Origin of the sequence: Streptomyces tirandamycinicus, from assembly GCF_003097515.1 — a bacterium.
Taxonomy (GTDB): Bacteria; Actinomycetota; Actinomycetes; order Streptomycetales; family Streptomycetaceae; genus Streptomyces; species Streptomyces tirandamycinicus.
The window spans coordinates 5,174,118-5,231,788 of the sequence record NZ_CP029188.1 but is presented as its reverse complement, the minus strand read 5'-3'; the positions used below and the strand labels follow the sequence as shown (position 1 = coordinate 5,231,788).

General features: G+C 71.3%; 33 protein-coding genes, 1 tRNA gene, 1 rRNA gene and 1 pseudogene (1 of these 36 only partly in view). 10 read left to right on the top strand and 26 right to left on the bottom strand.

From position 1 onward, the window contains the following. The 4 genes from DDW44_RS23095 to DDW44_RS23080 all read left to right on the top strand — a co-directional run. On the top strand, nt 1–9,566 hold the 3' portion of the coding sequence (locus DDW44_RS23095) for a non-ribosomal peptide synthetase (protein ID WP_208648053.1). 1,639 nt of this gene lie to the left of the window's left edge; the window shows 9,566 of its 11,205 coding nt (coding positions 1,640–11,205); its start codon lies off the left edge, out of view; its stop codon occupies nt 9,564–9,566. A gap of 64 nt (nt 9,567–9,630) precedes the next feature. Beyond that, nucleotides 9,631–10,620: an isopenicillin N synthase family dioxygenase gene (locus tag DDW44_RS23090; RefSeq protein ID WP_240800689.1), complete on the top strand. Its 990-nt coding sequence runs from the start codon at nt 9,631–9,633 to the stop codon at nt 10,618–10,620. A 1,214-nt stretch (nt 10,621–11,834) separates the two neighbouring features. Then, a complete protein-coding gene (locus tag DDW44_RS23085; RefSeq protein ID WP_208647999.1) occupies nt 11,835–13,004 on the top strand; it encodes a D-alanyl-D-alanine carboxypeptidase family protein in 1,170 nt (389 codons plus the stop codon). A gap of 265 nt (nt 13,005–13,269) precedes the next feature. Continuing rightward, the gene (locus tag DDW44_RS23080; protein ID WP_108907583.1) at nt 13,270–14,874 is read left to right on the top strand and encodes an FAD-dependent monooxygenase; all 1,605 of its coding nucleotides are present in this window, start codon (nt 13,270–13,272) and stop codon (nt 14,872–14,874) included. Nucleotides 14,875–15,043: 169 nt separating this feature from the next. Here the strand turns inward: DDW44_RS23080 and recX are convergent. From recX to DDW44_RS23060, 4 genes and pseudogenes are all read right to left on the bottom strand, one after another. After that, nucleotides 15,044–15,733, bottom strand: a pseudogene (gene recX / locus DDW44_RS23075) (recombination regulator RecX); the annotation flags it as partial. Next, nucleotides 15,646–16,779: a recombinase RecA gene (recA, locus tag DDW44_RS23070; protein WP_018888351.1), complete on the bottom strand. Its 1,134-nt coding sequence runs from the start codon at nt 16,777–16,779 to the stop codon at nt 15,646–15,648. The pseudogene recX and the gene recA, both read right to left, overlap by 88 nt. A gap of 364 nt (nt 16,780–17,143) precedes the next feature. Continuing rightward, nucleotides 17,144–18,286, bottom strand: coding sequence for an AI-2E family transporter (locus DDW44_RS23065; RefSeq protein ID WP_341867093.1), 1,143 nt, complete (start codon nt 18,284–18,286; stop codon nt 17,144–17,146). Nucleotides 18,287–18,766: 480 nt separating this feature from the next. Beyond that, a complete protein-coding gene (locus tag DDW44_RS23060) occupies nt 18,767–18,961 on the bottom strand; it encodes a DUF3046 domain-containing protein (RefSeq protein WP_017950001.1) in 195 nt (64 codons plus the stop codon). Between the two features lie 79 nt (nt 18,962–19,040). On the opposite strand from DDW44_RS23060, the gene DDW44_RS23055 reads away from it, so the two are divergent. Further along, nucleotides 19,041–19,946, top strand: coding sequence for a hypothetical protein (locus DDW44_RS23055; protein ID WP_108907581.1), 906 nt, complete (start codon nt 19,041–19,043; stop codon nt 19,944–19,946). Between the two features lie 184 nt (nt 19,947–20,130). On the opposite strand, the gene DDW44_RS23050 is transcribed toward DDW44_RS23055, so the two are convergent. From DDW44_RS23050 to DDW44_RS23040, 3 genes are all read right to left on the bottom strand, one after another. After that, nucleotides 20,131–20,439 carry an AzlD domain-containing protein gene (locus tag DDW44_RS23050; RefSeq protein WP_017949999.1) on the bottom strand — a complete coding sequence of 103 codons (309 nt, stop codon included), beginning with the start codon at nt 20,437–20,439 and terminating at the stop codon, nt 20,131–20,133. After that, nucleotides 20,436–21,125, bottom strand: a complete 690-nt coding sequence (locus tag DDW44_RS23045; protein ID WP_017949998.1) for an AzlC family ABC transporter permease — start codon at nt 21,123–21,125, stop codon at nt 20,436–20,438. The genes DDW44_RS23050 and DDW44_RS23045 overlap by 4 nt, the downstream gene beginning before the upstream one ends. Before the next feature lie 415 nt (nt 21,126–21,540). Then, nucleotides 21,541–22,374, bottom strand: coding sequence for an AraC family transcriptional regulator (locus DDW44_RS23040; protein WP_108907580.1), 834 nt, complete (start codon nt 22,372–22,374; stop codon nt 21,541–21,543). A 56-nt stretch (nt 22,375–22,430) separates the two neighbouring features. On the opposite strand from DDW44_RS23040, the gene DDW44_RS23035 reads away from it, so the two are divergent. Together DDW44_RS23035 and DDW44_RS23030 are read left to right on the top strand one after the other, a co-directional pair. Further along, nucleotides 22,431–27,053 (top strand): ATP-dependent helicase, encoded by a 4,623-nt coding sequence (locus DDW44_RS23035; protein ID WP_108907579.1) that lies wholly within the window; start codon nt 22,431–22,433, stop codon nt 27,051–27,053. Between the two features lie 430 nt (nt 27,054–27,483). After that, the gene (locus DDW44_RS23030; RefSeq protein ID WP_108907578.1) at nt 27,484–28,311 is read left to right on the top strand and encodes an Fpg/Nei family DNA glycosylase; all 828 of its coding nucleotides are present in this window, start codon (nt 27,484–27,486) and stop codon (nt 28,309–28,311) included. Nucleotides 28,312–28,619: 308 nt separating this feature from the next. On the opposite strand, the gene DDW44_RS23025 is transcribed toward DDW44_RS23030, so the two are convergent. From DDW44_RS23025 to DDW44_RS22980, 10 genes are all read right to left on the bottom strand, one after another. Further along, nucleotides 28,620–28,946, bottom strand: a complete 327-nt coding sequence (locus DDW44_RS23025; RefSeq protein WP_167455454.1) for a hypothetical protein — start codon at nt 28,944–28,946, stop codon at nt 28,620–28,622. 203 nt (nt 28,947–29,149) lie between these two features. Further along, complete coding sequence (locus DDW44_RS23020) at nt 29,150–29,620, bottom strand: Dps family protein (protein ID WP_026165598.1); 471 nt, start codon at nt 29,618–29,620, stop codon at nt 29,150–29,152. Between the two features lie 118 nt (nt 29,621–29,738). After that, nucleotides 29,739–30,119, bottom strand: coding sequence for a helix-turn-helix domain-containing protein (locus tag DDW44_RS23015; protein WP_017949992.1), 381 nt, complete (start codon nt 30,117–30,119; stop codon nt 29,739–29,741). A 109-nt stretch (nt 30,120–30,228) separates the two neighbouring features. Further along, nucleotides 30,229–30,738 (bottom strand): CinA family protein, encoded by a 510-nt coding sequence (locus DDW44_RS23010; RefSeq protein WP_108907577.1) that lies wholly within the window; start codon nt 30,736–30,738, stop codon nt 30,229–30,231. Continuing rightward, entirely contained in the window at nt 30,735–31,412 is a 678-nt protein-coding gene (pgsA, locus tag DDW44_RS23005) for a CDP-diacylglycerol--glycerol-3-phosphate 3-phosphatidyltransferase (RefSeq protein WP_017949990.1), read from the bottom strand. The genes DDW44_RS23010 and pgsA overlap by 4 nt, the downstream gene beginning before the upstream one ends. Further along, nucleotides 31,409–32,890 carry a 30S ribosomal protein S12 methylthiotransferase RimO gene (gene rimO / locus DDW44_RS23000; RefSeq protein WP_108907576.1) on the bottom strand — a complete coding sequence of 494 codons (1,482 nt, stop codon included), beginning with the start codon at nt 32,888–32,890 and terminating at the stop codon, nt 31,409–31,411. Before rimO ends, pgsA begins: the two co-directional genes overlap by 4 nt. Nucleotides 32,891–33,035: 145 nt before the next feature. After that, the gene (locus DDW44_RS22995; protein WP_108907575.1) at nt 33,036–33,857 is read right to left on the bottom strand and encodes a helix-turn-helix domain-containing protein; all 822 of its coding nucleotides are present in this window, start codon (nt 33,855–33,857) and stop codon (nt 33,036–33,038) included. Nucleotides 33,858–34,052: 195 nt separating this feature from the next. Then, nucleotides 34,053–36,827, bottom strand: a complete 2,775-nt coding sequence (locus DDW44_RS22990; RefSeq protein WP_244224087.1) for a DNA translocase FtsK — start codon at nt 36,825–36,827, stop codon at nt 34,053–34,055. A 493-nt stretch (nt 36,828–37,320) separates the two neighbouring features. Further along, a complete protein-coding gene (locus tag DDW44_RS22985; protein ID WP_017949986.1) occupies nt 37,321–38,001 on the bottom strand; it encodes a response regulator in 681 nt (226 codons plus the stop codon). Between the two features lie 306 nt (nt 38,002–38,307). Then, the gene (locus DDW44_RS22980; RefSeq protein ID WP_208647998.1) at nt 38,308–43,803 is read right to left on the bottom strand and encodes a HAMP domain-containing protein; all 5,496 of its coding nucleotides are present in this window, start codon (nt 43,801–43,803) and stop codon (nt 38,308–38,310) included. Between the two features lie 272 nt (nt 43,804–44,075). On the opposite strand from DDW44_RS22980, the gene DDW44_RS22975 reads away from it, so the two are divergent. Beyond that, nucleotides 44,076–46,730, top strand: a complete 2,655-nt coding sequence (locus DDW44_RS22975; protein WP_018888340.1) for a SpoIIE family protein phosphatase — start codon at nt 44,076–44,078, stop codon at nt 46,728–46,730. A gap of 92 nt (nt 46,731–46,822) precedes the next feature. Here DDW44_RS22975 and DDW44_RS22970 read toward each other — a convergent pair. The 5 genes from DDW44_RS22970 to thyX all read right to left on the bottom strand — a co-directional run bounded on the left by DDW44_RS22970 (nt 46,823) and on the right by thyX (nt 51,343). Beyond that, a tRNA-Thr gene (locus tag DDW44_RS22970) sits at nt 46,823–46,895 on the bottom strand. 227 nt (nt 46,896–47,122) lie between these two features. After that, nucleotides 47,123–47,239: ribosomal RNA gene (gene rrf / locus DDW44_RS22965) — 5S ribosomal RNA — on the bottom strand. A gap of 467 nt (nt 47,240–47,706) precedes the next feature. Beyond that, nucleotides 47,707–49,392 (bottom strand): ribonuclease J, encoded by a 1,686-nt coding sequence (locus DDW44_RS22960; protein ID WP_108907572.1) that lies wholly within the window; start codon nt 49,390–49,392, stop codon nt 47,707–47,709. Between the two features lie 125 nt (nt 49,393–49,517). Continuing rightward, the gene (gene dapA / locus DDW44_RS22955) at nt 49,518–50,417 is read right to left on the bottom strand and encodes a 4-hydroxy-tetrahydrodipicolinate synthase (RefSeq protein WP_018891782.1); all 900 of its coding nucleotides are present in this window, start codon (nt 50,415–50,417) and stop codon (nt 49,518–49,520) included. A gap of 188 nt (nt 50,418–50,605) precedes the next feature. Then, nucleotides 50,606–51,343 (bottom strand): FAD-dependent thymidylate synthase, encoded by a 738-nt coding sequence (gene thyX / locus DDW44_RS22950; RefSeq protein WP_017947749.1) that lies wholly within the window; start codon nt 51,341–51,343, stop codon nt 50,606–50,608. 192 nt (nt 51,344–51,535) lie between these two features. Between thyX and DDW44_RS22945 the strand changes: the two genes are divergently transcribed. Beyond that, nucleotides 51,536–51,775 carry a hypothetical protein gene (locus tag DDW44_RS22945; protein WP_108907571.1) on the top strand — a complete coding sequence of 80 codons (240 nt, stop codon included), beginning with the start codon at nt 51,536–51,538 and terminating at the stop codon, nt 51,773–51,775. A 163-nt stretch (nt 51,776–51,938) separates the two neighbouring features. Beyond that, the gene (locus DDW44_RS22940) at nt 51,939–52,496 is read left to right on the top strand and encodes a hypothetical protein (protein ID WP_017947747.1); all 558 of its coding nucleotides are present in this window, start codon (nt 51,939–51,941) and stop codon (nt 52,494–52,496) included. 69 nt (nt 52,497–52,565) lie between these two features. Here DDW44_RS22940 and DDW44_RS22935 read toward each other — a convergent pair whose 3' ends face one another. The 4 genes from DDW44_RS22935 to DDW44_RS22920 all read right to left on the bottom strand — a co-directional run bounded on the left by DDW44_RS22935 (nt 52,566) and on the right by DDW44_RS22920 (nt 57,496). Then, nucleotides 52,566–53,018, bottom strand: a complete 453-nt coding sequence (locus DDW44_RS22935) for a tetratricopeptide repeat protein (protein ID WP_017947746.1) — start codon at nt 53,016–53,018, stop codon at nt 52,566–52,568. A gap of 9 nt (nt 53,019–53,027) precedes the next feature. Then, nucleotides 53,028–53,780, bottom strand: coding sequence for a 4-hydroxy-tetrahydrodipicolinate reductase (gene dapB / locus DDW44_RS22930; RefSeq protein WP_026281944.1), 753 nt, complete (start codon nt 53,778–53,780; stop codon nt 53,028–53,030). Between the two features lie 114 nt (nt 53,781–53,894). Then, nucleotides 53,895–55,274, bottom strand: a complete 1,380-nt coding sequence (locus DDW44_RS22925; protein ID WP_018891786.1) for a M16 family metallopeptidase — start codon at nt 55,272–55,274, stop codon at nt 53,895–53,897. Next, entirely contained in the window at nt 55,271–57,496 is a 2,226-nt protein-coding gene (locus DDW44_RS22920; protein WP_108907570.1) for a polyribonucleotide nucleotidyltransferase, read from the bottom strand. Before DDW44_RS22920 ends, DDW44_RS22925 begins: the two co-directional genes overlap by 4 nt. Between the last annotated feature and the right edge of the window lie 175 nt (nt 57,497–57,671).

Below are 57,671 nucleotides of genomic sequence, written 5' to 3'. Positions count from 1 at the left end.
CGGGTGTGACGGAGCGCAGGGACCGCAGCATCGGCCGGCCGGTCCGGAACGTCACGTGGTACGTGCTGAGCCAGGATCTGAAGCAGCTGCCCGTCGGCGCCATCGGCGAGCTGTACATCGGCGGTTGCGGTGTCGCCCCGGGCTATCTGAACCGGGACGACCTGACCGCCGAGCGGTTCATGCCCAACCCGTTCCAGACGGACCGGGACAGGGCACGCGGGCTGAACTCCCGCATATACCGGACCGGTGACCTCGCGCGCGTCCTGCCCTCCGGGGAGGTGGAGTTCCTCGGGCGCAGCGACTTCCAGCTGAAGCTGAACGGCGTCCGCGTCGAACCCGGCGAGATCGAGGCACAGGCGACCGAGTACCCCGGGGTGCGCAAGTGCGTCGTCGTCGCCCGTGAGGGCGCCGGCGGTGCCACCGACCGCCACCTGGTCGGGTACTACGTGACGGAGCCCTCGGCGGAGGTGACCGAGGACGACCTGCTGGAGTTCCTGGAGCAGCGCCTCATCCGGATCATGGTCCCCGCGCGCATGGTCCGCCTCGACGGCATCCCGGTCAACGTCAACGGCAAGGCGGACTGGCGTGCGCTGCCCGAGGTGGACCCGGCCCGCCCGGCCGGGAAGCCCGTACCCGCCGGCAGCGGGGGCAGCCGTCCGCGGGCTGCGGCCGGCGGTGTCGTCGACGAGCTCCGCGAGATCTGGAGCACGGTGCTCGGAGTGCCGGCGGCACGGATCGGCGACGACGACGACTTCTTCCGGCTCGGTGGCCAGAGCATCTCCTGCATCCTGCTCATCGCGCGCCTGCGGCAGCGGTTGGGTGCCCTCATCGGCGTCGAGGACGTGTTCGCCCTCAGGACCCTGGGAGAGCTGGCGCACCACCTGGACCGGCAGCGGCTCGAGGGTCCGCAGCCGGCGGCGCGGCCGGCCCCCGGGCACCTCCCGGCCGAAGGCGACACCACCCGGCTCCTCGCGAACGGCCTGCAGCAGGGGCTGCTCTACCACGCCCTGAAGCGCGGGCACGGCGACGACGCCTACGTCATGCAGTCAGTGCACCGCTACCACCGTCCCATCCGCGCCGAGCTGATGAGGGAGGCCTGGCAGCACGCCCGGCGCAAGTACCCCGCGCTGAGGCTGCGTTTCGAGTGGGCCGAGCAGCCCCTGCAGATCATCGACAACGACGACAAGCCCTTCGACTGGCGCTTCGTCGACCTGAGCGGCACCGCGGACCCCGCCGAGCAGGACGCCCGTATCAAGGAGCTTCAGGAACGGGACCGGACCGAGCCGTACGATCCGGCCGCGGGACGGCTGTTCCGGGTCTACCTGGTCAAGCAGCGCGAGGACCTGTTCTCGCTGATCTTCAGCTGTCATCACATCATCCTGGACGGGTGGAGCCTGCCGGTCCTGCACGACGACGTGCACCGCTCCTACCTCCGCCTGCTCCGGGGTGCCGAGGTGGAACCGGCCGTGGACGGCGCGTACACGGCGTCGCAGCGCGACTGGGAGGCGCGCCGCAACGACCACGTCGACCACTGGACCCGCGAGGTCGAGCGCATCGACGAACGCGGTGACTTCGGTGGGCTGGTCAGGGAGGACATCCGGTACCAGGTCGCGCTGAGCGACTACGACCACGTACGGGAGCACCGCACCAGGAAGCTGTGCCTCGGTGCCGAGCGGACCGCCGCGCTCAAGGACGTCTGCGCCGCCCACGGCGTCACGCTGCACTCGGTGCTGCAGTTCGTGTGGCACAAGGCCCTCTACGCCATCGGCGGGGGCAACACCACGGTGGTGGGGACGATCGTGTCCGGACGCAACCCCCACATCGAGGGCATCGAGAACTCGGTCGGCCTGTTCATCAACACGCTGCCGCTGATCGTCAACCACGACGAGCAGGCCGGGATGAGCGTCGGCTCGGCCCTCAGCGGGATCCAGGCCGCGGTGAACACGATGAACAGCAAGAGCGCCGTGGAACTGGGCCGGCTGGAGACCGCCGGGATGAAGCGCCGGCTCTTCGACACGCTGCTCGTGCTGGAGAACTACCCGCGGCTCCTGGACGAGGCCGAGGAGCGGGAGCACCGGGAGCTGCTCCGCTTCGAGAAGGCGTACGACGCCGACAAGGTCGACTACCCCCTGGCCGTCGTGGCGCGCGAGGAGGGCGACGAGCTCACGGTCACGCTGTGGTACGCGGGCGAACTCTTCGAGGACGCCACCGTCGACGCGCTGCTCGACACCACCCGGACACTGTTCGACCAGGTGGCTCAGGACGCCACGCGCCGCGTCGACGCCCTCGGGCTCGTCCCGCCGGCGGTGCTCGAACGCTTCGACGCCTGGAACCGCACCCGGACCGCCTTCCCGGCCGCCCGGACGCTGCACGCGGTCTTCGAGGACCAGGCCGCGACCTGGCCCGACGAGATCGCGGTGGTGTACCGCGAGAGGCGGCTGACCTACCGGGAACTCAACGAACGCGCCAACCAACTCGCGCACTACCTGCGATCCGTCACCACCCTGCGCCCCAACGACCTCGTCGGCCTCGTACTCGACAAGAACGAACTCATGATCACCGCCATCCTGGCGGTATGGAAGACCGGCGCCGCCTACGTACCCATCGACCCGGGCTACCCCGACGACCGCATCACCTTCATGCTCCAGGACACCCAGGCCCGCCTGGTACTCACCAACACCACCCACCACGAACGACTCAGCGGCCTGACCACCCCCGACAACACACCCGTACTGGACATCGACCACCTCCCCCAGGGCTACCGGTCCACCGACAACCCCACCACCCAGACCGGCAGCACCGACCTCGCCTACGCCATCTACACCTCCGGCACCACCGGCAAACCCAAAGCCGTACTCGTCGAGCACCGGGGAGTCGTCAACCTCCAGGTCTCCCTGGCGAAGCTGTTCGGGCTGGACAAGCGCCGGGGCGACGAGGCCCTCCTGTCGTTCTCCAACTACGTCTTCGACCACTTCGTGGAGCAGATGACCGACGCCCTGCTCAACGGGCAGAAGCTGGTAGTGCTCGACGACACCATGCGCACCGACGCCGAGCGCCTGTACCGGTACATCGACGACGAGAAGGTCACCTACCTCTCCGGAACGCCCTCGGTCCTGTCGCTGTACGACTACTCGACGACGAAGTCCCTGACCCGGATCGACGCCATCGGCGAGGACTTCACCGAGCCGGTGTTCAACAAGATCCGCGGAATGTTCCAGGGCACCATCATCAACGGGTACGGCCCCACCGAGATATCGATCACGAGCCACAAGCGGCTGTACGCGCCCGGCGAGCGGCGCGCCACCAAGAGCATCGGTCATCCGGTCGCCAACACCACGTGCTACGTGCTCAACAAGTCGATGCAGCGGGTGCCGGTCGGGGGCATGGGCGAGCTGTACATCGGCGGCGTCGGCGTCACCCGCGGATACCTCAACCGTGACGAGCTGACGGCGGACCGCTTCCTGGACAACCCCTTCCAGACGCCGCAGGAGAGGGCGGCGGGGGAGAACGCGCGCATCTACCGGACGGGCGACCTGGTCCGGTGGCTCCCCAACGGCGAGCTGGAGTGCCTGGGCCGCACCGACCTCCAGGTCAAGATCCGCGGACAGCGGGTCGAACTCGGCGAGGTCGAGGCCGCCCTGTCGTCCTACCCCGGGGTGACCCGGTCCCTGGTGATCGCCCGCGAGCACCGTGCCGCGGGGCTCGCGGCAGCCCAGAAGTACCTCGTCGGCTTCTACGTGAGCGACAGCGAGCCCGACGAGCAGGACGTGAAGCAGTGGATGCGCGAGAAGCTGCCCGAGGCCGTCGTCCCCTCCCGCGTCATCAGGATCACGGACATCCCGGTGACGCCCAGTGGGAAGCTGGACGTGCAGCGGCTTCCGGAGACCGACTTCGGCGCGGACGACAGCACCGAGTACGCCGCTCCCTCGAACGACGTCGAGGTCAGGCTCTGCGGTATCTGGTCCACGGTCCTCGGCATCGCCCCGGACCGGGTGGGCGTGCACGACGACTTCTTCGCCCTCGGCGGCGACAGCCTCCGTGCGATGGTGCTCGCCCAGGCCATCACCACCGCCTTCGGCCGCGGCCTGGGCGTCGCCACCGTGCTGCGGCACACCACCCTCGGCGCACAGGCGGACCACATCCGGGACATGGCCGCGCAGCCGGACGACGACCGCGCCGAGCCGGCCGCGGGAGGCGCGGCCGCGGGCGCCGGGAACCCCCCGGTGTCGCTCGCGCAGGAGCGGCTGCTGTTCATCGACGAGTTCGAGGGCGGCACCTCCGCCTACAACATCCCGTTCGCGCTCCGGGTCGGCGCGTCCGGCGACGCGCCGACCCGGGATGCCGTCACCGCGGCCCTGCGGACGCTGGTGCGCCGCCATCCCGCGCTGCGCACCCTGCTCAGGACCGACGAGGACGGCGTCCGGCGGCAGCACACGCTGTCACCGGACGACGCGACGGCCGTGTTCGACGTCGCCGTGCACACCGTCGACGGCACCGCCGAGCTGGACGAACGGCTCGTCGAGCGCTCCGGGCACGTCTTCCGGCTGCACGAGGAACTGCCCCTCCGGGCGGACCTGTTCGACCTCGGCACGGCCCGCGGCGGCCTGTACCTGAGCATCGTCCTCCACCACAGCTGCTTCGACGGCTGGTCGTGGGACGTCTTCCGCCGGGAGCTGGCCGCGCTGCTGGGTGGAGTGCCCGAGACGGAGCTCGGGGCGGTCCACGGCTCGTACGCGGACTTCGCCGTCTGGCAGCGGCAGTACCTCACCGGCGGGCGGCTGTCCGAGCTGACCGGGTTCTGGACCGGCGCACTGGCCGGTTTCGAGACGGTCAGGCTGCCGCTGGACCACCCGCGGCCCGCCCGGTTCGACTACCGCGGCCGGGAGTTCGACTTCGCCGTCGACGAGCCGACCACCCGGGCGCTGCGGGACCTGGCCCGGTCCGCGGGAGTGAGCCTGTACAGCGTGCTGCTCGGCGCCTGGTGCGTCATGCTCCAGACGTACACCGGCCAGCACGACCTCGTGGTCGGAACGCCTTCGGCGAACCGCGGACGTCCGGAGTTCGACCGTACGATCGGGTTCTTCGCCAACCTGCTCGCGCTGCGGGTCCGGGTCGAGTCGGACGCGACGCTGATGGACTACGTCCGCGCGGTCGGCCGGGACGTCGTCGCGGCGCAGGTGCACGGCGAGCTGCCGTTCGAGCAGCTCGTCAAGGAGCTCGAGCTGGAGAAGGACCCGAGCCGCCACCCCGTCCTCCAGATCAACTTCACCCTGCAGAACGTCACGGACCGCACCCGCCAGTCCTCCGCGGCGGACGGGCAGCCGGAGCTGACCGAGTACAGGCCGGACGGCGGGGGCTGGACGCCCACCAAGTTCGACCTGTCGGCCACCCTGTCCGAGACACCGGGCGGGCTCGCGGGCAACCTGACCTTCGCCGCGTCCCTCTTCGACGACACCAGCGCCCGCGGATTCGTCTCGGTGTTCCAGCACGTCCTGTCGGAGTTCGCCCGGCTCTCGCCGCTCGCGGGCCGGACCCGGCTGGCGGAGGTCAGCCGGGTCGACGAGACGGGCCGGGCGGCGCTGCTTGCCGCCGGCGCGGGCGACGAGGACGCGTCGGCCCGCCCCGCCGGTCCCGCCCGGACGCTGCACGCGGTCTTCGAGGAGCAGGCCGCGACCTGGCCCGACGAGATCGCGGTGGTGTACCGCGAGAAGCGGCTGACCTACCGGGAACTCAACGAACGCGCCAACCAGCTCGCGCACTACCTGCGATCCGTCACCACCCTGCGCCCCAACGACCTCGTCGGCCTCGTACTCGACAAGAACGAACTCATGATCACCGCCATCCTGGCGGTATGGAAGACCGGCGCCGCCTACGTACCCATCGACCCGGGCTACCCCGACGACCGCATCACCTTCATGCTCCAGGACACCCAGGCCCGCCTGGTACTCACCAACACCACCCACCACGAACGACTCAGCGGCCTGACCACCCCCGACAACACACCCGTACTGGACATCGACCACCTCCCCCAGGGCTACCGGTCCACCGACAACCCCACCACCCAGACCGGCAGCACCGACCTCGCCTACGCCATCTACACCTCCGGCACCACCGGCAAACCCAAAGCCGTACTCGTCGAGCACCGGGCGGTGGACAGCTTCCGGAAGGAGGTCGGCGGGCGCTACTTCGGCGGCCCCGACACCTCACGCGAGGGTGTGCTGTTCCTGGCGAACTACGTGTTCGACTTCTCCGTCGAGCAGCTGGCGCTGTCGGTCCTGGCGGGTCACCGGCTCATCGTCCCGCCGCCCTCACCGGCCCACGACGACGACTTCTACGCGTACGCGAACCGTACGGGGCTGACCTACATGAGCGGCACACCCACGCAGATCCAGCAGTTCGACCTCTCGAAACTGACCGATCTGCGGTGCCTCCTGGTCGCCGGCGAGGCCTTCCACGAGCGCCACTTCGACAAGATCCGGCGCGAGTACTCCGGTCCGATCGTCAACGCCTACGGGACCACGGAGACGGCCGTCTACAACACCGGCCGCCGCTTCGAGCCCGGTGAGCCCTACCGGAACGGCTTCGGCGAACCGCTGGGGAACACCCGGCTGTACGTGCTCGGCGACGCGATGCAGCTGCTCCCGCCGGGAGCGGTCGGCGAGCTGTACATGGCCGGGGAGTGCGTCGCGGACGGGTACCTGAACCGGCCGGAGCTCACCCGTGAGCGCTTCCTGGACAACCCGTTCCGGTCCGAGGCCGAGCGCCGGGCCGGCCGGTACGCGGTGCTCTACCGGACCGGTGACGTGGTCCGACGCACCGTGCAGGGCGAGATCGAGTACGTCGGGCGGAACGACGAGCAGGTCAAGATCAACGGCCTCCGGGTCGAGCTCGGCGAGGTGGAGGCGGTCCTGGCCGCCTGTCCCGGGGTGCGCGAGTGCGCCGTCGTGGCCGCGGCCGACGAGCGCAGGCCGGACGTCACGCGCCTGGTCGGCTACTACGTGGCGGACGGTGACCCGGCCGGCGGCGAGGACGCCGGCGCGGGCACCGACGAGTTCGCCGACGAGGGCGCCGACGAGGACAGGATCTTCGCCGCCCTCCGGGCGAAGCTCATGCCGGGGATGGTGCCGTCCCTGCTGGTGCGACTCGACCGGCCGCTGCCGATGACCGTCAACGGAAAGCTCGACACCAAGGCGCTGCCGCGGGTCGGCCTCCCGGCGAACCGTGCGGCCTACGCGGCCCCGCGCAACCGCACCGAGGCACGGCTGTGCCAGCTGTGGAGCGGGCCGCTGCCGGGCGGCGGCACGGTCGGTATCGACGACGACTTCTTCCGCTCGGGCGGCGACAGCATCAGCGCGCTGCACCTGGCCGGCCAGGTGCAGCGGGAGGTCGGGCGCAAGATCGGCGTCAAGGACGTCTTCGACTTCCCGACGGTGCGGCGGTTCGCCGACCACGTCCTGGCCGGGCCCGAACGGTCGCGCACGGCGACCGGCGAGGACGGCGAGGAGCCCGAGCAGGGCCGGCTGACCGGGGACTGCCCGCTGCTGCCCATCCAGGAGTGGTTCTTCGCGAAGCCCCTGGCCGACCGCGGCTGGTGGAACCACAACTTCGCCATCACGACACCACCGCTCGACGTGGCGAGGCTGCGCACCGCCCTGGGCCGGCTCGTCGCCCACCACGACGCGTTCGGCCTGCGCTATCGCGGCTTCGGCGGGGATGGCGACGGGGACGGCACGCGGATCACCCAGACCTACGGCGACGACCGCCCTGACCTCGTGCTGCACGAGCTCGATGTGCGGGGCCTGCGGGACGAGGAGGTCAGCAGGCAGCTCGCGGAATGGCAGAGCGGATTCGACCTCGAACACGGCCCGACCGCCTGTGCCGCGTATCTGCACGGGGCCCCCGACGGTTCCGCGCGCGTCTGGTTCGCGCTGCACCATCTGATCGTCGACAGCGTCAGCTGGCACATCCTGGCGCAGGACCTCGAGATCCTCTACCACGGTGGTGAGCTGGAGGAGAAGACGAGCAGCTACCGGCAGTGGGCCCGGGCCCTGGGGCGCTACACCCCCGGTGAGGACGAGCGCAGGCTCTGGGCGGAGATCACCGAGGGGATGGCCTCGGCGGCCCCGGACGGGCTGTCGGCGCAGCCCGGTGCGACGTCGCATCGCGAGGAGTTCGCGCTCGGCGCGTCGGACACCCGGAGCCTGCTCACCGAGAGCCAGTGGGCGTACGACACCGACATGAACGACCTGCTGCTGACGGCGACCGGCCTGGCGCTGCGGTCGGTCACGGGGCGGGCGAGGAACTACCTCACGGTCGAGGGGCACGGCCGCGAGCGGTTCGACGGAGCACCCGATGTCCGGGACACCGTCGGATGGTTCACGACGATGTACCCTCTCGCCGTCGAGGCGGACCAGTCCGACCTCGGGCGCAGCATCCTCGCGACCAAGGAGTCCATCCGGCGGGTGCCGCACCACGGTGTCGGCTACGGTGCGCTCTTCGGGCGGTACGGCAGCGAGCGGGCACCCCTTCCGTCGGTGAGCTTCAACTACCTGGGGCGGCTCCCGGACGAGGACCGGTGGACACCGGACGGGTCGGCGGGCTGGCGGCTGGACTCCGCGATGTCGGGCAGCAACGTCTCCGACCGCAACGGGGGAGCCGACCAGTTCGTCCTCGACGTGACGATGAGATGCGCCGGCGGTCGCCTCCTCACCGTGGTCGACAGCCGGCTCGACCGGGCCACCACCCGGCGGTTCACGGACGAACTGAGGACGTGGCTGGAGCGGCTGGTGGCCCACACCTCGTCCGGGGCGGCGGGAAGGACGGGGCACACGCCGGCGGTCCCGCACGCCGCGGCCGAGGAGGTCTTCGAGCCGTACATCCTCGTGGACGAGGAGAACACGGAGCACACCCTGTTCGTCTTCCCGCCCGGCGAGGGCGGGGCGGAGAGCTACCTGAGCAACATCGCGCAGCAGCTTCCCGGTCACCGGCTCGTGCTGTTCAACAACGTGCATCTGCACTCAGCCATGGAGTCGTTCGAGGCTCTGGCCGAGTACTACCTCGGGCACATCAGGAACCTGCGGCCGTCCGGTCCTTACAGCTTCCTCGGCTGGAGTTTCGGAGGGGTGCTCGCTCTGGAGGTCTCCCTGCAGCTGGCGCGCGCGGGCCAGAAGATCGATGATCTGTTCCTCATCGACCCGTACTTCGACGTGCGGCAGGCGTCGGCGGCGATCGGGCTCCCCGGCACCGAGGACATCCTCGACCCGATCAACTACCACTACGCCCCGGACCGGGCCGATCTGGAGCAACTCGGCGCGAGCGTCGGCAACCTGGTGATGTTCAAGGCCGGCGAGCTGAACGAGATCGTGCGCGACGACCAGCAGCGCAGGCTGTTCGAGTTCTACCGGACATCGCCGTACAACGGCCTGGACCGCCTCCTGCCCGCCGAATCGATCGAGCTGCATCTGCTCCGCGGCGCAACCCACCACTCGTGGGTACGCAACGGGCGCCTGGTCAGGGGCATATGCGAGCGCATCTCGGCCTCATCGTCGAACGACCGCGTGATGTGACGCCCATTCGGACAGGCGTCCGATCCAGCCGCCAGCACCATGTGCAGACTCAATGGAGGGTTCCATGCCAGTTCTGATGCCGTCAGCCGACGTGCCGACGATCGACATCTCGCCGCTGTTCGGTGACGACCCGAACGAGAAGGCCCGCGTCGCCGAGGCGATCAACAAGGCCTGCCGGGGGTCCGGCTTCTTCTACGCCTCGAACCACGGCATCGACGTCAAGCTGCTGCAGGACGTCGTCAACGAGTTCCACCGGAACATGACCGAGCAGGAGAAGTACGACCTCGCGATCAACGCCTACAACAGGAACAACCCGCATGTACGCAACGGGTACTACATGGCGGTCAAGGGGAGGAAGGCGGTCGAGTCCTTCTGCTACCTCAACCCGTCGTTCGACGACGACCACCCGATGATCAAGTCCGGAACACCGATGCACGAAGTGAACATCTGGCCGGACGAGGACAGGCATCCGCGATTCCGGCCGTTCTGCGAGCAGTACTACCGGGACATGCTCCGGCTCTCCACGGTCCTCATGCGAGGGTTCGCGCTGGCCCTGGGGAAGCCCGAGGACTTCTTCGACGCCTCACTCGCGGAGGCCGACACGCTGTCCTCCGTGTCGCTGATCCGCTACCCGTACCTCGAGGACTACCCGCCGGTCAAGACGGGTCCGGATGGGACGAAGCTGAGCTTCGAGGACCACCTGGATGTGTCGATGATCACCGTGCTGTACCAGACCCAGGTGCAGAACCTGCAGGTCGAAACGGTGGACGGGTGGCAGGACCTGCCGACGTCCGAGGAGAACTTCCTGGTGAACTGCGGCACCCACATGGCCCACATCACCCACGACTACTTCCCGGCTCCGAACCACCGCGTGAAGTTCGTCAACGCGGAGCGGCTGTCCCTGCCGTTCTTCCTCAACGGAGGGCACAACAGCGTCATCGAGCCCTTTGTGCCCGAGGGCGCGGCCGGCCAGGCGAAGAACGAGCCGGTCTCGTACGGCGACTACCTCCAGCACGGCCTCAGTGCGCTGATCGTCAAGAACGGTCAGACCTGAGGGCGGTGGCCGGGACAACCGGACGTGAGACGGTCCTGACGGCGGTCTGCCCGTGGCGGGTACCGGACCTGACCGGCGGGACCTCGGCTCAGCGGTCGGCGGGCGCGATCGGCGACGCCGAAGCGGCGGGCCGTACCCGTCCCCTGGAGCGGGTCAGTTCCGGTTCCGCGCGCCGGGCGGCAGCCGGCCCACGGAAGCCGCATGGGAGGAGCGGGCCCCGGCGAGGGCGGGGCCCGCTCCTCCCGTGCCCCTGTCCGGCTTCCAAGGGGCCGGGGGTGGCGGAGGTCCCTGATCGCGACCCACTGCGGCGGCCCCCGGACACCGAGTCCGCCGGGACCGGTCTGACGCGGTGTCCGCCCGGCACCCGACAGGGTGTGACCAGGGCAACGACGATGCCCGCGAAGTGACTCGCGGATCGCGGTACGGCGCCCGGCGGCGAGCACCCGCGGCCCCGACCGTGCGCGCCTCGGTCACCACCCCGAGGCGCGGACGCCCACGCCCCGTTCGACGGTGAAGGCCCCGTCCCGGCCGGGAACCGAGTTGCGACCCGAACCCCTTGGCGCATGAGCATGGAGGAAAGATCAATGGCGGGCTGCTCCCCCGGCGCACCCCATCGGCACGGCTCACCGGTGGAGGGCACCGAACCGCCGGTGGGGAGGGCGCCATCACCGGCAGACGCCGAAGGAGAGCGGCCGGCGCCCGAAGCGGCCGGCCACGCACCCGTACCCCCATCCGCACCCGCACCCGCACCCGGCACCGCGGCGGCAACGGAATCGGAATCGTCCGGGAACGAGCCATCGGCCCCGGTCGCCCTCGAGGCGCCGCGCCGTGCCGGGGCGAGCGCTCTCCCCGGCACGGTCGCGGTCACAGCTGACGCGGCCGACGCGGACGCGGTCACGGCCGACGCGGACGCGGACGCCGGTGCGGCAGCGGCGGAGCCGACCGGCCGAACCGCGACCGCGGACGGGCACGCCGGCAACCCGCCGGATTCACGGAAGGGCCCCCACCCCCACGCCGACGGCACGGCCAGGGCGTCCGCAGTGGCGCAAGCCCACAGCGCCGGGCAGCAGGACACGCCGCACCCGACGGAGCCGCCCGCGCAGCCGCCCGGCACTTCCGCGCCTCCCGGTCCCCCGGCCCTCACCCGTGGGGGAAGGGGCAGGGTCTGGATCCCGCTCGCAGCGCTTCTCGGGATCGGCCTCCCGGCCGTACAGGTGCTCCGCCCGCTCCCCGAGCCGACCCTAACAGTCGATCAGGTCCCCTCTTCCGTCACCGTCGACGGCGCCGCGTTCTCCGTTCCGTGGCCCGGGAAGGGACAGGGCGCCGTCAAGGTCGTCGGCTCGGGCACCACGGCGACGTTCGGCGAGGAGAGGCCCGTCCCGACAGCGAGTGTCGCCAAGATCATGACGGCCTACGTGATTCTCCGCGAACACCCGCTCGGCAAGGGCGAGGAGGGTCCTTGGATCGAGGTGGACGCCCAGACCGTGGAAGACGGCCGGGCCAGGGACGAGTCGCGCATCGTGGGTCTCAGGGTGGGCCAGACCTTCAGCGAGCGCGACATGCTGAAGATGCTGATGATCCCGTCGGGCAACAACATCGCCCGGTTGCTGGCACGTTGGGACACCGGCTCCCGGGACGAGGCGGCGTTCGTCGGGAAGATGAACGCCGCGGCCAGGGCACTGGGCATGGAGAACACCACCTACACCGACCCCAGCGGCCTGGACGAGAGGACCGTCAGCACCGCCGTCGACCAGCTCAAACTGGCGGAGGAGGTGATGAAGTCCGACGCGTTTCGCACCATCGTCGCCATGCCCAGCGCCGACATCCCCGGTCTTGGACGCATCCACAACAACAACGACCGCCTGCTCCTGGCCGGGCTGAACGTCACGGGCGTCAAGACCGGCTCCAACACCCCGGCCGGGGGCACCCTGACATGGGCGGCCCACAAGACCGTGGCCGGCGAGGCCCGGTTGATCCTCGGCACGATGATGGACCAGCGTGCCGCCGGCCCGGACCCCAACGGCGCCGACAGCCTCATCCTGGTGCAGGACAACAGCAGGAAGGTCATCGAAGCGGTACGCGAGGCCCTCACATCAGCCACCGTGGTGCACAAGGGCCAGGTCGTGGGCCGCGTCGACGACCGGCTCGGCGGCCGAACCGCGCTCGTGGCCGCCGAGGATCTCACTGCGGTCGGCTTCGCCGGGCAGAAGCTGAGCGTCGGCTTCAGCGACGGCGGCCGGTCCGTCCCCCGGACTGCGAAGGCCGGCACCGTCGTCGGCGAGTTGACGGTGGGCACCGGAGACGGGGCCCGACGGGTCCCGGTGGCCCTCAGAACCGACCTCACCGCGCCGACCGCCGGCGAGAGACTGCTCCGGCTCGGCTGACCTCCGTGGCGCGCGGCACGAGCCGGAGGACGGTCACGGACCGGGGCACGGTCACGGGCCGGGGCATTGGTCACGGACCGGAGGACCGTCACGGACCGGGGCAACGGTGTTCCGTGGGTCGGCGGGGCCGCCTCGCCGTTGGGCACCGCGTCGCTTGACGGGGGGCAGCGGCAGTGGGTTGCATACGTTCTGTGATCGCGCACCGGGCGCCAACCTGCCCAATCCCCCTGTTCCCTCCGTCCCGGCAGGCCCCAGGAGCAGTGCCGTGGACCCGGTGATCGTGGTCGGCGCGGGTCCGGTCGGGCTCGTGCTCTCCCTCGCCCTCGCCGCCCAGGGCGTTCCCTCCGTGGTGCTCGACGAGGGCGAGGGCAAGGACGATCCGCGCCCCGCGCGGACGGTCGTGCTGCGCGCCGACACCGCGGCGCTCGCCGAGCGGCTGGGCTGCGCCACGATCCGTGACGAGGGGGCACGCTGGGTCGGCTGGCGCTCGCTGCGGCGCAAGCAGGAGCTGCGCCGGGTGGAGTTCCACGGAGAGGATCTGCCCGCGCCCGTGCACATTCCGCAGCATGCGCTGATGCGCGGACTGCGGGACGCCGTGGACACCACCGATCTGGTGCAGGTCGCCGCGTGCACCCGGCTTGACGCCCTGGAGCAGGACGGGCGCGGCATCACCGCACACACCCGCGGCGTCGATACGACCTGGTGGCGGGGGAGTTTCCTGGTCGGCTGCGACGGGGCCCGGTCGACGGTCAGGAAGCTCCTCGGGATCCGCTTCCCCGGCCGGACCGCCGTGGAACGCCACGCCGTCGCGGCCCTGCGCACCGAACTCCCCTGGCCCGGCGAGGGTGTGCTGCACCGGCTGCCGCCGTGGCGCACGGTCGGTGACGAGGTGACTGCGCGGCCGCTGCCCGACGGCGTGTGGCGGCTGGACTGGCTGCTGCCCGCCCGCGGCGAACTGGTGACCCCCGACGCCCTGGTGTCGCGGGTCCGGGACACCCTGGCCGGCTGGTGCGACGGACCGCCTCAGTACGACCTCCTCGACACCGGTGTCCACACCCTCCACCACCGGCTGGCCCGGCGGTGGCGGGTGGACCGCGCCTTCCTCGCCGGGGACGCGGCCCATCTCCTCGGCGCGGTCGGCACCCAGGGAGTGGACGAGGGGGTGCGCGACGCCGACAACCTCGCGTGGAAACTGGCGCACGCCTGGCACCACGGCGCCTCCGACACCCTGCTCGACAGCTACCAGGCGGAACGGCGCACGGCGGTGGCGTCGCGGCTGCGGGCCGCGGACCAGTCGCTGCCGATACTGCGCGGCACCGGGGGCCTGCGGACGTATCTGCCGGGCGCCGCCCGGGGCCACGGCACCCTGCTGACGGACGGGCACCTGGGGCTCGGCCCGCTGGGTGCACCCCCCGCCTATCCGCACTCCCCCCTCACGCCCCGGCACACCGGGGCGCTCACCGCCGTCGCCACCCCGGTGGGTGCTCCGGTGGCGGACGTCGCCGTGACGACTCCGGAGGGAACGACCAGCCGGCTGCGGCACCGGCTGGGCAGGGCCAGGCTGCTCGTGGTGCTGGTCGCCCCCGGCACGGGGGTGTGGGACCGGCGCCACTGGGTGACGGCGGGCGTCATGCCCCGGCTCGCCTCGACGGTGTCGGAACTGCCCGCCCGGGCGGAACTGCTCGTCGCCGAGTCCTACCCGGGGGCATCGGCGCACACGGTCCTGCTGGTGAGGCCGGACGGGCATCTCGTGGCGGCCTTCGGGGGCGTGCATCCGGCCGAGCTGCACGCGGCGGCCGACACGGTACGCGGAGGTGCTCCGGTGGACTCGGGGACCCCTTCCGAGCACGCCACCGCCCGACCGGACTGACTCTCCGTCTGTACTGCCGCACTGCCCCACTGCCGTAGTGCCGCACTGCCGTAGTGCCGCACTGCGGACGTCGGTTGTGCGGCGCGGGCGCACCGCGCCCACGGCCGGCACGGCCCCGGGCCGGACACGATGCCCGCGTCCGAACCGGAGGGGTGGTCCGGGACGGCCCTCAGGACAAGCCGTCCCCCAAACCGTCCAGGTCCTCGGTGTCCTCGCCCTCCTCCTCCAGGGCCCGGCGGACCACCCGCAGGGCCATGCCCTCCGGGTATCCCTTGCGGGCGAGCATGCCCGCGAGGCGGCGCAGCCGGCGGTCCCGGTCGAGGCCCCGGGTGGAGCGGAGTTTCCCGGCGACCAGCTCGCGTGCCGTCTCCTCCTCCCGGTCGGAGTCGAGCCGGCCGACCGCCTCGTCGATCAGCGCCGGGTCGACGCCCTTCGTGCGCAGCTCACGCGCCAGGGCGCGGCGGGCCAGTCCGCGACCGTGGTGCCGTGACTCCACCCAGGCGCCCGCGAACGCCGCGTCGTCGACAAGGCCGACGTCCTCGAAGCGCGAAAGCACCTCTTCGGCGACCTCGTCCGGGATATCGCGCTTGCGGAGCGCCTCGGCGAGTTGTTTCCGGGTCCGCGGGGTGCCGGTGAGCAGGCGCAGGCAGATCGCCCGCGCCTTCTCCGCCGGGTCTTGGGACGGCAGCTCCTCATCGGCCCTCGACGATGCGGAGCTGCCGCCCGTCCTCTGCGCGGTACGCCGCGTGCTCGGGTCGGGCACGGTGCCGGTCAGCCCTTGGCCGCCGCAGCGGTCTTGGTGGCCTTCGCCGCCTTGGCTGCGGGCGCGGGCACCGACTTGGCGGGGGCTTCGGCGGGCGCGGCGCTCGCCGTGTCCGCACCGGGCTCGGCCGCCGGGGCCTCCGTGCTGCTCACTCCGACGCCCAGCTTCTCCTTGATCTTCTTCTCGATCTCGTTGGCGAGGTCCGGATTGTCCTTCAGGAAGTTCCGCGCGTTCTCCTTGCCCTGACCGAGCTGGTCGCCCTCGTAGGTGTACCAGGCGCCGGCCTTGCGCACGAAGCCGTGCTCCACGCCCATGTCGATCAGACCGCCCTCACGGCTGATGCCCTGGCCGTAGAGGATGTCGAACTCGGCCTGCTTGAAGGGCGGCGCGACCTTGTTCTTGACGACCTTGCAGCGGGTGCGGTTGCCGACGGCGTCGGTACCGTCCTTGAGGGTCTCGATGCGGCGGATGTCGATGCGCACCGAGGCGTAGAACTTCAGCGCGCGGCCACCGGTGGTGGTCTCGGGCGAGCCGAACATCACGCCGATCTTCTCGCGGAGCTGGTTGATGAAGATGGCCGTGGTCTTGGACTGGTTGAGCGCGCTGGTGATCTTCCGCAGGGCCTGGCTCATGAGCCGGGCCTGGAGACCCACGTGGGAGTCGCCCATCTCGCCCTCGATCTCCGCTCGCGGCACGAGCGCGGCGACGGAGTCGATGACGATCAGGTCGAGGGCGCCGGAGCGGACCAGCATGTCGACGATCTCGAGCGCCTGCTCACCGTTGTCCGGCTGGGACAGGATGAGGTTGTCGATGTCGACGCCGAGCTTCTTGGCGTACTCGGGGTCGAGGGCGTGTTCCGCGTCGACGAAGGCGACCTGGCCGCCGGCCTTCTGCGCGTTGGCGACGGCGTGCAGGGTCAGGGTCGTCTTGCCGGAGGACTCCGGGCCGTAGATCTCCACGACACGGCCTCGCGGCAGGCCGCCGACACCCAGCGCGACGTCGAGCGCGGTCGAGCCGGTCGGGATGACCTCGATGGGCTCCTTCGACCGCTCGCCCATGCGCATCACGGCGCCCTTGCCGAACTGTCGTTCAATCTGCGCGAGCGCGGCGTCGAGCGCCTTCTCGCGGTCGGTTCCTGCCATGGGTTCCACCCGGTTTGCTTGAGTCGATCGCTTCACGTCCAAGACGCTAACCCCTGCCACTGACAATGCGCCCCGACGTCCTCCAACCTGTGGACAACCCGGCGAGAACCCGGGATCCCAAGGCCGGACCCCCATAAGAATGGATGTTCGATTTTGGTGTCAAGCGCGTCTCCGCACCGCCCGTCGTGGGCCGCACCGGCGCCCGCGGGGCTGCCGGGACGACCACCGTGACGACCGGTGGGACGACCGGCCGACGACCGGCAGGACGGCCGGCAGGACAGTCGGCGGTACGGCCGGCGCGACGACCGGTATGCCGGCTGCCGGCAGCGGGCCGCCGGAGGACGGCCGCCATCCCGGAGAGTTCTCAGCCGCCGCTCTCCCCGTCGGCCGCCGACCCGTCCTTCTTGCTGCGCAGGGCCCGCTGCACCCGTGCCAGCACCACCTCGCCGTGCCTGCGGTGCCCGTGGACCCGCGGGTCCTCCGTCACGGTGTAGCGCTTCACGTACGCGCCGAGGAAGGCCTGCAGCGTGGCGACCGCCGGAATCGCGATCAGCGCGCCGACGGCACCCAGCAGCGCGGTGCCGGCGATGACCGAGCCGAACGCCACCGCCGGATGGATGTCCACCGTCCGGGCGGTGAGCTTCGGCTGCAGCACGTAGTTCTCGAACTGCTGGTAGATCAGCACGAAGCCCAGCACCCACAGCGCGTACCAGGGGTTGATCGTGAAGGCGATGAGCATCGGCAGGGCGCCCGCGAGATAGGTGCCGATGGTCGGGATGAACTGCGACACCAACCCCACCCACATGGCCAGCGCCGGGGCGTAGGGCACATCCAGCATCGCCAGCAGCACATAGTGGGCGAACCCCGAGATCAGCGCCATCAGCCCGCGCGAGTACAGATACCCGCCCGTCTTGTCGACGGCGATCTCCCAGGCCCTCAGCACCTCGGCCTGCTTCGACGGCGGCAGCACCGAGCACAGCGCCCGCCGCAGCCTCGGCCCGTCCGCCGCGAAGTAGAAGGAGAAGAGGAAGATCGTCAGCAGCTTGAACAGGCCGCCGAGCACCGTCGCGGAGACGTCGAGCACGCCGGTCGCGCTGTTCTGCACGTACTTCTGCAGCCAGTCGGAACGCAGCAGGCTGTCCTGGATCGCGACCCTGGACAGTTCGCTGTGGAAGGTCTTGTTGATCCAGTTGATCACCTGGTCCAGGTACTGGGGGAACTCCTCGACCATCTCGACGATCTGACCGGCCAGCAGCGAGCCGAGTGCCACGACGAAGCCCACGCTCGCCGCCAGCACCGCGATGAAGACGAGGAACGTGGCGATGCCGCGACGCATGCCGCGGGCCGCCATGCGGCCCACGGCCGGCTCGATCGCCAGCGCCAGGAAGAACGCGATCAGCACGTTGATCAGCAGGCCGATCAGTTGGTGGAAGGCCCAGCTGCCGAGCTGGAAGCAGCCGTAGAGCGCCAGCGCCAGCACCATGGCGCGGGGCAGCCAGCGGGGCATCCGCCCCGTCGCGGCCGCCGCGGCAGGGGCCCCTCCGGCCCCGTCGGCCCCACCCGCCCCGTCGGGGGCGGCTGCGGGCGCAGGCACGGTCGCCCGGGCCGGGGCGCCGTCCGAACCGCTCCCGGGGTCGTCGCCGGGCCGCCCGGCCTCCGTGTAGAGGGAGGTCGGGCGGTTCTCGTCCTGGGTGGTCCCGTCGTTCGCTGCCACGGAGCAAGTCTCGCCTACCCCGGCGACACCCGGCACGGGTCTGTGGACGAAGCCCGTCACCACGCGCCGGACCGGCCGGGCACGTACCTCACCGGCACCGGGCCTGCCCGCCGGGACGCGGGGCGCGGGCACTGGACGCGGGACAGGATCGCGGGACGGAGAGGACGGAGGACGGAGGACGGGGAGGACGGAAGGGGGGGGAACGGAGGACGGGGAGAACGGGGAGCGACCGGGAGGCGCGGGCGCTGGACGCGGGACGGTGGAGCCTCCGGGTCAGCGCCTGTCCGCGGGGATGCCGACCGCGGCGCACACCCCTCGCCAGACGTCCTTCGTCTCCCAGCCCGCGGCCAGCGCCTCGTACACCGTCCGGCCCCCGAGTTCCGTCATCACATGGTCGCGTGCGAAGGAGTCGGCGTAGGCAGCACCGAAGTGCTCTTCCATCCGCTCCCAGAAAATCGTCAACCGCATGACACCAGTATCCGCCCCCTGAGAGTGCACACCCGTCCGTCGGCCTTGTGCGAAGCCCGTTCGCCCCTACCGTCGGAACATGGCGGGAACACCTCTGGCACGCGCCGAGCACTTCGTCTGGCTCACGGCCCGCGTGCTCGAACAGCGACGGTTCGCGTACCACTTCCTGGGGGCCGCGGCGGAGCCGGTCGAGGCCGCGCTGACGGCGTACCTCAACGAGGACGGTGGCTACGGCCACGCCCTGGAACCCGATCTCCGCGGCCCCGCGAGCCAGCCGCTGCACACGGCGCACGCCCTGCGCGTGCTCGACTCGATCGGGCGCTGCGGCGGACTGCGGGCGGAGCGGATCTGCCGCTACCTGACCAACGCGGCCACCCGGGACGGCGCCCTGCCCGCGATCCATCCCTCGCAGCGCGGCTATCCCACGGCGCCGTTCTTTCCCATCGTGTCGGATCCGCCCAGTGAGCTGCTGGCCACGGGGCCCGTGGTGGGTCTGCTGCACCGCAACCAGGTGTGGCACGCCTGGCTGTTCCGCGCGACCGACTTCTGCTGGGCGGCGGTGGAGGGGCTGCGGAAGTCGCACCCGTACGAGATCCAGGCGGCGGTCGCGTTCCTGGACGGGGTCCCGGACAGGTCGCGTGCCGAGGAGGCCGCGGCCCGGCTCGGACGGCTGGTCCGCGAGCAGCGGCTGGTGGTGCTCGACCCGGACCGTTCCGACGACTACCCGGTCGCCGGGGGCTACGCGCCGGGCGAGTACCACTACCCGCACGACTACGCACGCGTACCCGGCTCGCTGGCGCGGCGCTGGTTCACCGACGAGGAGATGGACCGGTCGCTGGACCACCTCGCCCGTGAGCAGCAGGAGGACGGTGGCTGGCCGGTCCGGTGGCGCCGGTGGGCGCCCGGTACCGCCCTGGAGTGGCGCCCGCTGGTGACGCTCGAGGCGCTGCGCACGCTGCGGGCACACGGGCGGGTGCTGCACTGAGCCGGCCCGCGCCCTGGCTGCCGGCCCCGCGCACCCTGCTGCCGGCGCCGCCTTGCGTGCCGGCAGACGTCCTGCGTGCCGGCAGACGTCCTGCATGCCGGCAGGCGTCTTCCCGCCGCACGCGCCTCGGGTACCGGTCGCCGCCGGCCCCCGGTACCCGGGGTCGCGGGACGGCCTCGTCGGATCAGCCGCCGAGAGCCCTCACCCCCGCGGTGACCACCACGGCGGCGGCGACCACGACGAGGAACGGCGCCCGCAGGACCAGCGCCACCGCGGCGGCGGCCAGCCCGGCGGCACGGGCGTCCAGCACCAGTGCGTCGCCCGCGCCGAACGTCTGCTGGGCGGTGAGCGCGGCCAGCAGGGCGACCGGGAGCAGGGCGGCGAGCCGCTGGACGAGCGGGCGCTCCAGCACACCGGCCGGCACCAGCAGACCGGTCAGTTTGACCAGGTAGCAGGCGGCGGCGGTCACTCCGATGGCGATCCAGACGTTCAACGCCCCGCTCCCTTCCGCTTGCCGGCCGTCCGTCCCTGCCACCAGAGCACGGCGGGCGCCGCGAGTGCCGCGACCAGCACCGGTACTCCGGCGGGCAGCACCGGCAGCAGCCCCAGCCCGAGGACGGCCGCGATCCCCGCGACCACCCGATCGGTCGTCGTGCGCAGCATGGGTGCCAGCAGTGCGAGGAAGACGGCCGGCCCGGCCGCGTCCAGTCCCCAGGCGTTCGTGTCGCCGATGGCCTCGGCACCGAGCGCCCCGAGCAGCGTGGTGAGGTTCCACAGCACGTAGAGGGTGAGCCCGGTGACGGTGAAGCCGATGCGGGCGGCCCTGCGGGTGGGCTGGGCCAGGGCCACCGCGGTGGTCTCGTCGATGACCCAGTGGGCGGCGAGGGGCCGGACGACCCGGCGCACGGCGAGGAGCTGGGAGAGCCGCAGGCCGTAGAAGGCGTTGCGGGTGCCGAGGAAGAAGGCGCCGGCGGCGGCGGTGAACGGGTTGCCGCCCGCGGCCAGCGCGCCGACCAGGGCGAACTGCGACGCACCGGTGAAGACGAGCAGGCTGAGGGCGCAGATCTGCAGGACGTCGAGCCCGGCGCCCGCGGCGGTCACACCGAACGCGAAGCCGGAGAGGCCGACGGCGACGCCCACCCCGAGGGCGTCCCGTACCACGGCGGAGTCGGCCTTCACCGGTACGCCGGCGGTCGTCCGCGCCCCGGGCTCCCCGGGCGCACCGGCTGCGGCGCGCCGTTCGGCGTCGATGGGTATTGCTGCTGATGCTGTCTGTTCTGGCACGTCGTGGACGGTACGGGACCGGACGCTTTGCGGTCTTGTACGTTCTTGCGCGCGCTGCCTCACCCGTCGCCGCGCACGCCGCGGCCCTTCTGGTCAGAGGCCCCTTCTCGTCCGCGGCCCTTCTCGTCCGCGGCCCCTTCTCGTACGCCGTCCGCCGTCCGTCCGGCAGCCGTGCCCGCCCGCGCCGTGGCCGCCCGCGCCGTGGCCGCAGCCGCAGCCCCAGCCGCCGCTGCCCGTACGCGCGCCCCGGGCCGTACCCGCGCGTGGCCGCAGCCGCCCGGCCGCCGCTCGCCCCGCCGTGCGGTGGACCTCACCCCGGTCCGCCGACGCCCCGTCCCCGCCGGTAGGCACCCGGGGGCACCCCCACGATCCGTGTGAAGTGCCGGTTCAGGTGCGGCTGATCGGTGAACCCGACCGCGGCGGCCGCCTGCGCCGGGGCCTCGCCCACGTCCAGCAGCCGCCGGGCCCGGCGGACCCGGGCGTCGGTGAGCCAGGTGTGCGGTGGCATCCCGTAGCGGTCACGGAAGGCCCGCAGCAGGGCGAACGGGCTGGTCCCCAGCTCCACGGCGAGGGCGTGGAGGGTGGGCGGATCGGCCATCCGCTCCTCCAGCACCGCCCGGGCGCGCTCCGCGTCGCGCGCGCCCGCCGTGAGCGGGTCGCGCGCCGGGAGGCTGCTCCCGTGATTGCGCAGCAGCCGCGCCACCATGATCCGCAGCACGCTGTCGGCGGCGAGCGCGTTGCCCTCCTCGGCCGCCCGGTGGACCTCGCGGATCATCAGGGCCGCCTGCCGGTCGGCCACCTCGGCCTCCGCGAAGCCGGGGGTCCCCCTGATGGCCGTGGTCTCCGCCGCTATCTCGGCCACCACCCGTGACGACGGGTAGAGGGTCGAGTACACCCAGCCCTCCGCGACTCCGGCCCGCGCGCTGTGCGGAACCTCCGGATTGATCATCACGACCGTGCCGGGCCCGGCGTGCACGACACCACCCGGGAGCCCGACGTCCTCGACACCGTGCGTGATGGTCCCGAAGACATAGCCCTCGTGGCTGTGGCGGGGGAACGTGTGCCGCACGTACCGGGCCCGGAGCAGGTCGATGCCCGGGAGCCGCTCGTGCTGCCAGTACCGCGCCCACTCGCCCTCGGTCATGTCGTCATTCTCGCAGGTCCGGGCGCTTGTCAGTGGGGCGGTGCACGATGGGTGTCATGGCCGGCAGTGCACTCGACACCTTCGCCCCCGCGACCCGCGGCTGGTTCACGGGGGCCTTCAGCGCGCCCACCGCGGCCCAGGAGGGCGCCTGGCGGGCCATCGGCCGCGGCTCCGACGTGCTGGTCGTCGCCCCGACCGGATCCGGGAAGACGCTCGCCGCGTTCCTGGCCGCCCTCGACGGCCTGACGTCCGCCCCGCCGCCGGCGGACGTCAGAAAGCGCTGCCGGGTGCTGTACGTGTCGCCGCTGAAGGCCCTCGCGGTCGACGTGGAGCGCAATCTCCGCAGCCCGCTGACCGGTATCCGGCAGGAGGCCGTGCGGCTCGGGCTGCCCGAGCCCGAGGTGCGTGTCGGCATCCGGTCCGGGGACACCCCCGCGGCCGAGCGGCGGGCGCTGGCCACCCGTCCCCCGGACATCCTGATCACCACTCCCGAGTCGCTGTTCCTGATGCTCACCTCCGCCACCCGTGAGTCGCTGAGCGGCGTCGAGACGGTGATCGTGGACGAGGTGCACGCGGTCGCGGGCACCAAGCGCGGCGCGCACCTGGCGCTGTCCCTGGAGCGGCTGGACGAGCTGCTGCCCCGGCCGGCCCGCAGGATCGGCCTCTCGGCGACCGTGCGGCCGGTGGACGAGGTGGCGCGCTATCTGTCGCCGGGGCGCCGGGCGGAGATCGTCCAGCCGCCGTCCGGGAAGGAGTTCGACCTCTCCGTCGTCGTCCCGGTCGAGGACATGGGCGAGCTCGGCGGCTCGCCGGCGTCCGAGCCGGACGGACCCGGTGAGAAGCCGTCGATCTGGCCGCAGGTGGAGGAGCGCATCGCCGATCTGGTGCAGGCCCACCGCTCGACGATCGTCTTCGCGAACTCCCGCCGGCTCGCGGAGCGGCTCTGCAACCGGCTCAACGAGATCGCCTACGAACGGGCCGTGGGGGAGCCCCTTCCCGACGGCGCCCCGCCGGCCGAGGTCATGGCGCAGTCCGGTGCGGCGCAGGGCGCGCCCCCGCTGCTCGCCCGCGCGCACCACGGCTCGGTCTCCAAGGAGCAGCGCGCCCTCGTCGAGGAGGACCTGAAGGCGGGCAGACTGCCCGCCGTCGTCGCGACGTCCAGCCTGGAGCTGGGCATCGACATGGGCGCGGTGGACCTGGTCGTCCAGGTCGAGTCCCCGCCGTCGGTCGCCTCCGGCCTGCAGCGCGTCGGCCGCGCCGGGCACCAGGTGGGCGCGGTCTCCACGGGTGTCGTCTTCCCCAAGTACCGGGGTGATCTGGTCCAGGCGGCCGTCGTCACCGAGCGGATGCGCACGGGTTCGATCGAGTCGCTCCGCATCCCCGCCAATCCGCTGGACGTGCTGGCCCAGCAGCTCGTCGCCATGGTCGCCCTGGACACCTGGCAGTTCGACGACCTGCTGGCCGTCGTGCGGCGCGCCGCGCCCTTCGCCTCGCTCCCCGAGTCGGCGTTCACGGCCGTGCTGGACATGCTGGCGGGCCGGTATCCGTCCGACGCCTTCGCCGAACTGCGCCCGCGCGTGGTGTGGGACCGGGTCGCCGGGACGGTCACGGGGCGCCCCGGCGCCCAGCGGCTCGCGGTCACCTCGGGCGGCACGATCCCGGACCGCGGGTTGTTCGGCGTCTTCCTGGCCGGTGCGGACCCCAAGAAGGGCGGTGGCCGGGTCGGCGAGCTCGACGAGGAGATGGTGTACGAGTCCCGGGTCGGCGACGTCTTCACCCTGGGCACCACCTCCTGGCGGATCGAGGACATCACCCGCGACCGGGTGCTCGTCTCCCCCGCGCCCGGGGTCCCGGGCCGGCTGCCGTTCTGGAAGGGCGACCAGCTGGGCCGCCCGCTCGAGCTGGGCAGGGCGGTGGGCGCCTTCCTCCGCGAGATCGGGTCGCTGCCCGAGGAGGACGCCCGGCTGCGGCTGATGACGGCCGGCCTCGACGGCTGGGCGGCGGGCAACGTCCTGTCGTACCTCGACGAGCAGCGCCGGGCCTGCGGGCATGTGCCCGACGACCGCACCATCGTCATCGAGCGGTTCCGTGACGAACTGGGCGACTGGCGGGTCGTGGTGCACTCGCCGTTCGGCGCCCAGGTCCATGCGCCCTGGGCGCTCGCGCTGGGTGCGCGCCTCTCCGAGCGGTACGGCATGGACGCCCAGGTCATGCACGCGGACGACGGAATCGTGCTGCGGCTCCCCGACGCCGACCTGATGGGCCTCGATCTGCTGGACCAGGACCCGGTGCACCTGGACACCTCGTACGACGGTGACCAGGCCCCCGTCGGCGCCGGCGACACCCTCTTCGACAAGGGCGAGATCGGTCAGATCGTCACCGACCAGGTGGGCGGATCCGCGCTGTTCGCGTCCCGGTTCCGCGAGTGCGCGGCACGCGCCCTGCTGCTGCCGCGCCGCAACCCCGGCAAGCGCACCCCGCTGTGGCAGCAGCGCCAGCGGGCGGCCCAGCTGCTGCAGGTCGCCGGCGAGTTCGGCTCGTTCCCGATCGTCCTCGAGGCCGTACGGGAATGCCTCCAGGACGTCTTCGACGTCCCCGGGCTCGAGGAGCTGATGGGCGACATCGAGTCCCGCACCGTGCGGCTGGTCGAGGTGACCACCCCCGAGCCCTCCCCCTTCGCACGCTCCCTCCTCTTCGGCTATGTGGCCCAGTTCCTCTACGAAGGGGACTCGCCGCTGGCCGAGCGCCGGGCCGCCGCGCTCTCCCTGGACTCCCGGCTGCTGGCCGAGCTGCTGGGCCAGGCGGAACTGCGGGAGCTGCTCGACGCGGACGTCCTGAGCGAGCTGGAGCGGGAACTCCAGTGGCTCACGGACGACCGCAGGATCAAGGACGTGGAGGGCGTCGCGGACCTGCTGCGGGTCCTCGGACCGCTCACGGCCGAGGAGCTGGCCGAGCGCGGAGCCGACCCCCGCTGGCCCGAGGAGCTCGCCGGCACCCGCCGCGCCATCCGGGTCCGGATCGCCGGTGCGGAGCACTGGGCGGCGGCCGAGGACGCGGGACGCCTCAGGGACGCGCTGGGCACGGCGCTCCCGGTGGGCGTCCCGGAGGCGTTCACGGAGCCGGTGAAGGACCCGCTCGGCGATCTGCTGGCCCGTTTCGCCCGTACGCACGGTCCGTTCACCTCGTCGCAGGCGGCCGCGCGGTTCGGGCTGGGCGCGGCCGTCACGGACGGGGCACTGCAGCGGCTCGCCGCGGCCGGGCGGGTCGTCCAGGGCGAGTTCCATCCGTCGGGCATCGGGCAGGAGTGGTGCGACGCCGCCGTGCTGCGGCGGCTGCGGCGCCGCTCCCTGGCCGCGCTCCGCGAGGAGCTGGAGCCGGTGCCGCCCGCCGCGCTGGCGACCTTCCTGCCGCAGTGGCAGCATCTGGGCGGCAGCAGCCTGCGCGGGATCGACGGGCTGGCCCGTGCCGTCGAGCAGCTCCAGGGCGCTCCCGTGCCCGCATCGGCGCTGGAGAAGCTGATCCTCCCGTCCCGGGTGGCCGGATACGCGCCGGGCATGCTGGACGAGCTCACCACGACGGGCGAGGTGGTGTGGGCCGGAGCCGGCGCGCTGCCCGGCAAGGACGGCTGGGTCTCGCTCTATCACGCGGACGCCGCCCCGCTGCTGCTGCCGCAACCCCACCCGCTGGAGTTGACGGCCCTCCACGAGTCGGTGCTCTCGGCCCTGTCGGGAGGCTACGGCCTGTTTTTCCGCCAGATCGCGGACCAGGTGCGGGCCACGACCCACCCCGAGGCCGGCGACCCCCAGCTCGCCGACGCCCTGTGGGATCTGGCCTGGTCCGGCCGGCTCACCAACGACACCCTGGCGCCGCTGCGCTCCCTCCTGGGATCCGGCCGCACGGCGGGCTCCACCGCGCACCGCGCCCGGCGCACCGTTCCGCGCGGACGGTACGGCTCGCTGACGGCGGCCGCGCGGACCGCCTCCCGCAACGGTCCCCCGACCGTCTCCGGACGCTGGTCCCTGCTGCCCGCGCAGGAGCCCGACCCCACGCACCGCGCCCACGCCCTGGCCCGCACGCTGCTGGACCGGCATGGCGTCGTCACCAGGGGCGCGGTCGCCGCCGAGGGCGTCGAGGGCGGCTTCTCGGCGACGTACCGCGTCCTCTCCGCCTTCGAGGACAGCGGGCAGGCCCGGCGCGGCTATGTCGTCGAGGGTCTCGGAGCCGCCCAGTTCGCGATGGACGGCGCGGTGGACCGGCTGCGGGCCGCGGCCGGCGCCCGCGAGCGCGCCGACGGGCACACCGCACCGCGGGCGGTGGTCCTGGCCGCCGCCGACCCGGCGAACGCGTACGGGGCGGCGCTGTCCTGGCCCGAGCCGCCGGACGGCGCGAGCCACAAACCGGGCCGCAAGGCGGGCTCACTGGTCGTGCTCGTCGACGGGGAGCTCACGCTCTACCTGGAACGGGGCGGCAAGACCCTGCTGTCCTGGCCCACCGAGCCCGACGACCCCGCGCTCCGTGCCGCGGCCGAGGCCCTCGCCGAGGCGGGCGGGGCGGGCATGCTCGGCACGATCACGGTCGAGCGGATCAACGGTTCGGCGGCGCTGACTTCTCCGCTCTCCCGCCCGCTGGAGGAGGCCGGCTTCCATGCCACACCCCGCGGTCTGCGCATCCGGGCCTGACTCCGTGCACACCCGGCCGATGCCCCTGGCCCCGTCGGGTTCGTGCCGAGGCTGGTTCGGGTCCGGCGGGTTCGGGCCCCGGCGGGTTCGTGCCGAGGCCGGGCATCCGGGCACCCGTCCCTTCGGGCGGAAGGCAGCCGGCCGCCCGGGCGCGGACTACGGCCTCCTCGCGGGGTTTCCGATTCGCTCATGAGGCTTCCGGTTCCGGCGGCGCCCACGGGCCGGGCCGCGCCCCCTGCGGCACTCCGCCGGAAGAAGGCTCGACAAGGACGCCCGGACCGCGCCACGCCACGGCTCGCGCGGTCCCCGGGGCGAGGGCAGTGCCCGGCGGCCGGGCCTGGACGCAGGTGGCTGGACTTGGTTGCGGGCGGCTGGGCGTTCGGTGTTCCCGGTCCGGCCGCCCCGGGCCCGGGACGCGCATGATGGAGGCATGCCCGAAGGCGACACCGTCTGGCTGACCGCCCAGAAGCTCCGCACCGCGCTGGCGGGGCGGACGCTCACTCTCTCCGATCTCAGGGTTCCCCGCTTCGCCACCGCCGATCTCACCGGCCGCGAGGTGCTGGACGTCACCGCTCGCGGCAAGCACCTGCTCACCCGCATCGAGGGCGGGCTCACCCTCCACTCCCACCTCCGGATGGACGGCTCCTGGCGGGTCTTCGCGGTCGGCGAGCGCTGGCACGGCGGCCCGAACCACCAGATCCGGGCCGTGCTCGGCAACGCCGAACGTATCGCCGTGGGCTACCGCCTGCCCGTGCTGGAACTGCTGCGCACACAGGACGAGGACGAGGCCGTGGGGCATCTCGGGCCGGATCTGCTGGGGCCGGACTGGGACCCGGACACCGCCGTACGCAACCTGCTCGCCGACCCCCGCCGTCCCATCGGCGAGGCCTTGCTGGACCAGCGCAACCTCGCGGGCATCGGCAATGTCTACAAATCGGAGCTGGCCTTCCTCGCCCGGGTCACCCCCTGGCTCCCGATCGGCGACCTGCCCCCGGGTGTTCCCGAGCGCCTCGTCGCCACGGCCCGTCGCCTGCTGGAGATCAACAAGAACACCTTCGACCGGCGCACGACGCCCGGTGGAAGCATCGGCGGGGGCGACCAGCGCCGAAGCCCCCTGCGTCCGGGCGAGCAGCGCCTCTTCGTGTACGGGCGCCGGGGCCACCCGTGTCTGCGCTGCGGCACCGCGATCCGCAGGGCGGGGCGGGACGACCGGGTCTCCTACTGGTGCCCGGGCTGCCAGTCAGGCCCCACGGTCTGACGCTCCATCACGGTGACGCCCGCTCCCCCACCCCCGTCGCCGGCGCCGCTCCCCCACGGACACGGGCACGACCGGGCCACCGAGCCCCGTCCGGCCGATCTCCCGTCAGAATCTGACAGTTGACGCCTTGTCAGCTGCATCCGTACGGTCTGGGCCCGCCTGTCACCGCGTACGGCCGCAGCGGGCCGCAGCGCAGTCGACGAGGACGGCGAGCGAGCGCACGGGCGGCGCGCCGCACACCCGGCCCTTGGCGGTGAGCGACCGCACCGCACGGGGTGGTGCGGTCGGAGGCGGCCATGGCCAGGATCTCACCGCTCGGCGGGGCCGGCCCGCCCGCGGGCGTCGCCCACGCGGTACCGCACGTCCGGCACGTCGTCGTTCACGACGGGCCGGATCCCCCGGGCCGAACGGGGGCGTCGCGAGGCCCTGGTCGCCGTGGTCGTCCCCCAGGCCCCACCGGCGTCCCCGGCCCGCGACGCAACGTGCACCGGCAGCAGGCTGAGCCCCCACCCGCCTGCCGCCACTGCCCCCTCGACGAGCCCCGCATGCTCCGGCACCAGCGCCAGCCGCAGCACGGCCCACCACCACATAGCGCCCAGTGCGAGCGCCGGCAGCAGGACCCATCGCCTCACCATGGCCGCCTCCTCCGGTCGACGCTAGACCGGACCGATCACACGGCGGGAGGGCGCACCGGTTGCACACCCGGCGCGCCCGCAGCATATGCGCCAAGCGCCCCAGGGGTCCGTGCCCCGGACCGTGCGCCCGCGCACCGGCCCCGGCGTGCCGTGCCGCCCTGCCGCCGCAGCGGCCCCGGAGGAGGCTCCGGATATGGCCACGGCTAGACGCTCTCGGCCTGGAACATCCACGCGTGCTTCTCGAGGTCGGCCGTGAGCGCGATGAGGATGTCCTGGCTCACCGGATCCGGCTCGTCCGTGACCCCGATGCGCTCACGCATCCGCTCGATCACCGCGGACAGCGACTTCACCATGGTGCTGACCACGTCCGAGTCCTGGATCCAGCCGTCCGGGACCTTCCCGATGGCGCTCGCGGAGGCGACGGTCGAGGCACGGCCGTCGGGCGCGACGCCGATGGCGGAGGCCCGCTCGGCGACGACGTCGGAGTGCTTCCGCGCCGTGGTCACGACCTCGTCCAGCTGCAGGTGAACCGAGCGGAAGCGGGGCCCGACCACGTTCCAGTGGACCTGCTTGGCCACGAGCGCCAGATCGATCAGATCGACCAGTGCGCCCTGAAGGGCCTCACCGGTGACCTTGCGCGCGTCCTCGGGCAGCGTGCTCTTCACCGCAGACATAGTGACCTCCGTTCGACGGCACCGTTCTCCACCATGACACAAATGGCATAAAACGGTTATTCGGGGATGAGAGAAGCCCCGGTCGGGTACCCACCCGACCGGGGCTCACACCTGGAGATCAGGCGGCGACGACGTCCACCGCTTCCGCCGGTGCCTTGATCGTCACCCGTTCCGTCGGCACGCCCGCGACCGATGTCACGGACACGGAATTGAGCGGACGCACCGGCGCGGACACCGGCTCGCTCGCCGCCGCCGACTCGGCCAGCTCGGCGAGCGACAGCTCGTCGCTCACTTCCCGCATGAGCTCGGACATCCGTACGTCAAGCGCGTCGCAGATCGCGGAGAGCAGCTCGGAGGAGGCCTCCTTCTGCCCCCGCTCCACCTCGGAGAGATAGCCGAGAGAGACTCGGGCGGACGAGGAGACTTCGCGCAGAGTACGGCCCTGGCGCTGGCGCTGCCGACGCAGCACGTCACCCAGCAGGCGACGGAGCAGAATCATCGGTGGCTCCCTCCTCGGACCGCGTAGCCGCATCCTTCACGCCCCACCGTACCGCCTCGCGCTGCGGCCGTGCGGGGAGCGATGTCGTGTTCACTCAGGGCTGCAAACATCAATTCCCCCCGTTCTGTTCCGTATCCTGTGCCCGCCCATTGCCCGAGAGTTCGCCGGCGAGCAGTTCCAGCACCCCCCGGACACTCTCTCTACGGATTACCGAACGGTCGCCGTTCAACCTCAGCCGGGCCACTTTCCGGCTGCCGCCGGGCCCCGCGACCGCGACGAAGACCGTGCCCACCGGCTGTCCGTCCTGGGGATCGGGCCCGGCGACGCCGGTGGTCGCGATGCCCCAGCCGGCCTCCATCAGGGCCCGCACACCCGCCGCCATCTGGGCGGCGACCTCCGGGTGCACCGCGCCGTGCGCGGCCAGGAGGGCCCCGTCGACGCTCAGAAGGTCCCGCTTCAGGGCGGTCGCGTACGCCGTCACGGAGCCGCGGAAGCTCCTGGAGGCCCCCGGAACGGAGGTCAGCTCCGCGGCCACGAGACCGCCCGTCAGGGACTCCGCCACGGCCAGGCTCTCGCCGCGCTCCGCCAGCAGCGAGAGAACCCCGGCCGCGCCGCTCACCGCGGGGACTCCGCGCGGTCCCGCGCGGCGGACCGTTCGGCCGCGAGCCCCCTGCGCCGCAGGACCACCGCCTGGCGCACATAGTCCAGGCCGGTGGCCACGGTCAGGACGACCGCCACGGCCATCACCCACCAGCGCAGCGTGGCCAGCGGCCCGGTCAGCACCAGCACGTACATGCCGACCGCCGTGCCCTGCGCGAGGGTCTTCAGCTTGCCGCCGCGGCTGGCGGGGATCACTCCGTGGCGGATCACCCAGAAGCGCATCAGGGTGATTCCCAGCTCGCGGAAGAGGATCACCCCGGTCACCCACCAGGGCAGGTCCCCGAGCCCCGACAGGCAGATCAGCCCCGCGGCCATGATCGCCTTGTCGGCGATCGGGTCCGCGATCTTCCCGAAGTCCGTGACCAGGTTGTACGTACGCGCCAGATGCCCGTCGAAGATGTCCGTGATCATGGCGACGGCGAAGGCCGCCCAGGCCCAGGCCCGCCAGACCGGGTCGTGCCCGCCGTCCATGAGCAGCAGCACCACGAAGCCGGGCACGAGCAGCAGCCGCACCATGGTGAGGATGTTGGCGATGTTCCACAGGCTGGCCTGGTTGACGGCCGCAGCGCCCAGCTTCCCACCGGGCGCCGGCCTTCCGGTCCCGCCCGCAGCGGATGCCGGCGCTCCGGTCATCTGCCCGCCTCCTCACGACAGTCCGAAACCACGTCGGCCATGAGATCGACGCCCTCCGTACCGACGACCTTCGCTTCGACCATACGTCCGGGTGCCAGGCCGACGGCACTCGTGAAGACCACCTGTCCGTCGGTCTCGGGAGCCTGGTGCGCGGCACGGCCCACGGCACCGTCCTCGCCGTCGACGGACTCGACGAGGACGTGCAGGGTCTCCCCGAGGCGCTCCTCGGCCCGCTGGGCGGTCAGCTCCTCGGCGAGCCGGGAGAGGTGCGCCAGGCGCGCGTCGACCACGTGCTGGTCGAGCTTGCGCTCGTAGCCGGCGGCCTCGGTGCCCTCCTCGTCGGAGTAGCCGAACACCCCGATGGCGTCCAGCCGCGCCTCGGTGAGGAACCGCTCGAGCTCGGCGAAGTCCGCCTCCTCCTCGCCGGGGAACCCGACGATGAAGTTGGAGCGCACACCGGCCTGCGGAGCCTTGCCGCGGATGGTCTCCAGCAGCTCCAGGAACCGCTCGGTGTCGCCGAAGCGCCGCATGGCGCGCAGCACGCCGGGGGCGCTGTGCTGGAACGAGAGGTCGAAGTAGGGCGCGACCTTCTCGGTGGAGGTGAGGGCGTCGATCAGCCCGGGGCGCATCTCGGCGGGCTGCAGATAGCTGACCCGCACCCGCTCGATGCCGTCGACTGAGGCGAGCTCGGGCAGCAGCGTCTCCAGCAGCCGGATGTCGCCGAGGTCCTTGCCGTACGAGGTGTTGTTCTCGGAGACCAGCATGATCTCCTTCACGCCCTGCTCGGCGAGCCAGCGGGTCTCTCCCAGGACGTCGCTCGGCCGCCGGGAGACGAAGGAGCCGCGGAAGGACGGGATGGCGCAGAAGGAGCAGCGCCGGTCGCAGCCGGAGGCCAGCTTCACCGAGGCCACCGGGCTGGTGTGCAGCCGTCGGCGGAGGGGCGCGCGCGGCCCGGAGGCGGGCGCCAGGCCCTCGGGGAGGTCCGCGGGCACGTCCTGCGGGGCGGGGGCCTGGGCGTGCCCGGGGAGGGCCACGTCCACGCCCTGCCGGTCCGCCGGGCTGATCGGCAGCAGCTTGCGGCGGTCGCGGGGCGTGTGGGAGGCGTGGACGCCCCCGCTCAGGATGGTCCGGAGGCGGTCCGAGATGTCGGCGTAGTCGTCGAAGCCCAGCACGCCGTCGGCCTCGGGCAGGGCCTCGGCGAGCTCCTTGCCGTACCGCTCGGCCATGCAGCCGACCGCGACGACGGCCTGGGTCTTCCCGTGGTCCTTGAGATCGTTGGCCTCGAGCAGGGCGTCGACGGAGTCCTTCTTGGCGGCCTCGACGAAACCGCAGGTGTTCACGACCGCGACGTCCGCGTCGGCGGCTTCCTCGACGAGCTCCCAGCCGTCCGCTGCCAGGCGGCCTGCGAGCTCCTCCGAGTCCACCTCGTTACGGGCGCAGCCAAGAGTGACAAGGGCGACGGTACGGCGTTCGGGCATGGGCTCAAGACTACTTCGTCCCGGCCCACGCCCGATCCGCGAGGGTTGCCGCCCCCGCTACGGGCGGCGGATGACCGGCTTCCGCCGGGTTCCGGCAGGTCCCGGCCGGTTCACAGCAGGTCCCGGCCGGTACCGCCCGTCCGGGTCAGCCGGCCTCGGGGTCGCCCTTGGCGTAGGAGAGCCGTTCCACCTGACCGCTCTCGAACTCGTCCTCGACCTTCTTGCCGTTCACGAAGAGCTCGATCGCGCCGGCGTTCCCGAGGATGAGATCCAGCCGCTCGTCGTCCTGGAACGTCTTGGACTCGCCCGCGAGGAGCAGTCCGTCGAAGAGCAGCTTGCCGTTGGCGGACTTGGCGGAGATCCAGCTCTTGTCGTCGACCGCGGTCAGCTTGACCGTCACCTTGTCCTGCGGGACGGCGGCGATGGCGCTCTCGGAGGCCTCGGGCTTGGGCGCCACCGGCTTGACCGGGGGCGGCTCGGGGCTGGCCTTCTCGGGCGCGGAGCCCTCGGCGACCTGCTTGGTGCCGTCGGCACCGTCGGGGCCGCTGAAGAGGGTGAAGCCGACGAAGCCGATGACGGCGACGATCGCCGCGACCATCGCGGCGGTCCAGTTGGGGCGCCTGCGCTCGGGGCGGATGCGCTCCGCCTCGAAGAGCGGGGCCGCCGGCGTCGGCGACGGACGTCCGCCGTGCTCGGCGTCGTACCGCGCGACGAGGGGGTCCGGATCCAGCCCCACGGCGCGCGCGAGTGTCCTGACGTGCCCGCGCGCGTAGACGTCGCCGCCACAGCGCGAGAAGTCGTCCTGTTCGATCGCCTGCACGATGGGGACGCGCACACGGGTGGAGGTACTGACCTCGTCGACGGTCAGACCTGCGTCGGTGCGCGCCTGGCGTAGCGAGCGGCCGATCGAAGGCCCGTCGTCTTCGAGAGAAGGACGGTCGTCTTCGGGGGAGTTGCCGATGGACACGGGGGCGCCTTTCGAGCGTGTAGCCACCTGCTGGAGGTTCAGTCTATGGGTGGTACGAAAGGGTGGGGCAACCGGGCGGATGCAGTTTGTACGCCATCGGAATGGCCGTACGTCACGTCGGATGGAGCACGGGGAACGTCCCGCCCTCCATCCAACTTGACGTGCGACCAAGGCAAACGGTTGCCTCGCCCTTCCTTACGAATCAGACTCCCCACGGATCACCGCGAGCACTCCATCCAGCTCATCGGGTTTCACCAGGACGTCGCGCGCCTTGGAGCCCTCACTGGGGCCCACGATGTTCCTGGACTCCATGAGGTCCATGAGGCGGCCCGCCTTGGCGAAACCGACCCGGAGCTTGCGCTGCAGCATGGACGTCGAGCCGAACTGTGTGGAGACCACCAGCTCGGCGGCCTGGCAGAGCAGGTCGAGGTCGTCGCCGATGTCCTCGTCGATCTCCTTCTTCTGCTTCGTCCCGACCACCACGTCGTCCCGGAACACGGGGGCCATCTGCTCCTTGCAGTGGCGTACGACGGCCGCGACCTCCTCCTCGGTCACGAAGGCGCCCTGCATACGGGTGGGCTTCCCGGCTCCCATCGGCAGGAACAGGCCGTCGCCCTTGCCGATCAGCTTCTCCGCGCCCGGCTGGTCCAGGATGACCCGGCTGTCGGCCAGGGAGGACGTGGCGAAGGCCAGCCGCGAGGGGACGTTCGCCTTGATCAGACCGGTGACCACGTCGACCGAGGGCCGCTGTGTGGCCAGGACCAGATGGATACCGGCGGCACGGGCCAACTGGGTGATCCGCACGATGGCGTCCTCGACGTCCCGCGGGGCGACCATCATCAGGTCCGCCAGTTCGTCGACGATCACCAGCAGGTACGGGTAGGGCTGGAGCTCCCGCTCGCTGCCCTCGGGCGCCTTCACACGGCCGCCGCGCACGGCCCGGTTGAAGTCGTCGATGTGCCGGAATCCGTACGCGGCGAGGTCGTCGTAGCGCAGGTCCATCTCGCGCACCACCCACTGCAGGGCCTCCGCGGCCCGCTTGGGGTTGGTGATGATCGGCGTGATCAGGTGCGGGATGCCCTCGTAGGCGGTGAGCTCGACCCGCTTGGGGTCGACGAGGACCATCCGGACGTCCTCGGGGGTGGCCCGCATCATCACGGAGGTGATCAGGCAGTTCACGCAGGAGGACTTGCCGGAGCCGGTGGCACCGGCGACCAGGATGTGCGGCATGCTCGCCAGGTTGGCCATGACATAGCCGCCCTCGACGTCCTTGCCGAGCGCGACCAGCATGGGGTGGTCGTCCTCGGCCGCGTCCGCCAGCCGCAGCACGTCGCCGAGGTTGACCATCTCCCGGTCGGTGTTCGGGATCTCGATGCCGACGGCGGACTTGCCGGGGATCGGCGAGATGATCCGCACATCGGGGCTCGCCACGGCGTAGGCGATGTTCTTGGTCAGCGCGGTGATGCGCTCGACCTTCACGGCGGGGCCGAGCTCGACCTCGTACCGGGTGACCGTCGGTCCGCGGGTGAAACCGGTGACGGCGGCGTCGACCTTGAACTCCGAGAAGACGTTCGTCAGCGCGGCGACGATCACGTCGTTGGCCGCGCTGCGGCTCTTGCCCGGTCCGCCGCGCTCCAGCAGATCGAGGGACGGCAGCCCGTAGGTGATGTCCCCGGAGAGCTGGAGCTGCTCGGCCCGCGGCGGCAGGGACTGCGGCTTGTCGGGCGCGGGCTTGGTCAGATCGGGCACCGGGCCCGACGGGGCCCTCGCCTCCTCCGCCGCGGGCGGCGCGGCCGCGGGCTGCCCGGTCCGCGCACCGGGCAGCGGTCCGGCGGCCTGCTCCCGGTCGGCGGTGAGGTCGCGGGTCAGCCCGGCGACGACGGGTGACGGCGGCATCCCGTTGAGGACGGCCCCGTCGAGCGCGGCAGCCGCGGCGGCGGCGACGTCGACGGCGTCCATCGGCCGGCCCGCGTCGGGCTGCGCGGAGGGCCCGCGGCGCCGGCGCCGGGACAGCGCCGCCTCCTCCGCCCGGTCGGCGTCGTACGCCTCCGGGCCCCGGGGCGCGGAGGTGCGGCGGCGCGGAGGACGCGCCTCGCGCCAGTCCGCGTCGTGCTCCCCCGGCTCCCCCGCCTCGTCCTCACCGCGCTGGTACGGGCCCTCCAGCAGCCCGAGGCCGACCCCGAGCCTGCGCAGCCGCTGCGGGATGGCGTTGACCGGCGTGGCGGTGACGACGAGCAGGCCGAAGACGGTGAGCAGCACCAGCAGCGGTACGGCGAGGACCTCGGTCATCATGAAGATCAGCGGCTTGGAGGCGGCCCAGCCGATCAGTCCGCCCGCCGCCTGCATCGCCTCCGCGCCGTCGCCGCGCCCCGGTGAGCCGCAGGCGATGTGGACCTGGCCGAGCACGCCGACGACCAGGGCCGTGAGCCCGATGACGATGCGGCCGTTGGCCTCGGGCCGCTCGGGGTAGAGGATCAGCCGTACGGCGATCGCGACGAGCAGGATCGGCACGAGCAGATCGAGCCGGCCGAAGGCGCCGGTGACGAGCATCCGCACGAGGTCGCCGACCGGGCCGCGCAGATGGGACCAGGTGCCCGCGGCGACGACCAGCGAGAGGGCGAGCAGCAGGAGCGCCAGCCCGTCCTTGCGGTGCACCGGGTCGAGCCCCTTGGCGCCGCGTCCTATGCCGCGCAGCACGGCACCGAGGGCGTGCGCGATGCCGAGCCACATGGCGCGGATCAGCCACAGCACCCCGCCGGTGGGGCTCGGCGCGGGCCTGGGTGCGGCCTTCTTCGCCGCCGCCCTGCGGGCGGGCGCCTTCTTCGCCGGGGCGCGCTTCGGCGCCGGCTTCGCCGCCGCACCCTTCTTGGCGGGCGCCGCCTTCTTCGCGGCGCCGGTCGTACGGCCGGCGCGCGGCTGCGCGGTGCCCGCCGCGCCGTGGGAACCCTTGCCGGACGTACGTGAGGCCATGGTGGTGAGGTTACCGGTGTGGGGGGCGGGGGACACGTGTGCCCACCGGTTCACCCGTTCGTGTCGCCGCTGCCGTGTCGGCAAGCTGACACTCGCTCAGCGGCCAGGCGCAGGCGCCGTTTCCGGCGGGCTTCGCCCGGCCGCGGCGCCGGCCGGGTGACCGCGACGCTCTGCCGGGGAGGGTCACGGCGTCGCACGCCCTGGCGCTCCGCGGGCCCGGGGATCGAGTCTGGAGCCTCCACGGGCCTCCGGCAAGGCATGGAACCTCCCCGGGCCCGGAGCCCGGGGGGAAGGCCGCACCGCCGAGGATCGTCCTCCCACCGGTGCTCCCGGGCGATGGGGCACGGCGCCAGCGTGCGGTGCGGGGTGTCGCGGGCCGGTGACCCGCCCGGTCACTGCGCCTCAACAAGTCTCCGTGACCAGCGCTCTGCCAACAGGCCCTCAGGGCTGTCCCGTGGTCCCCGGCGGGCGCGCGGCGATGACGGGACAGCCCTCAGCTCTGCGACGGAAGCGTGGGCGAACCGGCGCCCGCTCCGGGCTCCAGGGCGTCCAGCGCCCTGCGCAGCCCGGTGAGTTTGCGCTCGAGGTGCGCCGCCGTGGCGACGGCCGCCGCGTCCGCCGACTCGTCGTCGAGTTGCTTGGACAGTGCCTCGGCCTGCTCCTCGACCGCCGCGAGCCGCGCGGACAGTTCGGCGAGGAGCCCCGCGGGCTCCTTGGTCTCGCCCGCGCCGTGCCCGCCGCCCTCCAGCTGGAGCCGGAGCAGGGCCGCCTGCTCGCGCAGTTGGCAGTTCTTCATGTAGAGCTCGACGAAGACGGAGACCTTCGCCCGGAGCACCCACGGGTCGAACGGTTTGGAGATGTAGTCCACCGCGCCCGCGGCGTACCCGCGGAAGGTGTGGTGCGGGCCGTGGTTGATCGCGGTCAGGAAGATGATCGGGATGTCCCTGGTCCGTTCCCGGCGCTTGATGTGCGCCGCGGTCTCGAATCCGTCCATTCCCGGCATCTGGACGTCCAGCAGAATGACCGCGAAGTCGTCCGTCAGCAGCGCTTTGAGCGCTTCCTCCCCTGACGATGCCCGAACCAGCGTCTGATCGAGCGCGGAGAGGATGGCCTCCAGCGCCAGCAGATTCTCCGGCCGGTCATCGACCAGGAGGATCTTGGCCTTCTGCACCATGCCTCGCCCTCCTCGCCCCGGCTTGGGGTCTCCCCAGCTCGATGAGCCGGAGGAGACACCGGGCACCGCCCCGAGGGACGACTCCCTTGCGCCGCCCGTCCTTGTGCCGGTCATGGTAGCCGCACCCCGCCCGTCGCCACACCCTGTCACCGCGATGTCACTGTGCACGTAGCAGAAACGCGGTGGGAGACGAGAAGGTTCCCCGGATCCCACCTCCCCACACGCCTTCGGGCACAGTCAGTCAGCGATCCATGAGAATCCGTACGGTCCGCAATCAGACTGTGATGCGCGGGCGGGCAACCCCCGTCACTTTCCGCGCATCCACTGCTCCATCACAGCGAGAAGATGATCGGGGTCGACCGGCTTGGTGACGTAGTCGGAAGCGCCCGACTCGATCGCCTTCTCCCGGTCCCCCTTCATCGCCTTCGCCGTGAGCGCGATGATCGGCAGACCGGCGAACTGCGGCATCCTGCGGATCGCCGTCGTCGTGGCGTAGCCGTCCATCTCGGGCATCATGATGTCCATCAGTACGACCGTCACATCGTCGTGCTGCTCCAGCACTTCGATCCCCTCCCGCCCGTTCTCCGCGTACAGCACGGACAGGCCGTGCTGCTCCAGCACGCTGGTGAGCGCGAAGACGTTGCGGATGTCGTCGTCGACGATCAGCACCTTCTCGCTGTGGAACTCGTAGCTGCGGCGCGGCTCCGCCCCCTGCTCCTGCGGGGACTGCCCCGTCCAGGACTCCTGCACGGATCCCGAAGCCGCCGTGGGCTGCCCGGGCAGCGCGTGCCGCAGGTCCGCGGCCCCCAGCGCCTTGCGGCGGCGGCGGAACAGCGTACCGGTGGCGCCGTTCGGCTCCCCCGCCGAGGGCTCCTGCGCCCCCTGCGGATGCTCGGCCGACGACGCGTCGCCCAGTGCCGGAGCCTGCGTCCCGGAACCGGGTACGAGCTGCGGGTAGCCCTGCGGCGGCAGTTCGCTCGGGTGCAGCGGCAGGTACAGCGTGAACGTCGAGCCGCGGCCCGGCTCGCTCGCCGCGTGGATCTCGCCGCCGAGCAGCCGGGCGATCTCCCGGCTGATCGACAACCCCAGGCCGGTACCGCCGTACTTGCGGCTGGTCGTGCCGTCGGCCTGCTTGAACGCCTCGAAGATCACCCGCATCTTGCTGGCCGCGATCCCGATGCCGGTGTCGGTGACCGAGAAGGCGATCAGGTCGCCGTCGGCGTCGCGCAGCGAACCGGCCTCCAGCAACTGCTCGCGGATCGACTGCGGCACATCCGCGCTCGCCGGCCGGATCACCAGCTCCACCGCGCCGGTGTCGGTGAACTTCACGGCGTTCGACAGAAGGTTGCGCAGCACCTGCAGCAACCGCTGCTCGTCCGTGTGGAGCGTCGCGGGCAGCTCCGGCGAGACCCGCACCGAGAAGTCGAGCCCCTTCTCCACCGTGAGCGGCCGGAACGTCGCCTCCACGTAGTCGACGAGCTGCACCAGGGCGATACGGGTCGGGCTGACGTCCATCTTGCCCGCCTCGACCTTCGACAGATCGAGGATGTCGTTGATGAGCTGCAGCAGATCCGACCCGGCCCCGTGGATCGTCTCGGCGAACTCCACCTGCTTCGGCGTCAGGTTGGTGTCCGCGTTGTCCGCCAGCAGCTTGGCGAGGATCAGCAGCGAGTTCAGCGGGGTCCTCAGCTCGTGCGACATGTTCGCCAGGAACTCGGACTTGTAGCGCATGGAGACCGCGAGCTGCTCGGCCCGCTCCTCCAGCACCTGCCGTGCCTCCTCGATCTCGGTGTTCTTCACCTCGATGTCCCGGTTCTGCTGGGCCAGCAGCTCGGCCTTCTCCTCCAGTTCGGCGTTGGAGGACTGCAGCGCCTTCTGCCGGTTCTCCAGTTCCTCCGAACGCTCCCGCAGCTGCTCGGTCAGCTCCTGGGACTGCTTGAGCAGCACCTCGGTCTTGGTGTTCACGCTGATGGTGTTGACGCTGGTCGCGATCATCTCGGCGATCTGGTTCAGGAAGTCGCGCTGGATCTGGGTGAACGGCTGGAACGAGGCCAGCTCGATCACCCCGAGCACCTTGCCCTCGAACAGCACCGGCAGCACGATCACATGCGCCGGCGACGCCTCGCCGAGCCCCGACGAGATCTTCAGGTACCCCGGCGGGACATTGACCTGGATCGTCCGCTTCTCCTCGGCCGCCGTGCCGATCAGGGTCTCCCCCGGCCGGAACGAGGTGGGCATCAGCCCGGCGGAGTAGCCGTAACTGGCCCGCATCACCAGCTCGTACGAGCTCTCACCGCCCGAGCCCAGCTCGTCCCCGCCACCGGTCGGCATGGCCAGGAAGAACGCGCCGTGCTGCGCCGAGACCACCGGTGTCAGCTCGCTCATGATCAGCGAGGCGACGTCGTCGAGGTCCCGCCGGCCCTGCATCAGACCGGAGATGCGGGCCAGGTTGCCCTTCAGCCAGTCCTGCTCCTCGTTGGCCAGGGTGGTGTCGCGCAGATTGGCGATCATCGTGTTGATGTTGTCCTGCAGGACCTGGATCTCGCCCGCCGCGTCCACGTCGATCTTCAGGTTGAGGTCGCCGCGGGTCACCGCGGTGGCGACGGCGGCGATCGCGCGCACCTGCCGGGTCAGGTTCCCGGCCATCTCGTTCACGGACTCCGTCAGGTCCCGCCAGGTGCCGTCCACGTCACGCACCCGCGCCTGGCCGCCGAGCATGCCGTCCGTGCCCACCTCCCGGGCCACCCGGGTGACCTCCTCGGCGAACGACGACAGCTGGTCCACCATCGTGTTGATGGTGTCCTTGAGGTCCTGGATCTCGCCGCGCGCGTCGATGTCGATCTTCTTGGTGAGATCGCCCTTGACGATGGCGGTGGTGACCGTCGCGATCTGCCGCACCTGCCCGGTCAGGTTGGACGCCATCGAGTTCACCGACTCGGTGAGGTCCTTCCAGGTACCCGCGACGCCCGGCACCCGGGCCTGGCCGCCGAGGATGCCCTCGGTGCCCACCTCCCGCGCCACCCGCGTGACCTCCGCCGCGAACGACGACAGGGTCTTCACCATGGTGTTGACGGTGTCGGCGAGTTCCGCGACCTCGCCGCGGGCCTCGACCGTCACCTTCTTCGTCAGATCGCCGTTGGCGACCGCCGAGGACACCCTGGAGATGTTCCGCACCTGGCTGGTCAGGTTGTTGGCCATCAGGTTGACGTTGTCGCTGAGGTCCTTCCAGATTCCCGTGACGCCGCGGACCCGGGCCTGGCCGCCGAGGATGCCCTCGGTGCCCACCTCCCGCGCCACCCGCGTGACCTCGTCGGCGAAGTTGGAGAGCTGGTCCACCATCGTGTTGACGGTCGTGACCAGCTCCAGGATCTCGCCCTTGGCGTCGACCGTGATCTTCTTCGACAGGTCGCCCTTGGCGACCGCCGTCGTCACCTCGGCGATGTTGCGCACCTGGCTGGTCAGGTTGTTCGCCATGAAGTTGACGGACTGGGTGAGGTCCTTCCAGGTGCCGGAGACTCCCTGCACCTCGGCCTGGCCGCCCAGGATGCCCTCGGTGCCCACCTCACGGGCCACCCGGGTGACCTGCTCGGCGAAGTTCGAGAGCTGGTCCACCATCGTGTTGAGGGTGTTCTTCAGCTCCAGGATCTCGCCGCGCGCGTCCACATCGATCTTCTGCGACAGATCACCGCGCGCCACCGCCGTGGCGACCTGGGCGATGTTGCGGACCTGGGCCGTGAGGTTCCCGGCCATGCCGTTCACCGAGTCCGTCAGGTCCCGCCACACACCGGCCACGCCCGGCACCTGCGCCTGACCGCCGAGGCGCCCGTCCGTGCCCACCTCACGGGCCACCCGGGTCACCTGCTCGGCGAACGCCGACAGCTGGTCCACCATCGTGTTGATGGTGTTCTTCAGCTCCAGGATCTCGCCGCGCGCGTCCACATCGATCTTCTGCGACAGATCACCGCGCGCCACCGCCGTGGTCACCTGGGCGATCTGACGCACCTGCGACGTCAGATTGCCGGCCATGAAGTTGACGGAGTCGGTGAGCTCCTTCCAGGTCCCGGACACTCCGTCGACCCGCGCCTGGCCGCCGAGCCGGCCCTCCGTCCCCACGTCCCGGGCCATGCGCGTCACCTGGTCGGCGAACGAGGACAGCTGCGCCACCATCGTGTTGACGGTGTTCTTCAGCTCGAGCATCTCGCCCGCGACGTCGACCGTGACCTTCTGCGACAGATCGCCGTTCGCCACCGCCGTCGTCACCTGCGCGATGTCCCGCACCTGGCCGGTGAGATTGCGGAACGCCGTGTTCACCGAGTCGGTCAGGTCCTTCCACGTACCCGCAGCGCCCGGCACCGCTGCCTGACCGCCCAGCCGGCCCTCGACGCCGACCTCCCGGGCCACCCGGGTCACCTCGGAGCCGAACGACTGCAGCTGGTCCACCATGGTGTTGACGGTGTTCTTCAGCTCGAGCATCTCGCCCGCGACGTCGACCGTGACCTTCTGCGACAGATCGCCGTTCGCCACCGCCGTCGTCACCTGCGCGATGTCCCGCACCTGCGTGGTGAGGTTGCGGAAGACGGTGTTGACCGAGTCGGTGAGGTCCTTCCAGGTGCCCGCAGCGCCGGGCACCTGCGCCTGGCCGCCGAGCAGGCCCTCGGCACCGACCTCGCTCGCCACCCTGGTCACTTCGTCCGCGAACGTGCGGAGGGTCTCGGTCATCTGGTTGATGGTCTCGGCCAGCTGGGCGACCTCGCCCCGCGCGCTCACCGTGACCTTCTGCGACAGATCGCCGTTCGCGACCGCCGTCGTGACCTCGGCGATGCCCCGCACCTGAGAGGTCAGATTGCCCGCCATCGTGTTGACGGAGTCGGTGAGGTCCTTCCACACGCCGGCGACGCCCGGCACCACCGCCTGGCCGCCCAGCTCGCCCTCCGTACCCACCTCGCGGGCGACCCGGGTCACCTCGGAGGAGAACGAGGACAGCTGGTCCACCATCGTGTTGACGGTGTTCTTCAGCTGGAGCATCTCACCGGCGACGTGCACGGTGACCTTGCGCGACAGATCGCCCTTGGCGACCGCCGTCGTCACCAGGGCGATGTCCCGCACCTGAGCCGTCAGCCGGTACGCCATGGTGTTCACGGAATCCGTGAGGTCTTTCCAGGAACCGGACATACCGCGCACCTGGGCCTGGCCGCCGAGCTTGCCCTCGGTGCCGACCTCCAGTGCGACCCGGGTCACTTCGTCGGTGAACGCGGACAGCTGGTCCACCAGGTTGTTCACCGTGCGCGCGACCTTCAGGAACTCGCCACGCAGCGGCCGCACCGCCCCGTCCGAGCCGTCCGCCGCGTGCGACCGGAGCTCCATGCGGTGCTCCAGATCACCCTCCGCCACCGCCGACAGCACCCGGCCGACCTCCGACACCGGCCGCGCGAGGTCGTCCACCAGTTCGTTGGACGCCTCGATCGCGGCGGCCCAGGAGCCCTCGCAGGCGCCGGGGTCCAGCCGCTCCGTGAGTTTCCCCTCACGGCCCACGACACGCCGGACACGCGCGAGCTCTCCGGTCAGATGCAGATTGCGGTCCGCGACCTCGTTGAAGACGGCGGCGATCTCGGCCATCACCCCGTCGCCAGAGACAGTCAGCCGCTTGCGGAAGTTCCCGTCCCGCATGGCCGACAGGGCGGCGAGAAGCCGGTTCAGGGCCGCGGTGTCCACGGGGGTCGTTCCCCCACGTGACTGATTCCTCCGGGACTGTCCGCCTTGTGCGCGCGTGCCCGCGCCACGCGACGTTGCACCAGACTCCACCGTGTCCCTCCCGCAGGGGTTGACCGTATTGCTCGGGCTGTCTCAGGAAGCTTGCCCAGTGTTTCACCGCGGCCGAACCAGGCCATAACAGTTCGGCAGCTTCGCATAGCGTCCCCACCCCTGTAAGGCGGAAACGGCGGTGACCGGCATCCGCTCGGACAGCGAAGGTAAGTAACCTGGCATCCGGCTGTCCAACCGCCCCGGTCGCCCGGCGGGGGGCGGCATGGCGCAAGGACTACCAGACCGGGCACCGGGAGGGGCGGACATCGACCATGGCCGAGCCGGGCGTCGAGACGCGTACGAGGAGTTCCGAGATCACCGCACGGGCGGCTGCCAGCTTCGATCCGGTCGGGCGGTCGGTGGCCACGGCGCGCGCGTTCGTCCGCGACACCCTCCAGGGCTGGGGGCACTCCGACGTCGTCGACGACGCCGTCGTCCTCACCAGTGAACTCGTCACCAACGCGGTGATCCACGCCGGTACCGCCGCGGACGTGCTCTGCCTGCGCACCGCGGAAGGCGTACGGGTCGAGGTCGCCGACCGCTATCCGGAACGCGAGATCCCCATGCAGGGCGGCAGCAGGGCCGTCGCCCATCCCGACCGGGAGAACGGACGCGGACTGCTGCTCTGCGCCGCCCTCGCCTCCCGATGGGGCGTCGAGTACACGCCGACCCGCAAGCACGTCTGGTTCCAACTCGACCTTCCGCAGCGCACCGTGGGAACCCGCTCGGCGGGTCCGGTCCTCCCGGTCGACCTCCTCCCGGTCGCCGACGAGCGCGTCCGCGTCGCCGTCGTCCAGATCGACCGCAACGGTGCCGTGGGCTCCTGGAACGACGACGCCGAGCACCTCTTCGGGTACCCGGCGGACCAGGTGATCGGCAAACCGCTCGGCGACCTCGCCGCCTGGCCGCACACGCCCGGCATCGGCACCGGCCTCGCCGAGGCGCTGCAGCTCTCCCGCTGGGAGGGCAGCTACGGCATCCGCGGCACGGACGGCCGGGTGGTCCCCGTCTACGCCTCCCACCTCCGCGTGCGCGACACCCAGGGCGAGGCGTCCACCGTCTGCCTGCTGGTGCGCGACTACGAGCGGGCCGTGCTCCAGACGCCGACGCGTGCCCCCGCGGCCGACGGCGCCGGCCACGACCACCGCAGCGCCGATCCCTTCGAGGTCTTCATCGGCTCCCCGGCGCCGGACGACCTCGACGGCCTCCTCCAGCGCACGGTCGAACGCGCCCGCGACATGCTCGACGGAGACGCGGCGTTCCTTCTCCTGGCCACCGACGACGAGACGGAACTCGAGGTACGGGCCACCACCGGGCTCCCCTCGGCCCGCCAGCGCTTCGCCCGTGTCCCGGTCGAGGCGGGGACGGGCCGGTACGGCTCGGCCCGCATGCCCGCCGTCCACGAGGACCTCACCTCGGTCCCCGGAGCCGTCCCGCTCCTCGGCGGCACCGGCATGCGTTCCGTCGTCACCGTCCCGCTGAAGGTCGAGGGCAGGCTCACCGGCTCCCTCGGCGTCGCCGCCGAGGCCTCCGGCCGCTACTCCAACGAGGAGGCGCTGCGCCTGCAGTTCGCCGCCGACCGCATCGCGCTCGCCGTCGAGTCCGCACGTCTGGGCGAACTGGAGCGTCTGCGCCGGGGCTCCCTCAGCTTCCTCGTCGAGGCCTCGGACCTGCTGGCGGGCACGCTGGACCGCGACCAGACGCTGGCTCTCATGGCGCAGATGACGGTGCCGACGCTCGCCACCTGGTGCGCCGTCTACACGATCTCCGACCAGTCCTCCGAGCCGTACCTCTCGTACGTCCTGCACGAGGACGAGGACCGCATCGACGGCCTCAAGGCACTGCTCTCCAAAATCGACCCGCCGGACCCCGTTCCGACGCCCGGCGCCCGCGTGTGGACCGCCCCGGCCCACGCGGCGCACCAGGCCGCTCTGCGCACGTCCATGCGTGAACTCGGCCTCGGCGCCACCCATCTGTCGTCCGGGATCGGCACGACCCTGGCCACGGCCTCCGCGGTCGGCGGCGAGACCGTGGTCCTTCCCCTCGTCGCCCGGAACCGCGTCATCGGCATGCTGACGCTGGGCAAGCCGTCCGACGACCATTTCCGCCAGGAGATCCTGGAACTGGCCGAGGACCTGTCCCGCCGGGCCGCCCTCGCCCTGGACAACGCCAGGCTCTACTCCGAGCGCACGGCCATCAGCCAGTCGCTGCAGCGCAGCCTGCTGCCGCCGGGCCTGCCGCAGGTACCGGGCGTGGAGGTGGAGGTCATCTACCGCGCGGCCGGCGAGGGCAACGAGGTCGGCGGGGACTTCTACGACCTCTTCCCGATCCGCGACGGGGCGTACGGATTCGCCATCGGCGACGTCTGCGGCACGGGCCCGGAGGCGGCCGCGGTCACCGGCCTCGCCCGCCACGCCCTGCGCCTGCTCGCCCGGGAGGGCTTCGGCGGTCCGGCGGTGCTGGAGCGCCTCAACGCGGCCATCCTCGACGAGGGGTCCCGTAGCCGCTTCCTCACCCTGCTGTACGGCGAGCTCTGGCCCCAGGAGGACGGCTCGGCGCTCCTGAAGGTGGTCTGCGCCGGACACCCGCTACCGCTGCGGCTGCGGCAGGACGGCTCCGTGGAGCCCGCGGCGGAGCCCCAGCCGCTGCTGGGGGTGATGGAGGATCTGGAACTGTACGAGCAGACCGTCACGCTCGATCCGGGCGACGTGCTCCTCTGTGTCACCGACGGCGTGACGGAACGCCGTGAGGGCACCCGCATGCTGGGGGACGACGGTCTGACCGATGTGCTGACGACGTGCACGGGCCTGACGGCCGGGGCGGTCGCGGCACGGGTGCTGCGCGCGGTCGAGCGTTTCGCGGCCGAGCCGGCCTCGGACGACATGGCGATCCTCGCGATGCGCGTCCCGGAGCCGCACGGCACCTGACGGGACGTGAAGGGAACCGCCTTCAACGGACGAGACCACGCACACACGAAACTGGCCCCCCGCCTCCGGGCGGGGGGCCAGTTTCCGTTCGGAGCCCCCAAACGGAATCGAACCGTTGACCTTCTCCTTACCATGGAGACGCTCTACCGACTGAGCTATAGGGGCCTGTTGCCTCATCGCGGGCTTCCGCTCGGCAACGGAATGAAGCATACCCCGAGCTGACGTGTGCTCCTAATCAGGCCGGGGACGTCTCTCTGAGTCCGCGTCAGCGATGAGCTGCTCCTCACATGGCCGGCCGGAAGGGGCTCCCCGTGCCGTACAGAGAAGCGGTTCGGCAACGCAAAAAGGCCTCAACCCCCGAGTTTCCACTCGGGGGTTGAGGCCCAATGATTGTTCGGCGGCGTCCTACTCTCCCACAGGGTCCCCCCTGCAGTACCATCGGCGCTGAAAGGCTTAGCTTCCGGGTTCGGAATGTAACCGGGCGTTTCCCTAACGCTATGACCACCGAAACTCTATACAGCGTCCTCGCTGTGTTATTCAAAGGAACCACGACCAACCGAACCGAAAATGATCCGGATGGACGGGGTTATCAACATATCTGGCGTTGACTTTTGGCACGCTGTTGAGTTCTCAAGGAACGGACGCTTCCTTCGTACTCACCCACAGAACACTCTCTGAGGCTTTCCTCCGGGCGCTTCCCTTCGGTGTTTCCAACCCTACCAGATCCGTTTTCCGTTCCGTTCCCGGTTCGGAATCCATTTCCAGTGGCCGTTGGAGGGCCTTTCGCCTTTCGGCTGCCTTTCGGCGGTTCCGACTTTATCAGAGATTCCGAGTCGGATTTCCGCGCCGTTCTGGAAGCCTTTCGAGCGCACACCGGCGCATCGGGTTTCCCTCGGGCGGAGACGCCAACGTACTGGAGCGGGGCGGCCCGATGCAAATCGAGGGCCGCCCCGCTCCCAGCGCGGCCGACGAACCGTCAGACCTCCACGACCACCGGCAGGATCATCGGTCGGCGACGGTAGGTGTCGGAGATCCACTTGCCGATCGTGCGGCGGATGAGCTGCTGGAGCTGGTGGGGCTCGGCGACTCCGTCGGCGGCGGACTTCTGGACGGCTTCCTCGATCCTGGGGATCACCGCGTCGAAGGCCCCGTCGTCGATTCCGGATCCACGCGAGTGGATGTGCGGCCCGCCCACGATCTTCCCGGTCGTGGAGTCGACCACGACGAAGACCGAGATGATGCCTTCCTCTCCGAGGATGCGGCGGTCCTTCAGCGAGGCCTCGGTGACATCGCCGACGGAGAGACCGTCCACGTAGACGTACCCGGCCTGGACCTTGCCGCTGATCCTGGCCCTGCCGTCGACCAGGTCGACGACCACCCCGTCCTCGGCGATCACGATGTGGTCCTTGGGGATACCCGTCAGCGCTCCGAGCTCGGCGTTGGCGCGGAGGTGGCGCCACTCGCCGTGGACCGGCATCAGGTTCCTCGGCTTGCAGATGTTGTAGAAGTACAGCAGCTCGCCGGCCGAGGCGTGGCCCGAGACGTGGACCTTGGCGTTGCCCTTGTGGACGACGTTCGCGCCCCAGCGGCTGAGCCCGTTGATCACGCGGTAGACCGCGTTCTCGTTGCCCGGGATCAGCGACGACGCGAGGATCACCGTGTCGCCCTGCACGATCCGGATCTGGTGGTCCCGGTTGGCCATCCGGGACAGCGCCGCCATCGGCTCGCCCTGGGATCCGGTGCAGATCAGCACGACCTTGTCGTCGGGCAGGTCGTCGAGCGTCTTGACGTCCACGACGAGCCCGGACGGCACCCTGAGGTACCCGAGGTCGCGGGCGATGCCCATGTTGCGGACCATGGACCGGCCGACGAAGGCGACCTTGCGGCCGTACTCGTGGGCCGCGTCCAGGATCTGCTGCACCCGGTGGATGTGGCTGGCGAAGCTGGCGACGATGATGCGCTTCCGGGCGTTCGCGAAGACCCCGCGCAGTACGTTGGAGATGTCCCGCTCGGCCGGTACGAAGCCGGGTACCTCGGCGTTCGTGGAGTCGGACAGCAGGAGGTCGATGCCCTCCTCGCTCAGACGTGCGAATGCGTGCAGGTCCGTCAGGCGCCCGTCCATCGGGAGCTGGTCCATCTTGAAGTCGCCCGTGTGCACGACCAGCCCCGCGGGGGTGCGGATGGCGACCGCGAGGGCGTCCGGGATGGAGTGGTTGACCGCGACGAACTCGCAGTCGAAGGGACCGACGTCCTCGCGCCGCCCCTCCGCGACTTCCAGGGTGTACGGACGGATGCGGTGCTCCTGGAGCTTGGCCTCGATCAGGGCGAGGGTCAGCTTGGAGCCGATCAGCGGGATGTCCGGCTTGAGGCGGAGGAGGTAGGGCACCCCGCCGATGTGGTCCTCGTGGCCGTGCGTGAGCACGATGGCCTCGACGTCGTCGAGCCGGTCCACCAGGGTGGTGAAGTCCGGCAGGATCAGGTCGACGCCGGGCTGCTCCTCCTCGGGGAAGAGGACGCCGCAGTCGACGATCAGGAGCCGGCCGTCGTACTCGAAGACGGTCATGTTGCGGCCGATCTCACCGAGACCGCCGAGCGGTGTGACGCGCAGGCCACCCTTGGGGAGCTTCGGCGGAGCGCCGAGTTCGGGATGCGGATGACTCAAAAGACTCTCCTCACTACACGCGCCACGTACCGCTTGGGCACGTGGCGCGCATGACATTCGTGCACTTGCTGTTGTCGTCTGGTCGTTCGTATTCAGTTGAACGTATTCAGTTGTGAAGTCTGTGGTTACAGCTGTACCCCGCCGGCCGCGAGATCGATCTTCAGCTGGGCGGTCTCGGCCTCGCTGAGCTCGACGAGCGGAAGCCGGAGCGGGCCCGCGGGCAGTCCCTGGAGGGCGAGCGCGGCCTTGCTGGTGATGACGCCCTGGGTGCGGAACATGCCGGTGAAGACCGGAAGCAGCTTCTGGTGGATCTCGGTCGCCTTCTGCACGTCACCCGCGGTGTAGGCGTCGACCAGGGCACGGAGCTCCGGGGTGACGACATGGCCGACCACGGAGACGAAGCCGATGGCGCCCACGGACAGCAGGGGGAGGTTCAGCATGTCGTCGCCCGAGTACCAGGCGAGCCCGCTGCGGGCGATGGCCCAGCTCGCACGGCCGAGGTCGCCCTTGGCGTCCTTGTTCGCCACGATCCGCGGGTGGGCCGCGAGGCGCACGATCGTCTCGGTGTCGATCGGGACGCCGCTGCGGCCGGGGATGTCGTACAGCATCACCGGGAGCGCGGTGCTGTCGGCGATGGCCGTGAAGTGCCGGTACAGGCCCTCCTGCGGGGGCTTGTTGTAGTACGGCGTGACGGCCAGCAGGCCGTGCGCGCCTGCGCGCTCGGCGGCACGTGCCAGCTCGATGCTGTGGCGGGTGTCGTTGGTACCGATCCCGGCGACCACGTGCGCCCGGTCGCCCACCGCCTCCAGGACGGCACGGACGAGCTGGTCTTTCTCCGCGTTGCCGGTGGTCGGGGACTCACCGGTGGTGCCGTTGATGATCAGGCCGTCGTTGCCTGCGTCCACCAGGTGGGTGGCGAGCCGCTGCGCGCCGTCGAGGTCGAGCGCGCCGTCCGCCGTGAACGGCGTGACCATGGCGGTGAGGACCCGCCCGAAGGGGGTCTGCGGAGTCGAGATCGGTGCCATGGGTAACACGCTACTCGCTGCCCTGCGCGGAAGGTCCCCTCGGGGGACGTGACGTATCCCTGCCCAGTGGAGCCCGGCACTGCCTGCTCGGGGGTTCAAGCAGTGCCGGGTCCGTTTGATCAGCCTAGATGAACTTCTCGAAACGCCGCAATACGGACACCGAGGAAGGCTGACCGTACATCTGTGCTCTACGGGGCCACCCGGCCGTTGGCGTTGAAGGCCGCGTGGGTCAGCGGCATGAGCCCGGCCCAGTGCTGCTCCATCTTCTCGCCGACCATCTCGATCTCCCGCTGCGGGAAGGACGGGACCTTGGCCATCTCGTGCTGGGTGCGCAGCCCCAGGAAGTGCATCAGCGAGCGGGCGTTGCAGGTCGCGTACATCGACGAGTAGAGGCCGACCGGCAGCACCGAGCGGGCGACCTCGCGGGCCACGCCCGCGTCGAGCATCTCCAGGTAGGCCTCGTAGGCCTGGCGGTACGAGTCCTCCATCACCCGTCCGGTCAGCTCCTGCTGGGCCCGGGTGCCCTCCACGAACACGTACTTGCCGGGGCGGCCCTCCTGCACGAGCCTGCGCGACTCGTCCGGGACGTAGAAGACCGGCTGGAGCTCCCGGTACCGGCCGGATTCCTCGTTGTAGGACCAGCCGACGCGGTGCCGCATGAACTCGCGGAAGACGAAGATCGGGGCGCTGATGAAGAAGGTCATCGAGTTGTGCTCGAAGGGGCTGCCGTGGCGGTCCCGCATCAGGTAGTTGATCAGCCCCTTCGACCGCTCCGGGTCCTTGGCGAGCTCGTCCAGCGACTGCTCGCCCGCGGTGGAGACCCGGGCCGCCCACAGCACGTCGGAGTCGCCGGCGGTGTGCTTCACCAGCTCGACGGTGACATCGCTGCGGAGGCTGGGCTTGATGTCGTCGGGGTTCCGGGTCACCGGCGGGGGTCCTTCCAGTCGCGTCGCTCGTGCGGCGCCCATTCTCTAACGGTCCCTCGCTTCAACGATCGGCGGGGCGGACCGTCCCGGTCTCCCTCTCCCGATTCGCTGGATTCGGGCACCGAATCCCGGTTACACGCGTCTGTACGGGTAGCCGCACTTCGTCTCACCGACCCCGAGGGGGCTCGCACCATGTTCCGCCGGCGAGAAGCCGTTCCGTTCGCGTTCGTCGCCGAGGCCGACCGCTTCCGCAGCAATGTCGCACCCCCGCCCCGGCAGCTGCCGAGCGCGTCCCAGGTCGCGGGCCGTACGCTGATCGGTCTGACCGTGACGGCCGGGCTGGTGGGGTCCCTGCTCTTCGGGCTGCCGGCGCTGGAGGCCCCGGTCTCGCCGAAGGCCCCGAGTCAGGCGCAGGAGTCCGAGGAGCGCTGACGCTCCCGCCTCCGGCCGGAAGGGTACGCGGGGCGCCGACGCTCCTGCCCCGACCGGTGGACACGGAGGCACCCCCATGGCCCCCTGGGGTGGCCGGTCGCCGGTCGCCTCGGTAGCCTCACCGGTCACAACCCCCCGACGTGGTGACGAGTGAGGACCAGCCGTGCCCCTGCCCTTTCTGACGGCGGACCGTGCCTTTGACTCCGCGGCTGCGGACGACGACGTCGCACTGCCGTTCGACGACCACGATCTGTGGCGGCGCCCCTACCGTCCGGGCCCCTGGCGCGTCGGAGGGGCGGCGCTGCTCCTGCTGCTGGCCTCGTTCGTCCTGCTCGCCGCCATGGTCATCGCCTTCGCCGGGGCGACGGCCGGAGCGGCCGGCTGCATCGGCATCGCCGCGGTGCTCATCTGCGGGGCGCTGCGGATCCTGCGCATGGGCACCTGGGTGAGCGGGCACGGGCTGCGGCATGTCGCGCTGCTCTCGACCACCACCCTGCCGTGGGCCCAGGTGAAGGCCCTGCGGACCGCGCAGCAGCCGGTGCGGTGGCTCGGGCTGCCGCGCACCGTCCAGGGGCAGGCCCTGGTCCTCGTACGCGACGGAGACGAGCCGGTCACCCTGCTCACCGATCACAACGGGGACTTCCTGTCGCGCGTCGAGGCGTTCGACCGCGCGGCCGACACCATCGAGGCGTGGGGCGCGGAGTACGGCACGCAGCGCTGAGCGGGTCCCGACCCGGCCTCGTGTGGCGGCGCCCCGCCACACGAGGTGTGACGGCGCCGGGAAGGCGCGTCAGGCCGCGGGCGGCCTTCCCGCGTGGAGCGCGATCGCGCGCTGCATCGCCTTGCGGGCCCGCGGGGTGTCCCGGGCGTCGTGGTAGGCGACGGCCAGCCGGAACCAGCAGCGCCAGTCGTCCGGCGAGTCCTCGGTCTCCGCACGGCGTTCGGCGAAGACGGCGTCCGCGGAGTCGCGGTCGATGCGCCCGCCGGGCGTACGGACCAGTTCGTCGACGGGCAGTCCCCCCTCGGCGTCGAGCTCCGCCGCCAGGGCGTTGGCCTTCCTGACGAACCGGGTGTTCTGCCACAGGAACCAGAGACCGATCACCGGCAGGATCAGCACCGCCACGCCGAAGGTCACGGTGAGCAGGGTGCCCTGCTCGATGAGCAGCACCCCGCGGCTGCCGACCAGGACGAGGTACACGACCAGGACGGCGGCGGTGACGAAGTAGGAGATCTTGGCGCGCACCGGGGATCCTCAGCCGAGGTCGAGGTAGTTCTCGAGGCCGAAGGTCAGCCCTGGCGTGCGCACCACGCGGCGGACTCCCAGCAGGATGCCCGGCATGAAGCTGCTGTGGTGCAGGGAGTCGTGGCGGAGGGTGAGGGTCTCGCCCTCGCCGCCGAGCAGCACCTCCTGGTGGGCGAGCAGGCCGCGCAGCCTTACCGCGTGCACCGGCACCCCGTCGACGTCCGCGCCGCGCGCTCCGTCGAGGGCGGTCACCGTGGCGTCCGGCTGCGGGGCGCATCCGGCCTCGGCGCGAGCCGCGGCGATCAGCTGCGCCGTGCGCGTCGCCGTGCCGGAGGGAGCGTCCGCCTTGTTCGGGTGGTGCAGTTCCACGACCTCGACGGACTCGAACCAGCGGGCGGCCTGGGCGGCGAACTTCATGGTGAGGACGGCGCCGATGGAGAAGTTGGGCGCGATCAGCACTCCGGTCTCCGGCGAGGCCGCCAGCGAGGTCCGCAGATGCGTGAGGCGCTCGTCGGTCCAGCCGGTGGTGCCGACGACCGCGTGGACGCCGTGGCGCACGCAGAAGTCGAGGTTGCCCATGACCGAGGTGGGGGTGGTCAGCTCGACGGCCACCTGGGCACCGGTCTCGACGAGGGTCTCCAGCTTGTCGCCCCGTCCCAGCGCCGCGACCAGCTCCATGTCGTCGGCGGCTTCGACGGCTCGCACGGCCTCGGAGCCGATGCGGCCCTTGGCGCCGAGGACGGCCACACGCAGCTTGCTCATTGCTCTGCTCTCTCTAGGGGACGACGGGGACGGTGAGGATCCAGCGGGTCGGCGGGTCGGCGGGTCAGCGGGTCAGCGGGTCAGCGGGAGACTGGGAGACTGGGAGACGGCGGACTACGAGACTGCCTCGTGCAGCCGGCTTGCCTGCTTGTCCTTGAGCGGTCCGATCACCGACAGCGAGGGCCGCTGCCCCAGGACCTCCCGGGCGACGGCGCGCACGTCGTCGGGCGTGACCGCGGCTATGTTCGCCAGCATGTCGTCGACGGACATCTGCGCGCCCCAGCACAGCTCGCTCTTGCCGATGCGGTTCATGAGCGCGCCGGTGTCCTCCAGACCGAGGACGGTCGAGCCCGAGAGCTGGCCGATGGCACGGTCGATCTCGTCGTCGGCCAGCCCCTCACGGGCGACCCGGTCGAGCTCGTCGCGGCAGATCTTCAGCACGTCGTGGACCTGGCTGGGGCGGCAGCCGGCGTAGACGCCGAACAGTCCGCAGTCGGCGAAGCCCGAGGTGTACGAGTACACGCTGTAGGCGAGGCCGCGCTTCTCACGGACCTCCTGGAACAGCCGCGAGGACATTCCGCCGCCGAGGGCGGTGTTCAGCACGCCGAGCGCCCAGCGCCGGTCGTCCGTCCGGGCGAGGCCGGGCATGCCGAGGACGACGTGCGCCTGCTCGGTCCGGCGGTCGAGGACGTCCACCCGCCCCGCGGTACGCAGCCTGCGGTGTCCGTCGCGCGGGGCCACCGGGCGGGCGTCCGTCCTGCTCAGGGCGCCGGCCCGGTCGAACGCCCTGCGGACCTGCCGCACCACCGTCGCGTGGTCGACGTTGCCGGCGGCGGCGACGACCAGATGCGTCGGGTCGTAGTGCTTGCGGTAGAAGCGGGCGATCTGGGAGCGGTTCAGCGCGTTGATCGTGTCGACGGTGCCGAGCACCGGGCGGCCCAGCGGGGTGTCGCCGAACATGGTGCGCGCGAACAGGTCGTGCACGACGTCACCGGGGTCGTCCTCGGTCATCGCGATCTCCTCGAGGATGACGCCGCGCTCGGCGTCCACGTCCTCGTCGAGGATCAGCGAGCCGGTGAGCATGTCGCAGACGACGTCGATCGCCAGCGGCAGGTCGGTGTCGAGCACCCGCGCGTAGTAGCAGGTGTACTCCTTCGCCGTGAAGGCGTTCATCTCCCCGCCGACCGCGTCGACGGCGGCAGAGATGTCGAGGGCGGAGCGCCGATGGGTGCCCTTGAAAAGCAGGTGCTCCAGATAGTGGGTGGCGCCGTTCAGCGAGGGGGTCTCGTCGCGGGAGCCGACCAGTGCCCAGATGCCGAAGGTGGCGGAGCGCACGGACGGCAGGGTCTCGGTGACGATGCGCAGCCCGCCCGGGAGGGTGGTCTTGCGGACCGTGCCGATGCCGTGCTCGCCCTTGAGGAGTGTTTGGGTACGGGCGACGGCCCGCGCCTCCGGGGAGGTGCGGGCCGTCGTCCTGGCACTACGGGACGTCACTTGTCGGTGTCGTCCTTCTTCTCGCCGTCGGCGGCACCGTCCTCGTCCGCGACCACGGGGATGAGGGAGAGCTTGCCGCGCTGGTCGATCTCGGCGATCTCGACCTGGACCTTGGCGCCCACCGCGAGCACGTCCTCGACGTTCTCCACGCGCTTGCCGCCGGCCAGCTTGCGGATCTGCGAGATGTGCAGCAGGCCGTCCTTGCCCGGGAGCAGCGAGACGAACGCGCCGAAGGTGGTGGTCTTGACGACCGTGCCCAGGTAGCGCTCGCCGACCTCCGGCATGGTCGGGTTGGCGATGCCGTTGATCGTGGCGCGGGCGGCCTCGGCGGCCGGGCCGTCGGCGGCACCGATGTAGATCGTGCCGTCGTCCTCGATCGTGATCTCGGCGCCGGTGTCCTCCTGGATCTGGTTGATCATCTTGCCCTTGGGGCCGATGACCTCGCCGATCTTGTCCACGGGGATCTTCACGGTGATGATCCGCGGGGCGTTCGGGGACATCTCGTCCGGGGTGTCGATCGCTTCCATCATCACGTCGAGGATGTGGAGGCGGGCGTCACGGGCCTGCTTGAGGGCCGCGGCCAGGACGGAGGCCGGGATGCCGTCCAGCTTGGTGTCGAGCTGGAGGGCGGTGACGAACTCCTTGGTGCCGGCGACCTTGAAGTCCATGTCACCGAAGGCGTCCTCCGCACCGAGGATGTCGGTGAGGGCGACGTAGTGCGTCTGGCCGTCGATCTCCTGGGAGATCAGTCCCATGGCGATACCGGCGACCGGGGCCTTGAGCGGCACACCGGCGTTCAGCAGCGACATGGTGGAGGCGCAGACGGAGCCCATGGACGTCGAGCCGTTGGAGCCGAGGGCCTCGGACACCTGGCGGATCGCGTACGGGAACTCCTCGCGGCTCGGGAGCACCGGCACGATGGCGCGCTCGGCGAGGGCGCCGTGGCCGATCTCGCGGCGCTTCGGCGAGCCCACGCGGCCGGTCTCACCGACGGAGTACGGCGGGAAGTTGTAGTTGTGCATGTAGCGCTTGCGGGTCACCGGCGAAAGGGTGTCCAGCTGCTGCTCCATACGGAGCATGTTGAGGGTGGTGACGCCCAGGATCTGGGTCTCGCCGCGCTCGAACAGCGCCGAGCCGTGCACCCGCGGGATGGCCTCGACCTCGGCGGCGAGCGTACGGATGTCCGTGACGCCACGGCCGTCGATGCGCTTCTTCTCCTTGATGACGCGCTCGCGGACCAGGGACTTGGTCAGCGAGCGGTACGCGGCGGAGATCTCCTTCTCGCGGCCCTCGAACTCCGGCAGGAGCTTCTCGGCGGCCAGCGCCTTCACCCGGTCGAGCTCGGCCTCGCGCTCCTGCTTGCCGGCGATGGTGAGCGCCTCGGTGAGTTCGCTCTTGACCGCGGCGGTGAGGGCCTCCAGGACGTCGTCCTGGTACTCCAGGAAGACGGGGAACTCGCCGGTCGGCTTGGCGGCCTTGGCGGCGAGGTCGGCCTGGGCCTTGCACAGGACCTTGATGAAGGGCTTCGCGGCCTCGAGGCCGGCGGCGACGACCTCCTCGGTCGGCGCCTCGGCGCCGCCCTTGACGAGCTCGACAGTCTTCTCGGTGGCCTCGGCCTCGACCATCATGATCGCGACATCGCCGTCGTCCAGGACGCGGCCCGCGACCACCATGTCGAACACGGCGTTCTCGAGCTCGGTGTGGGTGGGGAAGGCGACCCACTGGCCGTCGATCAGTGCGACGCGGGTGCCGCCGATCGGGCCGGAGAAGGGCAGGCCGGCCAGCTGCGTGGAGCAGGAGGCGGCGTTGATCGCGACCACGTCGTACAGGTGGTCGGGGTTGAGCGCCATGATCGTCTCGACGATCTGGATCTCGTTGCGCAGGCCCTTCTTGAAGGACGGGCGCAGCGGACGGTCGATCAGGCGGCAGGTCAGGATCGCGTCCTCGGACGGCCGGCCCTCACGGCGGAAGAAGGAGCCGGGGATCTTGCCCGCGGCGTACATCCGCTCCTCGACGTCGACCGTCAGGGGGAAGAAGTCCAGCTGGTCCTTGGGGTTCTTGGACGCGGTGGTGGCCGACAGCACCATGGTGTCGTCGTCCAGGTACGCCACGGCGGAGCCGGCGGCCTGCTTGGCCAGGCGGCCCGTCTCGAAGCGGATCGTACGGGTGCCGAAGGAGCCGTTGTCGATGACGGCTTCGGCGTAGTGGGTCTCGTTCTCCACCAGCGATATCTCCTCGTCTGCGTCCTCCGGCCCGCGTGGCGGGAGGACGGTGGCGGAGAAGCGCGCCTTGCGTGCGGGCCGGTCTTCGATCGAAGCACCCGGTCGTCAGGCTTCCGGGGGCCACTACCGAGGACCGGCGGCGGAGGGGCGCTCCTCCTCGTTCGTTGTTTCGTTT

Excerpts from the sequence above, each read along its gene's own strand:
- dapA (WP_018891782.1), bottom strand. The coding sequence starts at position 50,417 with ATGGCACCGATCTCGACTCCGCAGACCCCCTTCGGGCGGGTCCTCACC.
- DDW44_RS23035 (WP_108907579.1), top strand. The coding sequence starts at position 22,431 with ATGGCCGGCAGTGCACTCGACACCTTCGCCCCCGCGACCCGCGGCTGG.
- DDW44_RS23090 (WP_240800689.1), top strand. The coding sequence starts at position 9,631 with ATGCCAGTTCTGATGCCGTCAGCCGACGTGCCGACGATCGACATCTCG.
- rimO (WP_108907576.1), bottom strand. The coding sequence starts at position 32,890 with ATGCCCGAACGCCGTACCGTCGCCCTTGTCACTCTTGGCTGCGCCCGT.
- DDW44_RS23040 (WP_108907580.1), bottom strand. The coding sequence starts at position 22,374 with ATGACCGAGGGCGAGTGGGCGCGGTACTGGCAGCACGAGCGGCTCCCG.
- DDW44_RS23055 (WP_108907581.1), top strand. The coding sequence starts at position 19,041 with ATGGCGGGAACACCTCTGGCACGCGCCGAGCACTTCGTCTGGCTCACG.
- dapB (WP_026281944.1), bottom strand. The coding sequence starts at position 53,780 with ATGAGCAAGCTGCGTGTGGCCGTCCTCGGCGCCAAGGGCCGCATCGGC.
- DDW44_RS23015 (WP_017949992.1), bottom strand. The coding sequence starts at position 30,119 with ATGATTCTGCTCCGTCGCCTGCTGGGTGACGTGCTGCGTCGGCAGCGC.
- DDW44_RS22985 (WP_017949986.1), bottom strand. The coding sequence starts at position 38,001 with ATGGTGCAGAAGGCCAAGATCCTCCTGGTCGATGACCGGCCGGAGAAT.
- DDW44_RS23065 (WP_341867093.1), bottom strand. The coding sequence starts at position 18,286 with ATGCCCCGCTGGCTGCCCCGCGCCATGGTGCTGGCGCTGGCGCTCTAC.
- DDW44_RS23030 (WP_108907578.1), top strand. The coding sequence starts at position 27,484 with ATGCCCGAAGGCGACACCGTCTGGCTGACCGCCCAGAAGCTCCGCACC.
- DDW44_RS23020 (WP_026165598.1), bottom strand. The coding sequence starts at position 29,620 with ATGTCTGCGGTGAAGAGCACGCTGCCCGAGGACGCGCGCAAGGTCACC.
- DDW44_RS23025 (WP_167455454.1), bottom strand. The coding sequence starts at position 28,946 with ATGGTGAGGCGATGGGTCCTGCTGCCGGCGCTCGCACTGGGCGCTATG.
- DDW44_RS22990 (WP_244224087.1), bottom strand. The coding sequence starts at position 36,827 with ATGGCCTCACGTACGTCCGGCAAGGGTTCCCACGGCGCGGCGGGCACC.
- recA (WP_018888351.1), bottom strand. The coding sequence starts at position 16,779 with ATGGCAGGAACCGACCGCGAGAAGGCGCTCGACGCCGCGCTCGCGCAG.
- DDW44_RS23060 (WP_017950001.1), bottom strand. The coding sequence starts at position 18,961 with ATGCGGTTGACGATTTTCTGGGAGCGGATGGAAGAGCACTTCGGTGCT.
- pgsA (WP_017949990.1), bottom strand. The coding sequence starts at position 31,412 with ATGACCGGAGCGCCGGCATCCGCTGCGGGCGGGACCGGAAGGCCGGCG.
- DDW44_RS22945 (WP_108907571.1), top strand. The coding sequence starts at position 51,536 with ATGTTCCGCCGGCGAGAAGCCGTTCCGTTCGCGTTCGTCGCCGAGGCC.
- DDW44_RS22975 (WP_018888340.1), top strand. The coding sequence starts at position 44,076 with ATGGCCGAGCCGGGCGTCGAGACGCGTACGAGGAGTTCCGAGATCACC.